At 65.8% G+C, this 56,725-nt stretch carries 49 protein-coding genes (1 of these 49 cut by a window edge); 31 read left to right on the forward strand and 18 right to left on the reverse strand.

Annotated elements, in window-relative coordinates; translation table 11 throughout:
* Positions 1-280 precede the first annotated feature (280 nt).
* The 3 genes from moaC to moaE are packed head-to-tail and all read left to right on the forward strand — an operon-like array spanning position 281 to position 1,459.
* Entirely contained in the window at positions 281-757 is a 477-nt protein-coding gene (moaC, locus tag JFY56_RS13565) for a cyclic pyranopterin monophosphate synthase MoaC (protein WP_208314290.1), read from the forward strand.
* Positions 754-1,002, forward strand: a complete 249-nt coding sequence (locus JFY56_RS13570) for a MoaD/ThiS family protein (RefSeq protein WP_208314291.1) — start codon at positions 754-756, stop codon at positions 1,000-1,002. The genes moaC and JFY56_RS13570 overlap by 4 nt, the downstream gene beginning before the upstream one ends.
* Positions 1,003-1,006: 4 nt before the next feature.
* Entirely contained in the window at positions 1,007-1,459 is a 453-nt protein-coding gene (gene moaE / locus JFY56_RS13575) for a molybdopterin synthase catalytic subunit MoaE (RefSeq protein ID WP_208314292.1), read from the forward strand.
* Positions 1,460-1,612: 153 nt separating this feature from the next.
* Here moaE and JFY56_RS13580 read toward each other — a convergent pair whose 3' ends face one another.
* Complete coding sequence (locus JFY56_RS13580) at positions 1,613-2,743, reverse strand: NAD(P)/FAD-dependent oxidoreductase (protein ID WP_208314293.1); 1,131 nt, start codon at positions 2,741-2,743, stop codon at positions 1,613-1,615.
* A gap of 159 nt (positions 2,744-2,902) precedes the next feature.
* Between JFY56_RS13580 and moaB the strand changes: the two genes are divergently transcribed.
* Genes moaB through ubiT form a run of 5 tightly spaced genes read left to right on the forward strand, consistent with a single transcriptional unit; the run spans position 2,903 to position 7,064 of the window.
* Complete coding sequence (gene moaB, locus JFY56_RS13585; protein WP_208314294.1) at positions 2,903-3,460, forward strand: molybdenum cofactor biosynthesis protein B; 558 nt, start codon at positions 2,903-2,905, stop codon at positions 3,458-3,460.
* Positions 3,457-4,677 carry a molybdopterin molybdotransferase MoeA gene (locus tag JFY56_RS13590; protein WP_208314295.1) on the forward strand — a complete coding sequence of 407 codons (1,221 nt, stop codon included), beginning with the start codon at positions 3,457-3,459 and terminating at the stop codon, positions 4,675-4,677. The genes moaB and JFY56_RS13590 overlap by 4 nt, the downstream gene beginning before the upstream one ends.
* A 19-nt stretch (positions 4,678-4,696) precedes the next feature.
* Positions 4,697-5,692 carry a ubiquinone anaerobic biosynthesis protein UbiU gene (gene ubiU / locus JFY56_RS13595; RefSeq protein WP_208314296.1) on the forward strand — a complete coding sequence of 332 codons (996 nt, stop codon included), beginning with the start codon at positions 4,697-4,699 and terminating at the stop codon, positions 5,690-5,692.
* A gap of 11 nt (positions 5,693-5,703) precedes the next feature.
* Entirely contained in the window at positions 5,704-6,594 is an 891-nt protein-coding gene (locus JFY56_RS13600) for a U32 family peptidase (protein ID WP_208314297.1), read from the forward strand.
* A complete protein-coding gene (gene ubiT, locus JFY56_RS13605; protein ID WP_208314298.1) occupies positions 6,588-7,064 on the forward strand; it encodes a ubiquinone anaerobic biosynthesis accessory factor UbiT in 477 nt (158 codons plus the stop codon). Before JFY56_RS13600 ends, ubiT begins: the two co-directional genes overlap by 7 nt.
* A gap of 260 nt (positions 7,065-7,324) precedes the next feature.
* Here the strand turns inward: ubiT and JFY56_RS13610 are convergent, their stop codons facing one another.
* The 3 genes from JFY56_RS13610 to JFY56_RS13620 form a co-directional block, all read right to left on the reverse strand.
* Positions 7,325-7,690, reverse strand: a complete 366-nt coding sequence (locus JFY56_RS13610; protein WP_208314299.1) for a putative zinc-binding protein — start codon at positions 7,688-7,690, stop codon at positions 7,325-7,327.
* Positions 7,691-7,936: 246 nt separating this feature from the next.
* Positions 7,937-8,590, reverse strand: a complete 654-nt coding sequence (gene narL, locus JFY56_RS13615) for a two-component system response regulator NarL (protein ID WP_208314300.1) — start codon at positions 8,588-8,590, stop codon at positions 7,937-7,939.
* Positions 8,587-10,455, reverse strand: a complete 1,869-nt coding sequence (locus JFY56_RS13620) for a histidine kinase (protein ID WP_208314301.1) — start codon at positions 10,453-10,455, stop codon at positions 8,587-8,589. Before JFY56_RS13620 ends, narL begins: the two co-directional genes overlap by 4 nt.
* A 173-nt stretch (positions 10,456-10,628) precedes the next feature.
* Here JFY56_RS13620 and JFY56_RS13625 point away from each other — a divergent pair, with 173 nt between their 5' ends.
* From JFY56_RS13625 to moaA, 8 genes are all read left to right on the forward strand, one after another.
* The gene (locus tag JFY56_RS13625; protein WP_208314302.1) at positions 10,629-11,924 is read left to right on the forward strand and encodes a nitrate/nitrite transporter; all 1,296 of its coding nucleotides are present in this window, start codon (positions 10,629-10,631) and stop codon (positions 11,922-11,924) included.
* Positions 11,925-11,936: 12 nt separating this feature from the next.
* Positions 11,937-13,343 carry a NarK family nitrate/nitrite MFS transporter gene (locus JFY56_RS13630; protein ID WP_208314303.1) on the forward strand — a complete coding sequence of 469 codons (1,407 nt, stop codon included), beginning with the start codon at positions 11,937-11,939 and terminating at the stop codon, positions 13,341-13,343.
* 62 nt (positions 13,344-13,405) lie between these two features.
* The gene (locus JFY56_RS13635; RefSeq protein ID WP_208314304.1) at positions 13,406-17,185 is read left to right on the forward strand and encodes a nitrate reductase subunit alpha; all 3,780 of its coding nucleotides are present in this window, start codon (positions 13,406-13,408) and stop codon (positions 17,183-17,185) included.
* An 11-nt stretch (positions 17,186-17,196) separates the two neighbouring features.
* On the forward strand, positions 17,197-18,732 hold the full coding sequence (gene narH / locus JFY56_RS13640; RefSeq protein ID WP_208314305.1) for a nitrate reductase subunit beta: 1,536 nt from the start codon (positions 17,197-17,199) through the stop codon (positions 18,730-18,732).
* Between the two features lie 5 nt (positions 18,733-18,737).
* Positions 18,738-19,478, forward strand: a complete 741-nt coding sequence (gene narJ, locus JFY56_RS13645; protein WP_208314306.1) for a nitrate reductase molybdenum cofactor assembly chaperone — start codon at positions 18,738-18,740, stop codon at positions 19,476-19,478.
* Between the two features lie 2 nt (positions 19,479-19,480).
* The gene (narI, locus tag JFY56_RS13650) at positions 19,481-20,167 is read left to right on the forward strand and encodes a respiratory nitrate reductase subunit gamma (protein WP_208314307.1); all 687 of its coding nucleotides are present in this window, start codon (positions 19,481-19,483) and stop codon (positions 20,165-20,167) included.
* Between the two features lie 65 nt (positions 20,168-20,232).
* Positions 20,233-21,051 (forward strand): peptidylprolyl isomerase, encoded by an 819-nt coding sequence (locus JFY56_RS13655; RefSeq protein WP_208314308.1) that lies wholly within the window; start codon positions 20,233-20,235, stop codon positions 21,049-21,051.
* Between the two features lie 171 nt (positions 21,052-21,222).
* Positions 21,223-22,212, forward strand: coding sequence for a GTP 3',8-cyclase MoaA (gene moaA, locus JFY56_RS13660; RefSeq protein ID WP_208314309.1), 990 nt, complete (start codon positions 21,223-21,225; stop codon positions 22,210-22,212).
* A 570-nt stretch (positions 22,213-22,782) separates the two neighbouring features.
* Here the strand turns inward: moaA and JFY56_RS13665 are convergent.
* From JFY56_RS13665 to JFY56_RS13680, 4 genes are all read right to left on the reverse strand, one after another.
* Positions 22,783-23,823 carry a DUF2157 domain-containing protein gene (locus JFY56_RS13665; protein WP_208314310.1) on the reverse strand — a complete coding sequence of 347 codons (1,041 nt, stop codon included), beginning with the start codon at positions 23,821-23,823 and terminating at the stop codon, positions 22,783-22,785.
* A gap of 247 nt (positions 23,824-24,070) precedes the next feature.
* The gene (rhlB, locus tag JFY56_RS13670) at positions 24,071-25,570 is read right to left on the reverse strand and encodes an ATP-dependent RNA helicase RhlB (RefSeq protein WP_208314311.1); all 1,500 of its coding nucleotides are present in this window, start codon (positions 25,568-25,570) and stop codon (positions 24,071-24,073) included.
* A 161-nt stretch (positions 25,571-25,731) separates the two neighbouring features.
* Positions 25,732-26,670 carry a GGDEF domain-containing protein gene (locus JFY56_RS13675; protein ID WP_208314312.1) on the reverse strand — a complete coding sequence of 313 codons (939 nt, stop codon included), beginning with the start codon at positions 26,668-26,670 and terminating at the stop codon, positions 25,732-25,734.
* Between the two features lie 345 nt (positions 26,671-27,015).
* A complete protein-coding gene (locus JFY56_RS13680; protein ID WP_208314313.1) occupies positions 27,016-27,669 on the reverse strand; it encodes an alpha/beta hydrolase in 654 nt (217 codons plus the stop codon).
* Positions 27,670-28,110: 441 nt separating this feature from the next.
* On the opposite strand from JFY56_RS13680, the gene JFY56_RS13685 reads away from it, so the two are divergent.
* The 5 genes from JFY56_RS13685 (at position 28,111) to pcsA (ending at position 33,340) form a co-directional block, all read left to right on the forward strand.
* Positions 28,111-29,139, forward strand: a complete 1,029-nt coding sequence (locus JFY56_RS13685; protein ID WP_208314314.1) for an amino acid ABC transporter substrate-binding protein — start codon at positions 28,111-28,113, stop codon at positions 29,137-29,139.
* A 118-nt stretch (positions 29,140-29,257) separates the two neighbouring features.
* Positions 29,258-30,445: an amino acid ABC transporter permease gene (locus JFY56_RS13690; protein WP_208314315.1), complete on the forward strand. Its 1,188-nt coding sequence runs from the start codon at positions 29,258-29,260 to the stop codon at positions 30,443-30,445.
* Between the two features lie 10 nt (positions 30,446-30,455).
* The gene (locus tag JFY56_RS13695; RefSeq protein ID WP_208314316.1) at positions 30,456-31,553 is read left to right on the forward strand and encodes an amino acid ABC transporter permease; all 1,098 of its coding nucleotides are present in this window, start codon (positions 30,456-30,458) and stop codon (positions 31,551-31,553) included.
* A 13-nt stretch (positions 31,554-31,566) separates the two neighbouring features.
* Positions 31,567-32,340, forward strand: a complete 774-nt coding sequence (locus JFY56_RS13700) for an amino acid ABC transporter ATP-binding protein (RefSeq protein ID WP_208314317.1) — start codon at positions 31,567-31,569, stop codon at positions 32,338-32,340.
* Between the two features lie 304 nt (positions 32,341-32,644).
* A complete protein-coding gene (gene pcsA / locus JFY56_RS13705) occupies positions 32,645-33,340 on the forward strand; it encodes a phosphatidylcholine synthase (RefSeq protein WP_208314746.1) in 696 nt (231 codons plus the stop codon).
* Positions 33,341-33,556: 216 nt separating this feature from the next.
* Here the strand turns inward: pcsA and JFY56_RS13710 are convergent, their stop codons facing one another.
* Positions 33,557-34,039 (reverse strand): asparaginase domain-containing protein, encoded by a 483-nt coding sequence (locus JFY56_RS13710; RefSeq protein ID WP_208314318.1) that lies wholly within the window; start codon positions 34,037-34,039, stop codon positions 33,557-33,559.
* A gap of 134 nt (positions 34,040-34,173) precedes the next feature.
* Here JFY56_RS13710 and JFY56_RS13715 point away from each other — a divergent pair, with 134 nt between their 5' ends.
* On the forward strand, positions 34,174-34,875 hold the full coding sequence (locus JFY56_RS13715) for a glutathione S-transferase family protein (RefSeq protein ID WP_208314319.1): 702 nt from the start codon (positions 34,174-34,176) through the stop codon (positions 34,873-34,875).
* A complete protein-coding gene (locus JFY56_RS13720; protein ID WP_208314320.1) occupies positions 34,872-35,177 on the forward strand; it encodes a GIY-YIG nuclease family protein in 306 nt (101 codons plus the stop codon). The genes JFY56_RS13715 and JFY56_RS13720 overlap by 4 nt, the downstream gene beginning before the upstream one ends.
* A gap of 14 nt (positions 35,178-35,191) precedes the next feature.
* Here the strand turns inward: JFY56_RS13720 and JFY56_RS13725 are convergent, their stop codons facing one another.
* The 3 genes from JFY56_RS13725 to JFY56_RS13735 all read right to left on the reverse strand — a co-directional run bounded on the left by JFY56_RS13725 (position 35,192) and on the right by JFY56_RS13735 (position 38,723).
* The gene (locus JFY56_RS13725) at positions 35,192-36,040 is read right to left on the reverse strand and encodes a DUF4344 domain-containing metallopeptidase (protein WP_236032691.1); all 849 of its coding nucleotides are present in this window, start codon (positions 36,038-36,040) and stop codon (positions 35,192-35,194) included.
* A gap of 261 nt (positions 36,041-36,301) precedes the next feature.
* Positions 36,302-37,309 (reverse strand): nucleoid-associated protein YejK, encoded by a 1,008-nt coding sequence (gene yejK / locus JFY56_RS13730; RefSeq protein ID WP_208314322.1) that lies wholly within the window; start codon positions 37,307-37,309, stop codon positions 36,302-36,304.
* A gap of 67 nt (positions 37,310-37,376) precedes the next feature.
* Positions 37,377-38,723, reverse strand: a complete 1,347-nt coding sequence (locus JFY56_RS13735) for a TAXI family TRAP transporter solute-binding subunit (RefSeq protein ID WP_208314323.1) — start codon at positions 38,721-38,723, stop codon at positions 37,377-37,379.
* A gap of 101 nt (positions 38,724-38,824) precedes the next feature.
* On the opposite strand from JFY56_RS13735, the gene sbcD reads away from it, so the two are divergent.
* From sbcD to JFY56_RS13755, 4 genes are all read left to right on the forward strand, one after another.
* Complete coding sequence (gene sbcD / locus JFY56_RS13740; protein WP_208314324.1) at positions 38,825-40,045, forward strand: exonuclease subunit SbcD; 1,221 nt, start codon at positions 38,825-38,827, stop codon at positions 40,043-40,045.
* On the forward strand, positions 40,042-43,482 hold the full coding sequence (locus JFY56_RS13745; RefSeq protein ID WP_208314325.1) for an AAA family ATPase: 3,441 nt from the start codon (positions 40,042-40,044) through the stop codon (positions 43,480-43,482). The genes sbcD and JFY56_RS13745 overlap by 4 nt, the downstream gene beginning before the upstream one ends.
* A gap of 94 nt (positions 43,483-43,576) precedes the next feature.
* Positions 43,577-45,328: a response regulator gene (locus JFY56_RS13750; protein ID WP_208314326.1), complete on the forward strand. Its 1,752-nt coding sequence runs from the start codon at positions 43,577-43,579 to the stop codon at positions 45,326-45,328.
* Between the two features lie 11 nt (positions 45,329-45,339).
* Positions 45,340-45,882, forward strand: a complete 543-nt coding sequence (locus JFY56_RS13755) for a hydrolase (protein WP_208314327.1) — start codon at positions 45,340-45,342, stop codon at positions 45,880-45,882.
* A gap of 90 nt (positions 45,883-45,972) precedes the next feature.
* On the opposite strand, the gene rlmF is transcribed toward JFY56_RS13755, so the two are convergent.
* The 3 genes from rlmF to JFY56_RS13770 all read right to left on the reverse strand — a co-directional run bounded on the left by rlmF (position 45,973) and on the right by JFY56_RS13770 (position 49,337).
* Positions 45,973-46,956 carry a 23S rRNA (adenine(1618)-N(6))-methyltransferase RlmF gene (rlmF, locus tag JFY56_RS13760; RefSeq protein WP_208314328.1) on the reverse strand — a complete coding sequence of 328 codons (984 nt, stop codon included), beginning with the start codon at positions 46,954-46,956 and terminating at the stop codon, positions 45,973-45,975.
* A gap of 236 nt (positions 46,957-47,192) precedes the next feature.
* Positions 47,193-47,489, reverse strand: a complete 297-nt coding sequence (locus JFY56_RS13765) for a winged helix-turn-helix domain-containing protein (RefSeq protein WP_208314329.1) — start codon at positions 47,487-47,489, stop codon at positions 47,193-47,195.
* An 18-nt stretch (positions 47,490-47,507) separates the two neighbouring features.
* Positions 47,508-49,337, reverse strand: a complete 1,830-nt coding sequence (locus JFY56_RS13770; RefSeq protein ID WP_208314330.1) for an SLC13 family permease — start codon at positions 49,335-49,337, stop codon at positions 47,508-47,510.
* A gap of 187 nt (positions 49,338-49,524) precedes the next feature.
* Between JFY56_RS13770 and JFY56_RS13775 the strand changes: the two genes are divergently transcribed.
* Positions 49,525-51,429, forward strand: coding sequence for a M14 family metallopeptidase (locus JFY56_RS13775; RefSeq protein WP_208314331.1), 1,905 nt, complete (start codon positions 49,525-49,527; stop codon positions 51,427-51,429).
* A 189-nt stretch (positions 51,430-51,618) separates the two neighbouring features.
* Here the strand turns inward: JFY56_RS13775 and JFY56_RS13780 are convergent, their stop codons facing one another.
* On the reverse strand, positions 51,619-52,788 hold the full coding sequence (locus JFY56_RS13780; protein WP_208314332.1) for a 1-acyl-sn-glycerol-3-phosphate acyltransferase: 1,170 nt from the start codon (positions 52,786-52,788) through the stop codon (positions 51,619-51,621).
* 116 nt (positions 52,789-52,904) lie between these two features.
* Here JFY56_RS13780 and JFY56_RS13785 point away from each other — a divergent pair, with 116 nt between their 5' ends.
* Genes JFY56_RS13785 through JFY56_RS13795 form a run of 3 tightly spaced genes read left to right on the forward strand, consistent with a single transcriptional unit; the run spans position 52,905 to position 53,992 of the window.
* Complete coding sequence (locus tag JFY56_RS13785) at positions 52,905-53,087, forward strand: CPXCG motif-containing cysteine-rich protein (RefSeq protein ID WP_208314333.1); 183 nt, start codon at positions 52,905-52,907, stop codon at positions 53,085-53,087.
* A complete protein-coding gene (locus JFY56_RS13790; protein WP_208314334.1) occupies positions 53,087-53,353 on the forward strand; it encodes a putative signal transducing protein in 267 nt (88 codons plus the stop codon). Before JFY56_RS13785 ends, JFY56_RS13790 begins: the two co-directional genes overlap by 1 nt.
* 24 nt (positions 53,354-53,377) lie before the next feature.
* Positions 53,378-53,992, forward strand: coding sequence for an SOS response-associated peptidase (locus JFY56_RS13795; protein WP_208314335.1), 615 nt, complete (start codon positions 53,378-53,380; stop codon positions 53,990-53,992).
* 149 nt (positions 53,993-54,141) lie between these two features.
* On the opposite strand, the gene aceK is transcribed toward JFY56_RS13795, so the two are convergent.
* Together aceK and cysK are read right to left on the reverse strand one after the other, a co-directional pair.
* On the reverse strand, positions 54,142-55,875 hold the full coding sequence (gene aceK, locus JFY56_RS13800) for a bifunctional isocitrate dehydrogenase kinase/phosphatase (RefSeq protein WP_208314336.1): 1,734 nt from the start codon (positions 55,873-55,875) through the stop codon (positions 54,142-54,144).
* 156 nt (positions 55,876-56,031) lie between these two features.
* Positions 56,032-56,725: the 3' portion of a cysteine synthase A gene (gene cysK / locus JFY56_RS13805; RefSeq protein WP_208314337.1), read on the reverse strand. 281 nt of this gene lie beyond the right edge of the window; 694 of the gene's 975 nt are visible here — the last part of the coding sequence; its start codon lies beyond the right edge, outside the window — the gene reads right to left on this strand; it ends in the stop codon at positions 56,032-56,034.

Here is a 56,725-nt window from a genome sequence, read left to right on the forward strand (position 1 = left end):
CGGCGCTTGTCGTGAGCGCGTGGGTGGGGGAAGTCTCCTACCGTCTGGCTTGCAGAAGCGGGTCTTGTCCCTCCACCCCCGACAGGTTCCTACCCTACCGCCATACAAGCGGGCCATGCCCGCGAAAAAACGCACATGGCGCGCCCTGCAAGGGCGATCCCGTTGTACCTCTTTCTGTATACAATCATCCCCCTTCCGCGCCGCCCGGCGGTCTGCTGCCGGCGGCGTCAGGGCTTACACTGTCTTCCGATATGTCCGCACCACCGGAGAACTCCCTTCCGTGCTCACCCATCTCGATTCCCAGGGCCGCGCCAACATGGTCGACGTCACCGAAAAAGCGGTGACTTCCCGTGAAGCGGCGGCCGAAGCACGGGTGCGCATGCGCCCGGAAACACTGCGCCTGATCCAGGACGGCGGCCACCCCAAGGGCGACGTGTTCGCCGTGGCGCGCATCGCCGGCATCCAGGCGGCCAAGCGCACCCATGAGCTGATCCCACTGTGCCATCCGCTGCTGCTCACCAGCGTCAAGGTCGAGCTGGAAGCCGAGGGCGACGACTGCGTGCACATCGTCGCGCGCTGCAAGCTGGCCGGGCAGACCGGCGTGGAGATGGAAGCGCTGACCGCCGCCAGCGTCGCCGCGCTGACCATCTACGACATGTGCAAGGCCGTGGACCGCGCCATGGTCATCGAGCAGGTGCGCCTGCTGGAGAAACTCGGCGGCAAGAGCGGCCACTATGTAGCAGAGGAAACCCGATGATTCGCGTGCAGTACTTCGCCCGTTACCGTGAAGCGCTCGGCCTCGACGGCGAGCAGCTCGCCTGGGACGGCCGCTTCAGCCAGCTCGACGACCTGCGCCGCTTCCTGCTCGAACGCGGCGGCGTGTGGAACGTGCTCGCCGAGCAGAACCTGATGTGCGCGCGCAACCAGGAGCTGTGCAGCCTCGACGAGGCGCTGCAGGACGGCGACGAGGTGGCGTTCTTCCCCACCGTGACCGGAGGCTGATGCCATGAGCGTGCGTGTGCAGACTGCGGCATTCGATCCCGGCGCCGAACTCAACGCCATGCATGCGGCCAACGTCGGCATCGGCGCGGTGGTCGGCTTCGTCGGCTACGTGCGTGATTTCAACGATGGCCGCGAGGTCGGCGGCATGCTGCTGGAACATTATCCGGGGATGACCGAGAAGTCCCTGGAGAAGATCGCCGCCGAGGCCGCCGAGCGCTGGCCGCTGCTGCGCCTGGAGATCCTCCACCGCATCGGCCGCCTGGAGCCGGGCGAGCCGATCGTCTTCGTCGCCGCCGCCAGCGCCCACCGGCAGGCAGCGTTCGACGCCTGCAACTTCGTCATGGACTACCTGAAGACCCGCGCGCCGTTCTGGAAGAAGGAAGACACCAGCGACGGCCCGCGCTGGGTGGAAGGCCGCTGCAGCGACCAGGCGGCGGCCGAGCGTTGGAAGGACTAGCCCCGTAGGGCGGGTGCAACCCGCCAATTCGGTTACGGGGTTGTGCGGATCGGGTAGGTTGGCGCTGAGCTTGCGAAGCCCAACGCCCTGAATGTTGGGCTTCACTGCGTTCAGCGCCAACCTGCGGGGATTTCACCCGCTCTACATACTGGCTCAGCCCCGATGCAGGCGGGCAGGGGAGAGCATCTCCGCATTCAATCCAAACCGCACCAGATGCTCCGGCAGCGGCTGGCGGCGGATCAGCGTCGCGCTGGCCTCGCCCATCGCCGGTGAAGTCTGCATCCCATAGCCGCCCTGGCCGGCGACCCAGTAGAAGCCCTCCGCCTGCGGGTCGTAGCCGGACACCAGCCCGCCATCGGCGACGAACGAGCGCAGGCCCGCCCAGGTGTGGCTGGGGCGGCGGATGCTCAGGGTGGTGTGTTCCTCGATCTGGTAGATGCCGGTGGCGATGTCCAACTCCTCCGGCTGCACGTCGTGCGGTTCCACCGGGTCGGCATTGGCTGGCGAGCCCAGCAGCATGCCGGCGTCCGGCTTGAGGTAGAAGCGTTCGTCGAGGCTGACCAGCATCGGCCAGCTTTGCACGTCCTGCCCTTCCGGCGGCGCGAAGAGGAAGGCGGCGCGGCGTTTCGGCTGCAGGCCCAGCGGGGCGACGCCGGCCAGCGTGGCGATCCGGTCGCACCAGGCGCCCGCCGCGTTGACCAGCACCGGCGCGCGGAAGCCCTGCCCGGCGCAGCGCACTTCCCAGCAGTCGCCCACACGCTCGATGGACAAGACCTCGCTGTCCACGTGGATGCTCCCGCCATTGTGGCGGATGCCGCGCAGGTAGCCCTGCAGCAGGGCGTCGGTGTCGATGTCGGCGGCGGTCGGGTCGTACATCGCGCCGTGGACCTTTTCCCTGCGCAGCGCCGGGAACATCGCGCAGGCCTCGTCGATATCCAGCAGGCGGGTTTCCGCGACGTTCGCCCGTGCGCTTTCGAACTGGCGCTGCAGCTCCTGCGGATTGCCCTCGAAGTCCACGATGACCTCCCCGCGCGGGCTGAGCAGCGGGTGCTCGGCGAAACCTTGCGGCGGCGCATCGAAGAAGGCGCGGCTGGCGCAGGTCAGCGCGCGCACCTGCGATGTGCCGTAGGCGGCGGTGTACAGCGCGGCGGAGCGGCCGCTGGAGTGGTAGCCGGCATGCGCCTCGCGTTCCAGCACCGCCACCCGGCCGTGTCGCGACAGCCAGAAGCCGGTGGAGGCGCCGGCGATTCCGGCGCCGATGATGAGGTAGTCCATTTCGATCATGCGGGGCATTCCGTTCGTTGGATGACCGGCAGATGGTAATGCGAATTTTCGCCGCGGTGTCCGCTACCTCTTTTCCTGCTTTCTACCCCTTCCGAGGAATGGCCGCTGGCGCGGCTTCGGCGCAGTCTGGCCGGCAGTCTGAATTTTCCGGAGATTGCCATGAGCCACCTGGCCACGCAGGAGTTCCAACCCCTGCAGATCGCGGTATTGACTGTCAGCGACACCCGCAACCTGCACAACGATACGTCCGGGCAAAGCCTGGTCAGCCTGCTGCAGCGCGCCGGCCACACCCTCGCCGAACGGCGCCTGGTGCCGGACGACATCTACCGCATCCGCGCGGTGGTTTCCGCGTGGATCGCCGATCCCAAGGTGCAGGTCGGCCTGATCACCGGCGGCACCGGTTTCACCCTTCGCGACAACACTCCGCAGGCGGTTGCGCCGCTGCTCGACCGCACGGTGGACGGCTTCGGCGAACTGTTCCGCCAGGTTTCCCAGGCGGAAATCGGCGCATCCACCATCCAGTCGCGCGCCCTGGCCGGAATCAGCAACGGTACGCTGATCTGCTGCCTGCCCGGTTCGCCGGGCGCCTGTCGTACCGCCTGGAACGAAATCCTCCTCGGCCAGTTGGATAGCCGCACGCGGCCATGCAACTTCGTGCCGCACCTGAAGGTCCTGCCAAGCCAGGTGGAAAGAATCTGCTGCGGTAGCCGGGCATGAGCGGCTGCGGATGTTCGGGGCATGACCTGCGCCCCGTCGATGAAGCGTTGACCGCCCTGCTGCAACGGGTGCCGGCGCCACCGCGGGTGGAACGAGTGCCGCTGGCTGCGGCGCTGAACCGGGTTCTGGCGGAGGACCTGCATGCGGCTCAGGACCAGCCCGCCTGGGACAACAGCGCGATGGACGGCTACGCCCTGCGCGCCGCCGATCTGCCTGCCGGTGGCGGCGCGCTGCCGCTGTCCGGCTGCATCGCTGCCGGCGATCCTGCGTCCGAGCCGCTGCCTGCCGGGCAGGCCGTGCGCATCTTCACCGGCGCGCCATTGCCGCCCGGCGCCGACAGCGTGGTCGCCCAGGAAGACTGCCGTGTCGAAGGCGAACGGGTGATCCTGCCGCCGGTACGTCCCGGCAGCCATGTACGCCTGCGTGGCGAGGAACTGCGCCGGGGCGATCCGCTGCTGCGCGCAGGCAGTCGTCTGCGTGCCCAGGAACTGGGCCTGCTGGCCAGCGTCGGGGTGGCGGAAGTACCGGTCCATCGGCGTCTGCGCGTCTGCCTGCTGAGCAGTGGCGACGAACTGCGCGAGCCCGGCGAGACGCTGGCGCCCGGTCAGATCTACAACGTCAACCGCTTCAGCATCGGCGCCCTGCTCGAAGGCTGGGGCATGGAGCTGCACGACTACGGCGTGCTCGTCGATACCCTGGCGGCCAGCCGCGACGCCCTGAGCCTGGCGGCTTCCGAATGGGATGTGCTGATCACTTCGGGCGGCGTCTCGGTGGGCGAGCGCGATCACCTCAAGCAGGCGATCCGCGAACTCGGCGAATTGCACCTGTGGCGCCTGGCGATGCAGCCGGGCAAGCCGCTGGCCTTCGGCTCGGTCGCCGGCAAGCCGTGGATCGGCCTGCCGGGCAATCCGGCGGCGGCGCTGGTCACCGCGCTGGTGGTGGGAAGACCGTTCCTGCTGCGCGCGCAGGGTCAGGTGGACGTCGATCCGCCGCTGCTGAAATTACCGGCCGCATTCGACTGGCCGAAACCCAACGCCCGCCGGCAATACCTGCGGGCGCGTCTGCAGGATGGCGAGGTGACGATTCACCCGCAGCAAGGCTCGGCAATGCTGCTGGCTGCCAGCTGGGCCGATGGCCTGGCGGTGGTCGAGGCGGGCGCAACCCTGCGCCAGGGCGAGCCGGTGGGCTATCTGCCGTTTTCTGCGCTCATGGCCTGATCCGGCCGCTGGGGGAAGCATGCAACTGGTATGTCCGGCGGGCAGTCTGCCCGCCCTCAAGTCCGCCCTGAGCGAAGGCGCGGACGCTGTCTACGTCGGTTTTCGCGACGACACCAACGCCCGCCATTTCGCCGGTCTCAACCTGGACGAGCGTCAATTGCAGGAAGGCCTGCAGCGCGTGCGCGACGCCGGCCGGCAGCTGTATATCGCGGTGAACACCTATCCCGGCGCCAAGGGGATAGGGCGCTGGCAACGCGCCGTGGACCACGCCGCCGACCTCGGCGTGGACGCCCTGATCGCCGCCGACTGCGCCGTGCTCGGCTATGCCGCGCGGCGTCATCCGGACCTGCCGCTGCACCTGTCGGTGCAGGGCTCGGCGACCAACGCGGCTGCGCTGGCCTTCTACCACGAGCACTACGGCATCCGTCGCGCCGTGCTGCCGCGCGTGCTGTCGCTGGCGCAGGTACGCCAGGTCGCCGCCGGCAGCCCGGTACCGCTGGAGGTATTCGCCTTCGGCAGCCTGTGCATCATGGCCGAGGGGCGCTGCCATCTGTCCTCCTACGTCACCGGCGAGTCGCCGAATCTCTGCGGTGTCTGCTCGCCGGCCAAGGCCGTACGCTGGAGCGAAGAACCGGAGGGCCTGACCTCGCGCCTCAACGAGGTGCTGATCGACCGCTACGGCAAGGATGAGCCGGCCGGCTATCCGACCCTGTGCAAGGGCCGCTTCCTGGTCAACGGCCAGCGCTTCCACGCCCTGGAGGAACCGACCAGCCTGAACACTCTCGACCTGCTGCCGCAACTGGCGGAAATCGGCATCGCCGCGGTGAAGATCGAGGGTCGCCAGCGCAGTCCGGCCTATGTGCAGCAGGTCACCCGCGTCTGGCGCCAGGCGCTGGATGCCGTGCAGCGCTCGCCGCAGAACTTCGTGGTTCAACCGGCCTGGCAGACCACCCTGGCCAATCTCTCCGAAGGGCACCAGACCACGCTGGGCGCCTACCACCGTTCATGGCAGTGAAGGAGTCGCCGATGAAACTGAGCCTCGGGCCGTTGCTGTTCTACTGGGAGCGCCGGCAGATACTCGACTTCTACGCGCAGATGGCGGAACAGCCGCTGGATGCGATCTATCTTGGCGAAACCGTCTGCTCCAAGCGCCGAGCCTTGTCGCTGGACGACTGGCTGGGCCTGGGCCGCGAACTGGCGCAGCAGGGCAGGGCGGAAATCCTCATCTCCGGGCTGGCGCTGCTGGAGGCCGCGTCCGAGCTGTCGACCCTGCGCCGCGTGTGCGACAACGGCGAGCTGCGCGTCGAGGCCAACGACATGGGCGCAGTGCATTACCTGCAGCGTCGCGGCGTGGAGTTCACCGGCGGGCCGTCGCTGAACATCTACAACGGCCATACCCTGGCGGAGTTGCACCGTTGCGGCATGCGCCGCTGGGTGCCGCCGGTGGAGTGCTCGGGCGAGCAGATTCTCGATGTGGTCGAGCAGCTGCAGGAACTGGGCGTGGCGGACATGGAGACCGAGGTGTTCGCCTACGGTCATCTGCCGCTGGCCTATTCCGCGCGCTGCTTCACCGCCCGCGCGGAGAACCGGCCGAAGGACGATTGCCGCTTCTGCTGCCAGCGCTATCCGGAAGGCATTCCATTGCAGAGCCAGGAGGGTGCGACGCTGTTCACCCTGAACGGCATCCAGACCCTTTCCGGCGAGCCGAGCAATCTGCTCGCCGACTACGTATCCCTGCAGCGCTGCGGCGCCGACCTGCTGCGCCTGAGCCCGCGTGCGCAAGGCATGGCCGAGGTGATCCAGGCCTTCGACAAGGTTCGCAATGGCGCCAGCCCGCCGCTGGCGGTGGATGGCTGCAATGGCTACTGGCATGGCCAGCCCGGCATGCTGCGCGCGGATGAGGTGGGACTATGCTGAACCTGAAAACTGGCGCGCTGCGCGCTGCCGACCGTCTGCTGCCGCTGGCGGCACGGGTACCGCGTCCGTTGCAGCGCGTTGTGCTGCAACGGGCTGTCAACCGGCTGTTCGCCCGGCAACTGGCCGACGGCGCCTTCGACATCCTGCGCGGCCACTGGCTGCGCCTGGAAATCGCCGACCTCGGCCTGGGCTGGACCCTGACCCGCGTGCCGGGTGGTTTGCGTATGGTGGAGCGTTGTACGCCCAGTGTGACCATTCGCGGCAACTGGCGGGATTTCCTGCTGCTGGCCAGCCGCCATGAGGACCCGGATACGCTGTTCTTCCGCCGCCGTCTGGTGATCGAGGGCGACACCGAGCTGGGTCTGGCGGTGAAGAACCTGATCGACAGCCTCGATCCGGATGAGCTGCCGAGGTGGTTGTGGAAGGGGATGCAGCGGGCGGGAGAAGCGGTACAGCAGGTGAGCCCGTAGGAGCGGGCCATGCCCGCGAAATTCCGGCAAATCGCGGGCATGGCCCGCTCCTACAAAAAAAAAGCACCCTCGCCGCAAGACAGTTGCTCCTACGGTTCACTCGTGCGTAGGGTGGAAAACGGCGAAGCCTTTTCCACCGTGACGACATGTCGAAGCAGATGGTGGAGGGTTGGTTTTGAGCGTAGGTTGGCGCTGAGCGCAGCGAAGCCCAACGGTGCCACGTCCAGCAGATGTTGGGCTTCACTTCGTTTAGCACCAACCTACGGTGACGGCAACTTTTCGATCAGGAAGGACAATTCCTCGAACAGCATGTCCGCGTCTTCCTGTGAGCAATCCTTCCCATAACGCTTCTTCAGGCCGTATTCGCTGAGGGTCAGGTGGCTATCCGCAGCCACGCCGCAGCGCGCCAGGCAGCCTTTCACGCAATGCAGCGGGCATCCATCGAGAGCGATGATGCGCCGGCCCGATTGCGCCTTCTTCACCAGCATCGGAACTCCGCCGCCAACCCCGGCGATGCAGGACATTTCCGCAAGGCCTTCGCGATCGAGGCGCAGGGCAAGGTCGTTGGCCAGTTGCGCGACGTTGGAGCAGCCGGAGCAGGAGTAGACGAGTGGGAGATCGCTCATTGGAGGGGCACCTTCAGGGCAGAGTTTGTCAGTTTCGTCCTGCCGTTGGGCTGCGACGTTTGACCCACATCAAGCGCTGAAGGTGGTTATCCCGAAGGGGGTATATGGCCCCGATGCAGGACCTGTAGGAGCCAGGGGGGACGCCCAGTTCTTGCTGGCGATCATCATGTTCACCGACGCCACCGGTGCCACTGGGAAACATGGATCGCCAGCAAGCTGGCTCCTACGAAAAGCAGTTCTTCCCGGCTATGCCAGATGATTCTCCACCGCCCACACCGCCGCTTCCACCCGCGATCTCATGCCGAGCTTGTGCAGCACGCGCTTCACATGGACCTTCACCGTGCCTTCGGTGATGTCCAGTTTGCGGGCGATCATCTTGTTGCTGTAGCCGTGGGCAAGCTGGCGGAGGATCTGCCGTTCGCGGTCGGTGAGTTCGTCGAGCCGCTTGGGATGCTCGTCGCCGCGCAGGGCCTGGGCGAGGACCTGGCTCAGTTGCGGGCTGAGGGTGAGCTGGCCGGTGGCGGCCTGGCGGATATGTTCGAGCAGGCGTTCCGGCTCCATGTCCTTGAGCAGGTAGCCGTCGGCGCCGGCGCGCAGCACGCTGATCACGTCGCTCTTGTCGTCGGAGACGGTGAATACCACGATGCGCGCGTCGACGCCGTTCTCGCGCAGGGCGCGCAGGGTGTCGAGGCCGTTCATGCCCTTCATGTTGAGGTCGAGCAGGATCATGTCCGGGTCGAGTTCGGCGCTCAGTTTCAGGGCTTCCTCGCCGCTGCCGGCTTCGCCGACGACGCTCAGGTCGTCTTCCAGTTCGAGCAGCTGGACCACGCCCTTGCGCATCATCGGGTGGTCGTCGACCAGCAGGATGCGGGCCGGTCCGTCGATCGATTGCGCGGTCATGGGGTGGTCTCCTTGCGAGTGGTATGGGATAGCGGTTGCGGCGTGAACAGCAGACGGACTCGTGTGCCGTGGGGCTCGCGTGGCGTGATGTCGAGGACTGCGCCGAGGGTCTGGCTGCGTTCACGCATGATGCTAAGGCCGTAGTGGCCGCTACGGCCGTGCGCTGGATCAAAGCCGAGTCCGTCGTCCTCCACGGTTATCGCCACCTGGCCGTTGGTCAGTGCCTCCAGGCTGATCCACGCCTGCTGCGCGCCGGCATGCCGGACCACGTTGGACAGCGCCTCGCGGACGATCTGCAGGATGTGGATTTCCTCGTTGGGGTTGAGCGGGATGTGGGCCAGCCGGTTGTCCAGCTGGATCGGCAGGCCGCCGCGCTCGGTGAACTCGTTGACGGTGTTCGCCAGCGCCGCTTCCAGGCTGGCCTGCTCCAGGCTCAGGCGGAAGGTGGTGAGCAGCTCGCGCAACTGGCGGTAGGCGCTGTTCAGGCCTTCACGCAGTTCGTCGAGGGTTTCCGTGAGTTTTTCTTCCGGCGCATCGCGCTTGAGCAGGGTGCCCAGGCGGCTGACCTGGATCTTCAGGTAGGACAGCGACTGCGCCAGCGAATCGTGCAGCTCGCGGGCGATGGTCCCGCGCTCGGCGAGCAGGGCCAGGCGGCTTTCCTGTTCCTGCTGCAGGGACAGGGCGAAGGTACGGGCGATGTTGTCGCAGAAGGTCTCGATGAACTGTTGCTGCCATTCCTCCAGGCGAGGGCCGGTGGCTTCGATGAACAGTTCGCCGAAGCGGTGTTCGCCGATTGCCAGCGGCTGCATGAATAACGGCCGCAGCTCGGTCGTCGTTTGATTGCAAGGCGTGGCCTGGCCGCGGCAGGCGTTGCAGTCGCCCTGCAGGCAGAATGCGGCGCGACTGCCGGTGTTGGTCAGCGAGCTGTACGCGCGTTCGACGCCATCCTTGTTCAGGCAGAGGGTCACCTTGCCGGCCTGCAGTACGCTTTCCAGGCGGTTCAGCAGCGGCTGCAGGCTGCGCTGGTCGTAGGGGTTCTCGCCGAGGCGGCGGGCACTGGCGTAGAGCAGTTCGAGGCGCTGGTGGCTGTGGGAGAGGGCGCGGGTCTTTTCTTCCACCCGGGCTTCCAGGTCGCCGTAGATGCCCTGCAGCTCCTCGGCCATCTGGTTGAAGCGCTCGCCGAGCTGGCTCAACTCGTCCTCGCCGCTGCTGATCACCCGCGTATCCAGCTCGCCCCGGCCGAGGCGACGGGCGGTGCGGGTCAGCTCGCGCAGCGGGCCGACCACGTGGATGCTGAGGTCGTAGAGGGTGATGAACACCATCAGCAGGCTGAGGAACAGACACAGCCCCTGCACCGTGCCGAGCAACTGCGAGCGGTACTCCGCGTTGTGCTGCAGGGTGCTGACGAAGCGGTCGATGTGGCCGACGAACACGTCCAGCCGATCGAGGCGGGGCGGCGTGCGGATGTCCATCAGGCTGAGTTCGTGGCGCAGTTGCCGGTGTTGCTGAAGCAGCGGTGCGTCGTGATCGGCGCGCTGCAGCAGGCGGTCGATCTCCGGGCCGTTGAGGCGTTCTTCGAGGGTGGTGAGCAGTGTCTCGCGCTTCTCCAGCGAGGGTTCCAGGGCCAGCCGGTAGGTGAGCATGCGCAGCGAGCCGGCCTGATTGATGACGGCGGCGTCCTGGTGCGAATAGTCGGCGAACAGCAGGGCGCTGAACATGCCGATCAGGGCCAGCGACACCAGCAGGGTGAGGTAGCAGCCGAAGCGCAGTACCAGTGAGCGGCGCAGCACATGGCGTCCGGAGGGGGAACTACCTCCAAAGAATTGATCGTTGCCGGCGGCGCCTGAAGCTGTCCGCTCATTCATGAATTTTTCCTTTTAAATCAATAACTTAAAATCTAATTCCAGATATACCTCGTTGGAGGTAGTGGCGCGTATGGGCGCACGGGGCGGATTTCTCTTCATTGATGCCTATCAACGGAGTTGTAGGCGCGCTTCCTCAGGATGCCGGAAAAGGCTGTCAGGAAGAGAGATTAGCCATGTTGTCCCATCGTCAGAAACAGTACTCCGTGCTCGGCATGAGCACACTCTCCTTCGCGGTGAACTTCGCCGTGTGGACCATGTTTTCGATCATCGGCATCCGCATCAAGGAGGAACTCGGGCTGAGCGAAGCGCAGTTCGGCCTGCTGGTCGCGCTGCCGATCCTCACCGGTTCGCTGATCCGCCTGCCACTCGGTCTGCTCACCGACCGCTTCGGTGGGCGCATCGTGTTCTTCGTGCACATGCTGCTGGTGGCGATCCCGATCTACGGCCTGGCCTTCGCCAGCCTGTACTGGCACTACCTGGTGCTCGGCCTGTTCGTCGGCCTGGCCGGCGGCTCCTTCGCAGTGGGCATCGCCTACACCTCGGCATGGTTCGAGAAGGAGCGCCAGGGCACCGCGATGGGCATCTTCGGCGCGGGTAACGCCGGGGCGGCGATCACCAACCTGGTGGCGCCGATGATCGTGGTCGCCTTCGGCTGGCGCATGGTGCCGCAGATCTACTCGGTGGCGATGCTGGTCACCGCGCTGCTGTTCTGGTTCTTCACCTACACCGATCCGGCCCACGTCAAGGGCGCACAGCAAGCCTCCGAGCGGCCGACCCTGGCCATACAGCTGGCGCCGCTGGCCGAGCTGCGGGTGTGGCGTTTCGGCCTGTACTACTTCTTCGTCTTCGGCGGCTTCGTCGCCCTGGCCCTGTGGCTGCCGAAGTACTACATCGCCGAATACGGCCTGGACCTGAAAACCGCGTCCTTCATCACCATGCTCTTCACCCTGCCATCGGGGCTGATCCGCGCCCTCGGCGGCTGGTTCAGCGACCGCTACGGCGCTCGTTCGGTGAACTGGGGCGTGTTCTGGATCTGCCTGGTCTGCCTGTTCTTCCTCTCCTATCCGCAGACCACCATGACCATTCACGGCATCAAGGGCGATGTCAGCCTGGGCATCGGCCTGAACGTCTGGCTGTTCACCTTCCTCGTCTTCGTCGTCGGCATCGCCCAGGGCTTCGGCAAGGCCAGCGTGTACCGGATCATCCACGACTACTACCCGCAGAACATGGGTACCGTCGGCGGGATGGTCGGGGTCATCGGCGGCCTCGGCGGCTTCTGCCTGCCCATCCTGTTCGGCTACGCCGCCGACCACATCGGCGTGCGCTCCTCCTGCTTCATGTTGCTGTTCGGCCTGACTGCGGTCTGCATGGTCTGGATGCACTACGCGATCAAGCAACAGCGGCGCATCGACGGCCTGGCCACGGTCGACGACGTCGATTTCCCCAAATCCCTTACCACGCATAATTGAGGAAGTGCCGTCATGGGCATGATCGCCAATAACCAACTGAAAGCCGCGCGGGGACCGTTGCTGGTCGACTGGCGCCCGGAGGAGGCCGAGTTCTGGGCGACCTCCGGCAAGAAAATCGCCACCCGCAACCTGTGGATATCCATTCCCGCGCTGCTCCTCGCCTTCTCCGTCTGGATGGTGTGGAGCACGGTGACCGTGCGCCTGAACAGCGTCGGCTTCGCTTTCAGCAACGACCAGCTGTTCATGCTCGCCGCGCTGCCGTCGATCTCCGGCGCGACGCTGCGGATCTTCTACTCCTTCATGGTGCCGGTGTTCGGCGGTCGTCGCTGGACCGCGCTGAGTACCGCCTCGCTGCTGATTCCCTGCCTGTGGCTGGGCTTCGCGGTGCAGGACCCGACCACGCCGTACTGGGTGTTCGCCACCATCGCACTGCTCTGCGGTTTCGGCGGCGGCAACTTCGCTTCGAGCATGTCCAACATCAGCTTCTTCTATCCGAAGAGCCAGCAGGGCACCGCGCTCGGCCTGAACGCCGGGCTGGGCAACCTGGGCGTATCGGTGATGCAGTTCGCCGTGCCGCTGGCAGTGGCTGGCGGCCTGTTCGGCAGCTTCGGCGGCGAGCCGCAGCAGCTTTCCGACGGCACCCAGCTGTGGCTGCAGAACGCTGGCCTGATCTGGGTTCCGTTCATTGCCGTGGTGGCCATCGCAGCCTGGTTCGGCATGCATGACATCGCCGATGCCAAGGCCTCGTTCAGCGAACAGGCGGTGATTTTCAAGCGCAAGCACAACTGGCTGATGTGCTGGCTGTACGTGGCCACCTTTGGCTCGTTCATCGGCTTCTCCGCCGGCTTCGCCATGCTCAGCAAGACCCAGTTCCCGGACATCAACCCGCTGCAGTACGCCTTCCTCGGCCCGCTGGTGGGTGCCCTGAGCCGTCCGCTCGGCGGCTGGCTGGCGGACAAGTTCGGCGGTGCACGCATCACCCTGTGGAACTACGCAGCGATGATCGGCGGCGTGCTGGCGGTGATCTCCTTCCTGCCGGGCGCGGGCGGCCAGGGCAACTTCTTCGGCTTCCTCGGCTCCTTCATCCTGCTGTTCTTCTTCGCCGGCATCGGCAACGGCTCCACCTTCCGCATGATCCCAGTGATCTTCCGCGGCGAATGGGCCAAGCGCGTGCAGCACGGCGGTGCCACCGCGACCCAGGCCCAGCGCGAGGCGGGCAAGGAATCGGCGGCGGTGATCGGCTTCAGCTCGGCCATCGGCGCATTCGGCGGCTTCTTCATTCCCAAGGCATTCGGTACCTCGCTGGCCATGACCGGCAGTGCCGAAGGCGCTCTCTACTTGTTCATCGCCTACTACCTGACCTGCATCGTCGCCACGTGGTGGTGGTATGCGCGCAAGGGTGCCGAGAGCCCGTGCTGACCGATTCCGTTTGAGCCTGATTCGTTTTGAACGCCCGGCACAGACTGGGTGAGGAGATACAGATGAGTTACCTGCTCGACCGCCTGCAGTTCTTCAAGAAGAAGCAAGGCGAATTCGCCGACGGCCATGGTGAGGTCTCCAACGAGAGCCGCGCCTGGGAAGGCGCCTATCGTCAGCGCTGGCAGCACGACAAGATCGTGCGCTCCACTCACGGGGTGAACTGCACGGGCTCGTGCTCGTGGAAGATCTACGTGAAGAACGGCCTGATCACCTGGGAGACCCAGCAGACCGACTACCCGCGTACCCGCGCCGACCTGCCGAACCATGAGCCGCGCGGCTGCCCGCGTGGCGCCAGCTACTCCTGGTACATCTACAGCGCCAACCGCCTGAAGTATCCGAAGGTGCGCAAGCCGCTGCTCAAGCTGTGGCGCGAAGCCCGTGCGGTGCACAAGGACCCGGTCAATGCCTGGGCCAGCATCGTCGAGGACAAGGCCAAGGCGCACAGCTACAAGAGCGAGCGCGGCCTGGGCGGCTTCATTCGCTCCAGCTGGGACGAAGTGACCGACATCATCGCCGCCGCCAACGTCTACACCGCCAAGACCTACGGCCCCGACCGGGTGATCGGCTTCTCGCCGATCCCGGCCATGTCCATGGTCAGCTACGCGGCCGGCGCCCGTTACCTGTCGCTGATCGGCGGCGTGTGCCTGTCGTTCTACGACTGGTACTGCGACCTGCCGCCCGCCAGCCCGCAGATCTGGGGCGAGCAGACCGACGTGCCGGAATCGGCCGACTGGTACAACTCCAGCTACATCATCGCCTGGGGCTCCAACGTCCCGCAGACCCGTACCCCGGACGCGCACTTCTTCACCGAAGTCCGCTACAAGGGCACCAAGACCGTCTCCATCACCCCGGACTACTCCGAGGTGGCCAAGCTCACCGACCTCTGGCTGAACCCCAAGCAGGGCACCGACGCCGCGCTGGGCATGGCCTTCGGTCACGTGATCCTCAAGGAATTCCACCTCGACAAGCCGAGCGCCTACTTCGTCGACTACTGCCGCCAGTACACCGACATGCCGATGCTGGTGCTGCTCGAACCGCACGCCGGCGGCGTCTACAAGCCGACCCGCTACCTGCGCGCCGCCGACCTCGCCGACAACCTCGGCCAGGACAACAACCCCGAGTGGAAGACCATCGGCCTGGACGAAACCAGTGGCCAACTGGTCTCGCCGACCGGCGCCATCGGCTATCGCTGGGGCGAGTCGGGCAAGTGGAACATCGCCGAACTGGAAGGCGGCGAGGGCCGCGAGACCCGTCTCAAGCTGTCGCTGATCGACGGCCCGGCGAACGCCTGCGACGTCGGCTTCCCGTACTTCGCCGGCCAGGAACACCCGCACTTCAAGGGTGTGGCCAACGACGAGATCCTCGTCCGCCGCGTACCGTTCCGCGAGATCATCGGCGCCGACGGCAAGCAGCTGCGCGTAGCCACCGTCTACGACCTGCAGATGGCCAACTACAGCGTCGACCGCGGTCTTGGTGGCGCCAACGTGGCGACTTCCTTCAACGATCCGGATACCCCCTACACCCCGGCCTGGCAGGAGCGCATCACCGGCGTACCGGCGGCCCGCGCGATCCAGGTCGCCCGTGAGTTCGCCGACAGCGCGCACAAGACCCAGGGCAAGGCCATGGTGATCATCGGCGCGGCGATGAACCACTGGTACCACATGGACATGAACTACCGCGCCGTCATCAACATGCTGATGATGTGCGGCTGCATCGGCCAGAGCGGTGGTGGCTGGGCGCACTACGTCGGCCAGGAAAAACTCCGTCCGCAGACCGGCTGGGCTCCGCTGGCCTTCGGCCTGGACTGGAGCCGTCCGCCACGGCAGATGAACGGCACCAGCTTCTTCTACCTGCACAGCTCGCAGTGGCGGCATGAAAAGCTGTCGATGCACGAAGTGCTGTCGCCGCTGGCCGACGCCAGCAAGTTCCCCGAACACTCACTGGACTACAACATCCGCGCCGAACGCATGGGCTGGCTGCCGTCCGCGCCGCAACTTGACCGCAACCCGCTGCGCATCGCCGCCGATGCCGAGAAGGCCGGCTTGCCGGTGCAGGACTACGTGGTGCGCGAACTCAAGGCCGGCAACCTGCGCTTCGCCAGCGAAGCGCCGGACGATCCGAAGAACTTCCCGCGCAACATGTTCATCTGGCGTTCCAACCTGCTCGGTTCCTCGGGCAAGGGCCACGAGTACATGCTCAAGTACCTGCTCGGGGCGAAGAACGGCGTGATGAACGAGGACCTCGGCAAGGTCGGCGGACCCTGCCCGGGCGAAGTGGACTGGGTCGACCAGGGCGCCGAAGGCAAGCTCGATCTGGTCACTACCCTGGACTTCCGCATGTCCTCCACCTGCATGTATTCGGACATCGTCCTGCCGACCGCGACCTGGTACGAGAAGGACGACCTCAACACCTCCGACATGCACCCGTTCATCCACCCGCTGTCGGCGGCCACCGACCCGGCCTGGGAAGCCAAGAGCGACTGGGAAATCTACAAGGCCATCGCCAAGAAATTCTCCCAGGTTTCCGTCGGCCACCTCGGCGTGGAGAAGGACCTGGTCACCGTGCCGCTGCTGCACGACACCCCCACCGAACTGGCCCAGCCATTCGGCGGCAGCGACTGGAAGAAAGGCGAGTGCGAGGCGGTTCCGGGCAAGACGATGCCGACCCTGCACGTGGTCGAGCGCGACTACCCGAACACCTTCAAGAAGTTCACCTCCCTCGGCCCGCTGCTGGAGAAAGTCGGCAACGGCGGCAAGGGCATCGGCTGGAACACCGAGAAGGAAGTGAAACTGGTCGGCGATCTCAACCATCGCGTCACCGAGCCGGGCGTCAGCCAGGGCCAGCCGCGCATCGAGAGCGCCATCGACGCCGCCGAGGTGATCCTCGCCCTGGCGCCGGAAACCAACGGCCAGGTAGCGGTGAAGGCGTGGAACGCGCTGGCGAAGATCACCGGCCGCGAGCACGAGCACCTGGCGCTGCCGAAGGAAGAGGAGAAGATCCGCTTCCGCGACGTACAGGCGCAGCCGCGCAAGATCATCTCCAGCCCGACCTGGTCCGGCCTGGAAGACGAGCACGTCAGCTACAACGCCGGCTACACCAACGTTCACGAAATGATCCCGTGGCGCACCATCACCGGTCGCCAGCAGTTCTACCAGGATCACCCGTGGATGCAGGCCTTCGGCGAAGGCTTCGTCAGCTACCGTCCGCCGGTCAACACCCGCACCACCGACAAGCTGCTGAACCACAAGCCGAACGGCAACAAGGAGATCGTCCTCAACTGGATCACCCCGCACCAGAAGTGGGGCATCCACTCCACCTACAGCGACAACCTGATCATGCTCACCCTGTCGCGCGGCGGGCCGATCATCTGGATCAGCGAGAACGACGCCGCGAAGGTTGGAATCGTCGATAACGACTGGGTCGAAGTGTTCAACGCCAACGGTGCCGCCACCTGCCGTGCAGTGGTCAGCCAGCGCGTGAAGGATGGGATGGTGCTGATGTACCACGCCCAGGAACGCATCGTGAACGTGCCCGGCAGCGAGACCACCAAGACTCGCGGCGGCCACCACAACTCGGTCACCCGCGTGGTGCTCAAGCCGACCCACATGATCGGCGGCTACGCCCAGCAGGCCTGGGGCTTCAACTACTACGGCACCGTGGGTTGCAACCGCGACGAGTTCGTCGTGGTGCGCAAGATGGCCAAGGTCGACTGGCTCGACGAGCCGGAACACGGCGGCCTTGGTGGCGACGCCCTGCCGCAACCGCTGCCCCAGGATATTTGAGGAGATACGCCATGAAAATTCGTTCGCAAGTCGGCATGGTGCTGAACCTCGACAAATGCATCGGCTGCCATACCTGCTCGATCACCTGCAAGAACGTCTGGACCAGCCGCGAAGGCATGGAATACGCCTGGTTCAACAACGTCGAAACCAAGCCCGGCATCGGTTATCCGAAGGAGTGGGAGAACCAGGAGAAGTGGAAGGGCGGCTGGAAGCGCAATAGCGACGGCTCCATCACCCCGCGCATCGGCGGCAAGTTCCGCGTGCTGGCGAACATCTTCGCCAACCCGGACCTGCCGGAGATCGACGATTACTACGAACCGTTCGACTTCGACTACCAGCATCTGCACACCGCGCCGAAATCCGCGCACCAGCCCACCGCGCGGCCGCGCTCGCTGGTTTCCGGCAAGCGCATGCAGAAAATCGAATGGGGTCCGAACTGGGAGGAAATCCTCGGCACCGAGTTCGCCAAGCGGCGCAAGGACAAGAACTTCGACAAGGTCCAGGCGGACATCTACGGTGAGTACGAAAACACCTTCATGATGTACCTGCCGCGCCTCTGCGAGCACTGCCTGAACCCGGCGTGCGTGGCGTCCTGCCCGAGCGGCGCGATCTACAAGCGCGAAGAGGATGGCATCGTCCTGATCGACCAGGACAAGTGCCGCGGCTGGCGGATGTGCATCTCCGGCTGCCCGTACAAGAAGATCTACTTCAACTGGAAGAGCGGCAAATCCGAGAAGTGCATCTTCTGCTACCCGCGCATCGAGGCCGGCCAGCCGACCGTCTGCTCGGAAACCTGCGTGGGCCGCATCCGCTACCTCGGCGTGCTGCTGTACGACGCCGACCGCATCCATGAAGTGGCGAGCTGTGAGAACGAGCGCGACCTGTACAAGAAACAGCTGGAAATCTTCCTCGACCCGTTCGACCCGAAAGTCATCGCCCAGGCGCGCAAGGACGGCGTACCGGACAGCGTGATCGACGCGGCGCAGAAGTCGCCGGTGTACAAGCTGGCGATGGACTGGCAACTGGCCCTGCCGCTGCACCCGGAATACCGCACGCTGCCGATGGTGTGGTACGTGCCGCCGCTGTCGCCGATCCAGAACGCCGCCGCCGAAGGCCATATCGGCAGCGACGGGGTGATCCCGGACGTCGAATCGCTGCGCATCCCTGTGCAGTACCTGGCCAACCTGCTCACCGCCGGCGATACCAAGCCGGTGCTGCTGGCGCTCAAGCGCCTGCTGGCGATGCGCGCCTACAAGCGCGCCGAGCATGTGGAAGGCAAGCAGGACCTGGAGGTGCTGGCGAAGGTCGGCCTCAGCGTGAACCAGGTGGAAGAGATGTATCGCTACCTGGCCATCGCCAACTACGAGGACCGTTTCGTCATCCCCACCGCGCACCGCGAAGAGGCGCTGTCGGATGCCTTCGCCGAGCGTTCCGGCTGCGGCTTCAGCTTCGGCAACGGCTGCTCCAGCAACTCGGGGGTCAACCTGTTCGGCGGCAAGGCGGTGGACAAGCGCAACGTCATCCAGACCGTGCAGATCCAGGAGTGAAGGCCATGACCGATCACAGCCAACTGCTGAAACTCGCGGCCCTGCTGCTCGACTATCCGCGCGCCGAAGTGCGCGAGGAAAGCCTGGCGCTGCACGGCCTGATCCGCATGGCCACCTTGCCGGAAGCCCTGCGCGATGGCCTGGCGGAGCTGCTCAACGAGCTCTGCCAGGGCGACCTGATGGATGTCGAGGCGCGCTACGACGGTCTGTTCGAACGCGGCCGGGCCGTTTCGCTGCTGCTGTTCGAGCACGTTCACGGCGAAAGCCGTGACCGTGGCCAGGCGATGGTCGACCTGCTCGACCGCTACAACCAGATCGGCCTGGAAATCGACGTGGCGGAGCTGCCGGACTACCTGCCGCTGTACCTCGAATACCTCTCGCTGCTGGCGCCCGAGGATGCCCGCAGCGGGCTGGCCGAGGTGGCGCACATCCTCGCCCTGCTGGCCGTGCGCCTGGAGGAGCGTGGCAGCGCCTATGCGGCGGTATTCCAGACCCTGATCGAACTGTCCGGCGAGCGTCCGGACCTCTCGGCCCTGCGCCGCGACCGACAGCAGGAACAGCGCGACGACAGCCTGGAAGCCATCGACAAGGCCTGGGAGGAAACCCCGGTGAGCTTCACCGATCCGGCTGGAGGCTGCCCCTCGGCGAGCGGTCGCCGCCCCTCGCAGTCCGCCGAACAACCCTTGCAGTGGGTCGCCCAACCGGTGCCTCAAGTGCAGTACCGCAACGCGACCCAAGGAGCCTGATCATGTCGTTCAATACACTGATGTTCGGGGTTTACCCCTATGTCGCGCTGCTGATCTGCCTGGTCGGCAGCTGGGCGCGCTTCGACCTGGCGCAATACACCTGGAAGGCCGGCTCCAGCCAGATGCTGAGCAAGAAGGGCATGCGGGTCTACAGCAACCTGTTCCACATCGGCGTGCTGTTCATCCTCGCCGGCCACTTCGTCGGCCTGCTGACCCCGCATTCGGTCTACGAGCACTTCATCAGCACCGAGCAGAAGCAACTGCTGGCGATGGTCTCCGGCGGCTTCTTCGGCGTGCTCTGCTTCATCGGCATGACTGGGCTGATCCTGCGCCGTCTCACCGACGCACGGGTACGCGCCACCGGCAATGCCTCTGACCTGATGATCCTGCTGGTGCTCTATGTCCAGCTGATCCTCGGCCTGTCGACCATCGTCGCTTCCACCCATCACATGGAGGGTTCGGTGATGGTGATGCTGGCCAACTGGGCGCAATCCATCGTCACCCTGCAGCCTTTGGCCGCCGCCGAGGCCATCGCCCCGGTCGGGCTGGTCTACAAGCTGCACGTTGCGCTGGGCCTGACCCTGTTCGTGCTGTTCCCCTTCACCCGCCTGGTGCACATCGTCAGCGCCCCGGTGTGGTACCTGGGCCGCAGCTACCAGATCGTCCGGCAGAAACGCCGCGCGGTGTGATCGCTCTTTCCCCCCCTCTCCCCTTGGGAGAGGGCAGGGGTGAGGGGAAAAATTGAGGTGAAATCATGGGCTGCTCCCACTACAGCGAACGCGTGGAAAAGGTCGAACTGCCGCACCTGAAGGTGAATGGCGTGGAGATCGCCGAAGACGCGCTCGCCCGCGAACTGCAATACCACCCGGCCGCCAGCCACGGCGAAGCCTTGGCCGCCGCTTGCCGCGCGCTGATCGTACGGCAACTGCTGCTGCAACGCGCCGAGGCGCTGGGCCTGGTCGCTCTCTGCGAGGAAGGCGAGGCTGAGGAAGAGGCGCTGATCCGCCAACTGCTGGAGCGCGAAGTCGTCGTTCCGCAGGCCGACGAAGCAAGCTGCCGGACCTGGTTCGAGGCCAATCCCGGGCGCCTGATCGGCCCCTGGCGGATGAGCCTGCGCCATGTGCTGCTGGCCTGCGCGCCGGACGATCTGGATAGCCGCGCGCAACTGCGGGAAACCGCCGAGGCGCTGATCGTCGAGCTGCGCGAACATCCGCAGCGTTTCGCCGAGAAAGCCATGCGCTTCTCCGACTGCCCGTCCCGCGACGACGGTGGCGAGCTGGGCTGGATCGAGCCGGGACAGACCGTCGCGGAATTCGAGAAACGCCTGCTGCGGCGTGAGCCGGGTCTGCTGGAAATGCCACTGGAGAGCCGTTACGGCCTGCATGTGGTGGAGCTGCTGGAGCGCGAAGGCGGCGAGCCGCTGAGCTACGAAGAAGCTCGCCCACAGATTGCCATGCATTTGCAGACGCAGGTTCTGCAGCGGGCGATCGGCCAGTACATCGGCGTGCTGGCGGGGGAGGCGGAGATCGAGGGGTTCGAGTTTGCCGGGGCGGATAGCCCGCTGGTGCAGTGACCTCTTGCCCTCACCCCAGCCCTCTCCCGTAGGGATAAGGGGCACCTCGGAGTGAGGGATAAACACTGTAGTCTCCTTCCTCTCCACACAGTCCCCTCTCCCTCTGGGAGAGGGCTAGGGTGAGGGGGCTCTATGCATCCAGGCAGCACCAACAAACCGGAGCAATCCAGCATGTCCGAATGGATCGACGGCTGCGGCCGCCAAGTCGACTATCTGCGCCTGTCAGTGACCGACCGCTGCGATTTCCGCTGCGTCTACTGCATGGCGGAGGACATGCGCTTCCTGCCGCGCCAGCAGGTTCTGACCCTGGAAGAAATCGAACGGGTGGCGCGCATCTTCGTCGCCCGCGGCGTGCGCAAGCTGCGCCTGACCGGCGGCGAGCCGCTGGTGCGTCCCGGTATCGTCGGTCTCTGCGAACGCCTGGCAGCGCTGCCCGGGCTGCGCGAGCTGTGCATGACCAGCAACGGCTCGCAACTGGTACGCCATGCCCGCGCCTTGCACGATGCCGGGCTGAAGCGGCTGAACATCAGCCTGGACACCCTCGATCCGGAACGCTTTCGCGCGATCACCCGCACTGGCGAGCTGCGCCAGGTGCTGGCCGGCATCGACGCCGCCCAGGCTGCCGGTTTCAGCGGGATCAAGCTGAATGCCGTGGTGATGAAGGGACGCAATGCCGATGAAGTTCCGGCGCTGGTGGATTTCGCCATCCAGCGTGGCCTGGACATCAGCTTCATCGAGGAAATGCCGCTGGGACAGGTGGGGCGCGAGCGTGAGGAGAGTTTCTGCTCCAGCGACGAAGTCCGCGCACTGATCGCCGAGCGGCATGCGCTGATCGACAGCGCCGAGCACAGCGGCGGCCCGGCGCGTTATGTGCGCCTGGCGGAACATCCGAACACCCGCATCGGCTTCATCTCGCCGCATTCGCACAACTTCTGCTCGACCTGCAACCGCCTGCGGCTGACCGCCGAAGGCCGTCTGCTGCTTTGCCTCGGTCACGAGAACTCGCTGGACATGCGCGGCCTGCTGCGCCGCCATCCGACCAGCGACGAGCCGGTGATCGAAGCGATTCGCGCCGCCCTGCAACGCAAACCCGCACGTCACGAATTCGCCGCTGGCGGCGAGGTGCAGGTGCTGCGCTTCATGAACATGAGCGGCGGCTGAGCGCATTCTCCCCGTAGGCGCAACTGTCTTGCACGGCCGCGAGGCTACCCCCTCACCCTAACCCTCTCCCTCGAGGGAGAGGGGACTGTTGCCGGTTGGCACGGCATTCATCCCGACGCCAATCTGCCCCCTCTCCCTCTGGGAGAGGGTTGGGGTGAGGGAGCCGGCAACGCAACAGCATCGTCGTAGGGCCATGCCCGCGAAACAATGGTGTCGCTGGATTTCGCGGGCATGGCCCGCTCCTACGGGTATCTGGTAATCGCCGTGATTTCTGGTGGGGCTCACCCGCCTTTCCACTACCCCAGAAAAGAGAAAGCCCCCGCGGCATGAGCATTTCGCGGGGGCTTTAGGCGAAATCTTTGCCCTAGCCGTGGTTGGTTGCCAATGGAAATCACAAATCATGGGTTGAGACTACCGATATCGCTTCCTCCGTTTCGTCAGGTGTTGGACAGCAGCATACGGAGTGGCGGCGGGGCGGGGCATTCCCCGGAAGGGGTAGAGGCACAGCGCGAATGGGACGGGACCGCAATACCGCTCCTGCCAAGCCGGCCAGGAGCGGTGGGGCGAGCGTCAGCGGCGCAGGGCCGGCAGGTATTCCAGCAGGCTTTCCGGCAGCCGTGAGCGCAGGGAGCCGGTCAACTGGTCGCGGCGTTTCTGGTAGGCGATGCCGAGGGCGATCACGCCCAGGCCGATCAGGGTCAGGACTATCGGGAACAGCAGCGAATCCTCGAACACCTCGGAAGCCAGATAGCCCAGGTACCCGGCCACCCCGAGCGCACCGAAGACCATGAACAGCGGCCGGCGCAGCAGCACGGCGATGCCCATCAGGCCGAGGTTGATCAGGCAGTAGATTGCCTTGCCCCACTCGCTGCCGCTGTCCATCAGGCTCAGCCCACCCCAGAACGCCAGCAGCCCGGCGAAGTAGCCCCAGAAGGCGAAATCCCGGCGGCTGCGGCCGTCCACCAGCAGGCTTGCCAGTAGCAGCACCAGGCCGAACCACAGCGACACCCAGCGCCGCTGTTCCCAGCTGAACGGGCTGCCGTAGGCCAGCTCGGTGAGGTCCATGGACATGAACCACAGCGCCACCGCCATCGGCATGACGATGAACGGGAAGGGCAGCAGGCGCAGCATCAGCAGGCCGGCAATCACCGTGGCGATCTCCATCGCCAGCCAGCCGCCCTGCACATAGCGGTAGTAGTCGTTGTAGTCGCCCTGGCTGTCGCCCAGCAGCCACAGTCCGGTCAGTCGCTGGATGGCGAACACCGCCAGCGGCGTCAGGCTCACCGCCACGGCGCCGAGCAGACCGCCGGGAATCTGCAGGTCGCGCTTCCACAGGCTGATGCCGGTGAGGGTGAACAGGCCCATGTAGAGCAGCGCAATCGCCAGCAGGGCGACGTCGCCGATCTTCATCCAGGCTTCAGTGAGCAGCCAGCCCATCGCGCCCATGATCAGCAGGGCGCCGAAGTAGTAGGCGATGTGCGCGAGCTGGAAGCTGGCACGGGTTTCCGGCTGCTGGCAGAGGAATTCCAGCAGGCGCTGGTCCTGGCCGGGTTGCAGGATGCCGGCGCTGACGGCGCGGGCGAGGTCCTGGGCGTCGAACTTGAGTGACATGGCGGGGCTCCTTTCCCGATGGTGTTCGGTGGGGAGTGTACGCCTGAGATCAATGCTGGGTTGCTTTTCGTAGGAGCCAGCTTGCTGGCGATCCCGGAGTCACCGACAAGCACAGAGCGGCCTATTGGCTCGAATGATCGCCAGCAAGCTGGCTCCTACAAGGGGGCGGAGGCAGGTGGCGGAGGGGGAGGTGGGCAACAAAAAAGGCGAAGCCACCGGGCTTCGCCTTTCTTCATTACCGATCAGCTCAGTGCTGCTTGCGCGGCACCGGCTTGAGCAGTTCGGTCGGCGGCGTTTCGCAATTGATCTTGCGGCCGAGCAGCTCTTCGATCGGCGGCAGGGCGAAGGCGTCGTCCTCGCCGGCGAAGCTGATCGAGGTGCCGGTGGTGCCGGCGCGGCCGGTACGGCCGATGCGGTGCACGTAGTCGTCCGGATCTTCCGGCAGGGTGAAGTTGATCACGTGGCTGATGGCTTCGACGTGGATGCCGCGACCGGCGACGTCGGTGGCGACCAGCACGCGGATCTTGCCTTCGCGGAAGCCTTCCAGGACCTTGATGCGCTTGTGCTGCGGCACGTCGCCGGACATCTGCGCGGCGCTGATGCCGTCCTTGGTCAGGCGTTCCTCGATGCGGCGGACTTCGTCCTTGCGGTTGGCGAAGACCATCACGCGGGTCCAGTCGTTCTGCGCGATCAGGTTGTACAGCAGCTTGTACTTGTCGCTGCCGGCCACGGCGTAGACGTGCTGCTCGACGGTATCGCTGGCGACGTTCTCCGGTTCGATCTCGACGATGGCCGGTTCGACGGTCCACTGCTGGGCGAGGTTCATCACGTCGCTGGTGAAGGTCGCGGAGAACAGCAGGGTCTGGCGCTCGCCCTTGTACGGGGTCTGGCGGATGATCTGGCGGACCTGCGGGATGAAGCCCATGTCGAGCATGCGGTCGGCTTCGTCGAGGACCATCACCTCGACCATGTCCAGGTGCACCTCGCCGCGCTGGTTGAAGTCCAGCAGACGGCCGGGGGTGGCGACCAGGATGTCGCAGAAGCGCGATTCGAGGGTGCGCAGCTGCTTGTCGAAGTCCATGCCGCCGACGAAGCTCATCACGTTCAGCCCGGTGTACTTGGCCAGGCCAACGGCGTCCTTGGCGATCTGTACCACCAGCTCGCGGGTCGGCGCGATGATCAGCGCGCGGGGCTCGCCCATGTAGCGCTCTTTCGGCGGCGGGGTCTGCAGCAGCTGGGTGATGATCGAGATGAGGAACGCGGCGGTCTTGCCGGTGCCGGTCTGGGCACGGCCGATGGCGTCCTGGCCCTTGAGGGTATAGCCGAGCACCTGCGCCTGGATCGGCGTGCAGTAGGGGAAGCCGAGGTCGTGGATGGCGTGCATCAGCCGCGGGTCGAGCTTGAAGTCGTGGAAGCGGGTCTTGCCTTCCTGCGGTTCGACGACGAAGTCTTCCAGCTTCCAGTTATCCACAACCGGGGCCTTCGGCGTACGTTCGCGGCGCGGCTTGTCGCTGCGCGGTTTGTCGCCGGTCTTGTCGGCGGATTTCTCGGCGCGGGGCTTGGCGGCCTTGGGCGGGCGCGGAGCCTTTTCGGCGGTTTCGCCTTCCGGGCGGGGGTTGCGCGGCTTGCGCTGGCGTTTCTCGCCGCTGTCGGCGGCAGGTTCGGTGGCGGGGGCGGAGGCTGCGGGAGTGGCAGCAGGCTGCTCGCCTTCGCCCTTGCGGAAGATTTTCTTGAGTGCTTTGAGCACGGTGATCTCGTGTTGGTCAAGGAATGAACGGCCGCCAGTGTAAAGCATGTTGCCAGCGGGGAGAAATCCGTGGTTGGCAACCAGGGACAATAAATGATGGAAAAGTCAACGCCGGATGAGGACTTTTCCTTATCCAGACGCTATCCAGGCGCTGGGCGCACTCAGCCGCAGAGGCAGTTGCGGCCTTTCTGCTTGGCCTGGTACAGCGCGCAGTCGGCCCGCAGGATCAGGCTGGACAGGCTTTCGCTTTCGCACATCTGCGCGACGCCCAGGGATACCGTGACTCCGGGCAGCACGCCCACCGGCGAATAGAAGGAACGCACCTGTTCGAGGCTCAGGCGCAGCCGGTCGCCGATGCTGCGCGCTTCGTCGATGGCGATTTCTGGCAGGAGGATGACGAACTCCTCGCCGCCGAAGCGCGCCATGCTGTCCTTGGGCCGCAACTGGTTGCGCAGGGTGTGGGCGACCAGGCACAGGGCGTAGTCGCCGGCCAGGTGACCGTGGCGGTCGTTGTAGTCCTTGAAATGGTCGACATCCAGCATGAGCATGCTCATCGGCTGCTTGTTGAACAGGCAGCGGGACTTCTCCCGGTCGTAGATGTGCTCCAGCCAGCGGCGGTTGAACAGCCCGGTAAGGGTGTCGATGTTGGCGTTCTGCTCGGTATCGAGAATGATCCGGTTGCCCTGGCGGACCCGCTGGCAGAGCAGCTCCAGCAGGTTCTGCATGAATTCCGGGGATTTCTGCACCAGCCCCATCAGCGAGTCGCGGTGCAGACGCAGCACCAGGCTGGGCTCGCTCGCCACCACGTAGGCGGAGGGGAAATTGCTGTCGACGAAACTGATTTCCCCGGCGCATTCGCCCGGTTCGATGACGCTGACCGGATGGTTGTCCAGCGAGCCGAGGAACACTTCGAGCCGGCCCTGCAGCACCATATAGAGGAAATGATTGCGGCTAAACGGCGAGAGCACGACCTCGCCGCTATCCAGTTCGCAGGCGCAAAAATCCTTCAGAAGCTGTTCCAGGCTGGCCGAGGCCACGTTCTTGAACAGTCCGAGATGATGGAGCTGCTGGATGCCCTCGAGCCACTGAGCCGTTTTCATGACGCAGAGACGAGGAACAGTCTGTCGTATCCGTGCATGTGCACGACTGACTCTCCCTGTAGTCCGATTTGCACACTGAAACCTGAGTATTAACCACTTTTGAATGCTGGCAATTCGCAGGCACAACCGCCCGACCGGCGGTCGGAAGGGCGGTATTACGGGGCTTTCAGGACCCGGGAAGGGTAGCTAAACGTCGGGACTATCGCAGGCATGACCCGCCTGCGGGCTGCAATACCCACCGTAGGTTGGCGCTGAGCAACGCGAAGCCCAACATCGCCATCGTTGGGCTTCACTGCGTTCAGCACCAACCTACGCACTTGGGCCCGTCCCCGGCAAAAGCCAGGATCACAGCCGCTCCTGCAGCCAGAAACCGATGTCCTCGATTTCCTCGATGACCACCTCGTGGCTCATCGTGTATTCGCGCCATTGCACCGGCACGCCCTGGGCGGCGAGGAAGTCGTGGGCGGTGCGGCCAAGGGTGGGGGCGACCACGTCGTCGTTGCGGCCGTGCAGGCAGAGCACCGGCAGCTTCCGGCGTTCCTCGGACAGTTGCAGCCCGGCGTCGAAGGTCGGGGCGTAGGTGGAGAGCGCCAGCACGCCGCCCAGTTCGCCTTCCCAGCGGCGGAAGGCGGTATGCAGGACCACCGCGCCACCCTGGGAGAAGCCGGCGAGGATGATCCGTCGGGCCGCGATGCCGTGGGCGATCTGGCTTTCCATCAGGGCGATGACGGTGTCCGCCGATTCCTCCAGCTGGGCGCTGTCGATGGCGCGCGCCGGCTGCATGGCGAGGATGTCGTACCAGCTTGGCGCCGGCATGCCGTTGAAGACTGTTACCGGGCGTGTCGGCGCCTGCGGCAGGATGAAGCGCGTGCGGGTGAGGGTGCGCTGCAGCATCTGTGCTACCGGCTGGAAGTCGTAACGGTCGGCACCCAGGCCGTGCAACCAGATGACGCACGCGTCGGCAGGTTGGCTAGGCTCAAGGATCAGGGGTTGGCTCATGGCGGCTCCAGAAATGGGCATGCGCTCCGTGTGGGGGCACAGGCAATGGGTAGGGAAGGGCGCTGTTCGCAAGCGGATGTCGCATCGTCGAAAGTCCCGGGCTTGACACGCCCGTGTTGCGCTTCGATTCGCCGGTCTGGTACGGCCCTTGCTATCACAGGCTCCAGGCTGAGGCGCCCCGCTTCCGGGTAACACTTTATCCGACCCCATCCGGAATCCGTACCGGAAGCGGGGCGCTGCAGCTCACTGAGCGTCCGCCACGTTCGACAGTGCGTGCGGACGAAGCTGGTTGCGCCGACCGGAACAATTCCGAGAGCCGACTAGACTCAGCCAGAGGTTCTCTGCTTCGTACGCGGCAAGACCTTGCCCGGACGCGCCTCACGAGGGTACGGCGGTGGAACCGGGACTCCAAACACTAAAAAGAGCAACTGGAGAAAGTCGATGAAGATGGTGAAATCCACCCTGGCAGTGCTGACCGCCGCAACCGTTCTCGGCGTCAGCGGCCTCGCTCACGCAGGCGCGACGCTGGATGCAGTGAAGAAGAAAGGCTACGTGCAGTGCGGCATCAGTGATGGCCTTCCGGGCTTCTCCTATGCCGATGCGAAGGGGCAATACAAGGGCATCGACGTGGATGTTTGCCGTGGCATCGCCGCCGCCGTGTTCGGCGACGCGAGCAAGGTCAAGTACAGCCCGCTGACCGCCAAGGAGCGCTTCACCGCGCTGCAGTCCGGCGAGATCGACGTGCTGTCGCGCAACACCACCTGGACCAGCTCGCGCGACAGTGCGATGGGGCTGAACTTCGTCGGTGTGACCTATTACGACGGCCAGGGCTTCCTGGTGAACAAGAAGCTGGGCGTCTCCAGCGCCAAGGAGCTCGACGGCGCCACCGTGTGCATCCAGGCCGGCACCACCACCGAGCTGAACCTGTCCGACTATTTCCGCGCCAACAACCTCAAGTACACCCCGATCACCTACGACACCTCCGACGAGAGCGCCAAGTCGCTGGAGTCCGGCCGTTGCGACGTGCTGACCTCCGACCAGTCGCAGCTGTATGCGCAGCGCATCAAGCTGGCCAAGCCGGATGAGTACGTGGTGCTGCCGGAAGTGATCTCCAAGGAACCGCTCGGCCCGGCCGTGCGCCAGGGTGACGAGGAGTGGTTCGATGTCGCCCGCTGGACGCTGTTCGCCATGCTCAATGCCGAGGAGATGGGCATCACCTCGAAGAACGTCGAGGAAATCGCCAAGACCACCAAGAACCCCGACATCGCCCGCCTGCTGGGCAGCGAAGGGGATTACGGCAAGGATCTGAAACTACCGAAGGACTGGGCAGTGAAGGTGATCAAGCAGGTGGGCAACTACGGTGAAATCTTCGACCGCAACGTCGGCGCCGGCAGCGATCTGAAGATCGAACGCGGCCTGAACGCCCTGTGGAACAAGGGTGGCGTGCAATACGCACCGCCGGTGCGCTGACCATCCGCGCCGGCGCCCGTGAAAGGAGCGCCGGCTACTGTTTCAGGCAAGGGACACCTTGCGCCGTCTGCGCGGCGACGCCAGTGCCGGCGGTGCAGGGCCACCGAGAGGGCTATTGATGCAAAACTCCGCCAAAGCCCAGCGCCCGTCGCGCGGATTCTCCTTCAACGATCCGCAGGTGCGCGCCTGGGCCTTCCAGGTCATCGCCGTGATCTTCGTCGTCGGCTGCGGCTGGTTCCTCTTCGATAACACCCAGACCAACCTCGCCCATCGCGGCATCCAGTCCGGCTTCGGCTTCCTCGACCACAGCGCCGGCTTCGGCATCTCCCAGCACCTGATCGACTACACCGAGGCCGATACCTACGGCCGGGTGTTCTTCGTCGGCCTGCTCAACACCCTGCTGGTGACCGTGATCGGCATCGTCTTCGCCACCGTCGTCGGTTTCATCCTCGGCGTGGCGCGCCTGTCGAAGAACTGGCTGATCCGCCTGCTGGCGACCATCTACATCGAAGTGTTCCGCAACATTCCGCCGCTGCTGCAGATCTTCTTCTGGTACTTCGCCGTGCTCGGGCCGCTGCCGGGGCCGCGGCAGAGCATCAGCTTCGGCGGGCTGTTCTTCGTCAACAACCGTGGCCTGCAGATGCCGGCGCCGGTCGCCGCCGAGGGACTCGGGCCGTTCATCGTCGCGGTGATCCTGGCCATCGCCGGCTGGGCGGTGATCTGGCGCTGGGCCAAGGCGCGGCGGCATGCCACCGGAAAGGCCTTCCCGGTGTTCCTCAGCGGCCTGGCGCTGCTGGTCCTGCTGCCGGCGCTGACCTCGACGGTCGCCGGCGCGCCGTTCCACTGGGATGTGCCGGTGCTGCAGGGCTTCAACTTCCGTGGCGGCTGGGTGGTGATTCCGGAGCTGGTGTCGCTGGTGCTGGCGCTGTCGATCTACACCGCCGCGTTCATCGGCGAAACCGTGCGCGCCGGCATCCAGGCGGTCAGCCATGGCCAGACCGAGGCGGCCAGTTCGCTCGGCCTGCATCCCGGCAAGATCCTGCGCCTGGTGATCATCCCGCAGGCGCTGCGAGTGATCATTCCGCCGCTGACCAGCCAGTACCTGAACCTGGCGAAGAACTCCTCGCTGGCCGCCGGTATCGGCTACCCGGACATGGTCTCGCTGTTCGCCGGCACGGTGCTCAACCAGACCGGCCAGGCGATCGAGACGATGGCCATCACCATGAGCGTGTACCTGGCCATCAGCATCAGCATTTCCATGTTGATGAACTGGTACAACAAGCGCATCGCGCTGACCGAGCGATAGGAGACCGAGGATGGCTACGCATACTTTCCGTCCCGACCTGCCGCCGCCGCCGATGAGCGTGGGCGTGCTCGGCTGGCTGCGCAAGAACCTGTTCTCCGGCTGGTTCAACACGCTGCTGACGCTGGTCGGCCTGTACCTGATCTGGCTGATCGTGCCGCCGATCCTGGAGTGGGCGTTCATCAAGGCCGACTGGGTCGGCACCAGCCGCGCCGACTGCTCGCGGGAGGGCGCCTGCTGGGTATTCATCGGCACGCGCTTCGGCCAGTTCATGTACGGCTTCTATCCCGAGGAGCTGCGCTGGCGCGTCGACCTCACCGTGCTGCTGGTGATCTTCGGCGCCGCGCCGCTGTTCATGAAGAGCTTCCAGTACAAGCTGAAGTACGGCATCGCCTACCTGGTGGCCCTGCCGATCGTTGCGTACTGGCTGCTGCATGGCGGCTTCCTGGGCATGGAGACCGTATCGACCAGCCAGTGGGGCGGGTTGATGCTGACCATCGTGATCGCCGCAGTGGGCATCTGCGGCGCCCTGCCGCTGGGCATCCTGCTGGCCCTCGGGCGGCGCTCGAAGATGCCGGCGATCAAGGTCATCAGCGTCACCACCATCGAGTTCTGGCGCGGCGTGCCGCTGATTACCGTGCTGTTCATGTCCTCGGTGATGCTGCCGCTGTTCCTCCCCGAGGGGATGAACCTCGACAAGCTGCTGCGGGCCATGGTGATGGTGGTGCTGTTCGAGGCCGCCTATATCGCCGAGGTGGTGCGCGGCGGCATGCAGGCGATTCCCAAGGGCCAGTACGAAGCGGCCGCCGCCATGGGCCTCGGCTACTGGCGGATGATGGGCCTGGTGATCCTGCCGCAGGCGCTGAAGCTGGTGATCCCCGGCATCGTCAACACCTTCATCGCGCTGTTCAAGGACACCAGCCTGGTGATCATCATCGGCCTGTTCGACTTCCTCAACAGCATCAAGCGCGCCACCGCGGACCCGGCCTGGCTGGGCATGTCCACCGAAGGCTACGTGTTCGCCGCGGCGGTCTACTGGATCTTCTGTTTCGGCATGTCCCGCTATTCCATGCGCATCGAGCGCAGGCTGGACACCGGTCACAAGCGTTAGGAGCATTTACGGCATGTCTGAAGCGACCAGCAAACCCGCACCCGCCATCGGCGATCACGTGATGATCGAGATGAAGGGTGTGAACAAGTGGTACGGCCAGTTCCATGTGCTCAAGGACATCAACCTGACGGTGCAGCAGGGCGAGCGCATCGTCCTCTGCGGGCCGTCGGGCTCGGGCAAGTCCACCACCATCCGCTGCATCAACCGCCTGGAGGAACACCAGCAGGGCACCATCATCGTCGACGGTACCGAGCTGACCAACGACCTCAAGCAGATCGAGGCGATCCGCAGCGAGGTCGGCATGGTGTTCCAGCACTTCAACCTGTTCCCGCACCTGACCGTGCTGCAGAACTGCATCCTCGCACCCATGTGGGTGCGCAAGATGCCCAAGCGCCAGGCCGAGGAAGTCGCCATGCATTACCTGGAGCGCGTGCGCATTCCGGAACAGGCCGGCAAGTATCCCGGACAGCTCTCCGGCGGCCAGCAGCAGCGCGTGGCGATCGCCCGCGCGCTGTGCATGAAGCCGAAGATCATGCTGTTCGACGAACCGACCTCGGCGCTCGACCCGGAAATGGTCAAGGAAGTGCTGGATACCATGATCGGCCTGGCGCAGAGCGGCATGACCATGCTCTGCGTGACCCACGAGATGGGCTTCGCCCGCACCGTGGCGAACCGGGTGATCTTCATGGACAAGGGCGAGATCGTCGAGCAGGCGCCGCCGGACCAGTTCTTCGACAACCCGCAGTCGGACCGGACCAAGCTGTTCCTCAGCCAGATTCTGCATTGAGGCGAGGCGCTGCCATGGAATATCCGACGTTGAGACTCCCTCACCCCAGCCCTCTCCCGGAGGGAGAGGGGGCAGATTGGCGTCGGGATGAATACTGTACCAACCGGCAACCACGGACAGTTCCCTCTCCCTTTGGGAGAGGGTTAGGGTGAGGGGACGTGCCACGCCAAATAGAGCGAAGTTGCACGGAACTCATCGCGGGCTTGCGGCTCCGATGTCCGGAACTGCCCCGGGATGGGCTATACGTTGATGTAGCCTGCCGTCTGACCGAAGAGAACCTGCCGTGAACCTGACCATCACCCCCATGCACATCAGCAAAGCCAAGGCCTGGAGCGCCCATGCGGTAACCGCCAGCGGCGTGATCCTGGCGCTGATGGCGCTGCTCGCTCTGGTCGACAACCGTCCCAAGGCCTGCCTGTTGTGGCTCGGCGTGGCGCTGCTGGTGGACGGCCTGGACGGCACCCTGGCGCGCCGGTTCCACGTCAAGTCGGTGCTGCCGCACTTCGACGGCTCGACCCTCGACCTGGTGATCGACTACCTCACCTACGTATTCATCCCGGCGATCTTCATCTACCGCTACATTCCCCTGCCGGTGTACAGCGAGCTGCCGGTGGTCGGGGTGATCCTGGTGTCGTCGCTGTTCTGCTTCTGCAACGTCAACATGAAGAGCCAGGACAACTACTTCGTCGGCTTCCCGGCGGCGTGGAACGTGGTGGCGATGTTCTTCTTCGTCTTCGACCTGCACCCGTGGGTCAGCCTGGTCACCGTGCTGGTGCTGGCGGGGCTGACGCTGACCAAGGTGAAGTTCCTGCATCCGTTCCGCGTGCGCGAATTCATGCCGCTGAACATCGCCGTCACCTTCGTCTGGATGCTCAGCAGCGCGCTGCTGATCGTCCAGCAACCGGACGACCGCCCCTGGCTGCTGGGCATCTGGTTCGTCGCCTCGGCCTACTTCGTCGGCGTCTGCCTGTGGCGCACGGCGCGGGAGTGGTTCCCGTAGGAGCAACTGTCTTCGTATCGTCGCGAGGCGCCCTTAGGCGTAGGGTGGACAACGCTCCGCTTGTCCACCGCCCCGGCCCCACGACAAGGTGGAAATGCTTCGCGATTTCCACCCTACGCTCTTGCCATACCTGTAGGAGCGGGCCATGCCCGCGAAATGACGCGGCACGGATTTTCGCGGGCATGGCCCGCTCCTACGGGAGACCCCGGGACTGCCTCAACTATCCTCGAACCGCCCCTCGGCGCGGTTCTTCTTCACCTTGCCGGCCTCGAAGATGCGTCCGTTCATGGCGATATAGATGCCATCCTGCAGCACCTGCAGCGCGCCGATGGCGAAGCCGAGGTTGAACGGTGCGTCGGTGGTGCGCATGCGCGCCGGCTGCATGGCGCCGACGAAGACGATCACCTTGCCGGGAATGTCGTGCAGCACGTCGGCGGTTTTGGTCATGGTGTCGGTGCCGTGGGTGATCAGGATGTGCCGGGCCGGGCAGGCGGCGACGCGGGAGCGGATCAGCTCGCGGTCCTCGTCGGTCAGTTCGAGGCTGTCCTTGCGGGTCAGGCCCTCCACCTCCCAGTCGAAGGTCACGCCGGCCTCGCGGAGGATTTCCGGCGCCATCGGATCGCCGATCTGGAAGTCGGAGAGGGCGTCGTAGTAGACCTTGTCGAAGGTTCCGCCGGTGGTGAATATCTGCAGCTTCATTGGGTTCTCCGGTGAATGCGGCAATGCGTCGCTTGCCGGATTATGGCCGGGCAGCGGCCGGCCGGCCATTGCCCGACTCGCCGTGGCCTTCGCGATAGGCTTAAATGACAACGTTTCCGAGCCGGATGCCCGCCATGATCACGCTCTTCCAGTTTCCGCCCGCCTTCAACGTGCCGAACATCAGCCCCTTTTGCCTGAAGCTGGAAACCTTCCTGCGCCTGGCCGGGTTGGAGTACCAGGTCAAGCACCTGAGCGACCCGAGCAAGGGGCCGAAGGGCAAGTTGCCGTTCATCAAGGTGGATGGCGAAACCATCGCCGATACCGAAATCATCATCCGCGACCTGCAGCAGCGCTATGCGTTCGACCTCGATGCCGGCCTGGATGCGCGCGGGCGCGGCTGGGCGGTGGCGATCACCCGCCTGTGCGACGAGCATCTGGTACGGCTGCTGGTGCATTTCCGCTGGCTGGAAGACGAAGGCTGGAACCAGGTGTCGCCGGTGCTTTTCAGCGCGCTGCCGGCGCCGGCACGGCCGCTGGTTGGCGGTCTGGTGCGGCGGAAGGTTCGCAAGCAACTGAACGCCAGCGGACTGGGCGCACACAGCCGCGACGAACTGCTGGCCTTCGCCCGCGCCGATCTCGATGCCCTCGACGGGCTGCTTGGCGACGTGCCGTACTTCGGCGGCGCCCAGCCGTGCAGCGCCGACGCGGCGGCCTATGGCGTGCTGGCCAACCTGATCCTCTGCACCCTGGAAACCCCGCTGTCGCGCATGGCGCGGGAATACGGCCGTCTGGTGGACTACTGCGACCGCATGTACCAGCGGGTCTGGGCGGAATGACCTCGGCACCACCCAAACCCTGGTTCGTCTACCTGGTACGCACCGCCAACGGAGCCCTCTACTGCGGCATCAGCGACGATCCGCAACGGCGTTTCGAAGCCCATTGCGCCGGCCGTGGCGCGCGCTTCTTCCATACCAGCCCGGCGCAGGCGCTGGTGTATGTCGAGGCTTGTGCCGGCAAGGGCGATGCCCTGCGCAGGGAGCGGGCGATCAAGAGGCTGGGCAAGCCGGCCAAGGAACGCCTGATCCTGGCTGGGCCGGTGCCGGTGAGCCCACTGGCGGACTCCACTCCGGCCGGCTGATCCTGCCGGCCATATCAACACGCGCTCAGCGTGTTCGCATTCGCGTTCGGGCAACGCCAGGCATAGGGCGGCTGCAGGCGCGGCAGGGTTTCGGCCAGATCGCGGAAATGCGCCAGGCGCTCGTAGCACAGCGTCAGCTCGCCGATGTTGCTGTTGTACCAGGCATCCGGCGCGCCGCAGGCCATCACCCGCACGGTGAGCGGGCGCGGTGGGTGGAACAGCTTGACCATGTCCTCGGCCAGCCGTTGCAGGTTGCTGTTTTCGAGCAGCGGGGCGAGTAGCTGGTCGAAGTCGGGAATGGCGCCGGAAGACTGCCCGTAGGTCACCTGGATCGCTGCCCGGCGCTGGATAGCCTTGTGCTGGTAGGCGCTGCTCGCCCAGTCCAGCGCCTTGCGCGCCTGGCGGAATTCCCGGTCGCAGTACAGCGCCCGCTCATAGGGAAGCTCGGTGAGTTCCGGCACCCAGTCGAGGCGGCGCATGTCGCTGCCGTAGAGCAGGCAGGCGATGTTGTAGTAGCGCTGCTCGTCCAGCGGGTGGCTGTCCCAGGCCAGGACCCGCTCGCGCACCGGCTTCGGACGCTGCCATTCGAGTCGCCAGTAGTCGGCGATGTCGAGCAGGCGGGCGTCCACTTCGGCGGTGGGAAGCGTGGAATAGAGTTCGAACAGGGCGAGGAAACCGAGCTGGTCGGCGGCGTCTTCCTCACGGCCGAGCACCGGCAGGTCGTACTCGATGATCAGCATGTGCCCCATCTCGTGCATCAGGCTGAACTCGGTGTTGGCCAGGATGAAGCGCGCCACGTCGGGAGGAAGGCTGTCTGATGGCGGCTCGGCGGCCAGCGGCGTGGCGCATGGCAGGGCCAGCAACGCCAGGTACGCGCAGGCCTTCCGGATACTCCCGGCAGCGGAGAGAAGAGCTGACGACAAATCGGCCGGTCGGGGCATAGGGGCCACCGCAGGTGTCCGAGCAGACGTGCATCTTTGACTCTAGCAGCCAGTCAGGGCTGGCGTGGTCCGGTAGGTTGGCGCTGAGCGCAGCGAAGCCCAACATCTGTCGGGCGTGGCACCGTTGGGCTTCGCGAGCTCAGCCCAACCTACGGCGAGCAGCCCGGTGGATTGGCGTGGCCGTCACTTCTGCCGGCGCTTGAGCTGGTCCTGCAGTTGGGTCGGCAGGCCGCGGATGATCAGCATGTCGCGCTCCTCGTCGTATTCCACCTTGCTGCCCAGCAGGTGCGCCTCGAAGCTGATCGACAGGCCTTCGGCACGTCCGGTGAAGCGGCGGAACTGGTTGAGGGTGCGCTTGTCCGCCGGGATTTCCGGCGAGAGGCCGTAGTCCTTGTTGCGGATGTAGTCGTAGAAGGCGCGCGGCGCCTCTTCATCCATCAGCTCGGAAAGCGCGTCGAGGGTGATCGGCTCGCCGATGCGCGCCTGGCTGGTGGCGTAGTCCACCAGCACCTCGGTCTTCTCGCGGGCCTTTTCTTCGGCCAGGTCCTCGCTTTCCACATAGTCGCTGAAGGCTTTCAGCAGGGTGCGGGTTTCGCTCGGCGAGTCGACGCCCTCGTGGCAGCCGATGAAGTCGCGGAAATAGTCCGAGACCTTCTTGCCGCCCTTGCCCTTGATGAACGAGATGTACTGCTTCGACGCCTTGTTGTTGCGCCATTCGGAGATGTTGATCCGCGCCGCCATGTGCAGCTGGCCGAGATCCAGGTGGCGCGACGGGGTGACTTCCAGCGCGTCGGTCACCGCCACGCCTTCGCTGTGGTGCAGCAGGGCGATGCTCAGGTAGTCGGTCATGCCCTGCTGGTAGTGGGCGAACAGCACGTGGCCGCCGGTGGAGAGGTTGGACTCTTCCATCAGATTCTTCAGGTGCTCGACGGCCTGGCGGGAGAAGGCGACGAAGTCCTTGCCGCCATCCAGGTACTCGCCCAGCCAGCCACTGAACGGATAGGCGCCGGACTCCTCCTGGAACAGCCCCCAGGCCTTGTTCGGCTTGGCGTTGTAGCTGTCGTTGAGGTCGGCCATGAGGTTCTCGATGGCCTGGGAGTCGCCCAGTTCGGCGTCGCGCGCGTAGAGCGTGGCGGGGTTGCCGTCGGGTTTCTTGTCGATCAGGTGGACGATGGCGTGACGAATCGGCATGGCGGACCTGGTTGTCGAAGGTAAAGGCGGAAGTTTACCCGACCCCGGTCATGCCTGCCGATCTCCACTAGCCTGCCGCCGCCTCCGTTTTCCTGTCGCGCAGGGTGCGCAGGCGCTGGATCACGTAGTTCAGGTGGATGTGCAGCTCGTACAGCTCGTTGTAGTACGACAGCGGCACCTCGACCCGCGACAGCTCGTTCTCCAGCGTTTCCAGGCGGGCGATCTCGCTGTCCAGTTCGATGCCGCCGCTGCTGCTGTCCAGGCGCCGGTCGATCTCCCGCAGGTAGCGGTACCAGCGATAAATGCGCGCGCGGATGCGCCAGCGGTAGAGCGGGCCGATGGACTTGAACAGCGGAATGAGGATGGCGATGAAGGGAATCAGCAGGATGATGTAGCGATCCGCCAGCGAAGCGATGCGAAATGGCAGGAAACGCTGCAACAGCGGCGGGCCGCTCTCGTAGAAGCGCCTGGCGTCCTTGTGCAGTTCCAGGGTGGGCGGCTCGGCGCTGGGGAAGGCGCCCGGCGCGTCGAGCAGGCTGCCGCTCTTCATCACTTCCTGCGCGGCCTGCAGGATCAGCGGCGTCAGGGCCGGGTGGAAGCGTTCGTTGATCACCAGCGTGGCGACCGGGGAGAGGGTGACGAGATCGCGATCCGGCATGTTCTGCGCCAGGTTCAGCAGGCCTTCGCCCACTTCCACGCGCTTGAGGAAGGTCAGCCGTGCCTCGTAGGCCCGCGAGCGGCGGAAGCCGGCCAGGCTCAGCTCGGGACTGGCGGCCAGGCGCTGGATCAGCGGGTTCTCCGCCGGGCCGACGAAGAACGCGGCGTCCAGTTCGCCGGCGATCAGCGCATTGGCCACCGCGTTGCCGCCGCTGGCCTGCCAGTTCGGCGGATACTGCTGCGGCGTGATGCCGTTGGCTTCGAGCACCGCCGTGGTCACCGCCGCCGTGCCGCTGCCGGGGCTGCCGAGGGCGAGGCGCAGGGGCAGCAGATCGGCGACGCGGTCGATGCTCACTTCCTTGCGCTGGAACAGCCACAACGGCTCCTGGAACATCGCGCCGAGGCTATCCAGGCGGGCGCGCTGTCGGGCATCGAGCTGGCGTTCCTGGCCGCTCTGCACCAGGCCGATGTTCACCTCGCCGTCTTTTTCCAGCAGCAGGTCGAGGTTCTGCCCCGAGCCCGAGGTGCGCACCAGGCGGAGTTCAAAGCCCTGCTTGGCCAGCTCGTCGCGCAGGCGTTCGGCAAAGACCGTGTAACCGCCGCCGGGCGAGCCGGTTGCCATGCTCGCGCTCATCGGCGGCGGCGGGGCGACGAAATAGAACACCGCCGCAACCAGCGCGCCCAGCACCGGCACAATCCAGAGATTGGCGCGGATCAGGATGGCGAGGTCGCGGAGCATGTTGACGAGACGTTGCATGGGCACTCCCTTGGTCCTTGGTTCCCTAAAGATAGACAGGCTACCGCATGCGAAGCGGTTATCATCGGCTGCTTTCGAATCGGGCTTCGGACAGACAGCGCATGCGCATTCTCCACACCTCGGACTGGCATCTGGGCCAGCATTTCATGGGCAAGAGCCGAGAGGCGGAGCACCGGGCGTTCTGCGCGTGGCTGATCGGGCAGGTACGTGAGCATGCGGTGGACGCCGTGATCATCGCCGGCGACGTGTTCGACAGCGGCGCCCCGCCGAGCTACGCCCGCGAGCAGTACAACCGCTTCATCGTCGAGCTGCGCGAAAGCGGCGCGGCGCTGGTGGTGCTCGGCGGCAACCATGATTCGGTGGCGATGCTGGAAGAGTCGCGGGCGCTGCTGGAATACCTGGATACCCGGGTGATAGCCGCCGTCGCCGAGGACCCGGCGCAGCAACTGCTGGTCCTGCCCCGACGCGATGGCCACCCCGGCGCGCTGCTCTGCGCGATTCCCTTCATCCGCCCGCGCGACGTGCTCGGCAGCCAGGCCGGCCAGAGCGCGCAGGACAAGCAGCAGGCGCTGCAACTGGCGATCCAGGCGCACTACCGCACGCTGTACACGCTGGCCGAGGAGAAACGCACTGAGCTGGACGTGCGCCTGCCCATCGTCGCCACCGGCCACCTGACCACCGTCGGCGCCAGCGCCAGCGAGTCGGTGCGGGAAATCTACGTCGGCACCCTGGAAGCCTTCCCCACCAGCGCCTTCCCGGCGGCGGACTACATCGCCCTCGGACATATCCACAGGCCGCAGAATGTCGGCGGCCTGGAGCACATCCGCTACTGCGGCTCGCCGATCCCGCTGAGCTTCGACGAGGCGCGGCAGACCAAGGAAGTGCTGCTGGTCGATCTCGACGAGAGCGGCCTGCGCGCCGTGACTCCGCTGCCGGTGCCGCGTTTCCAGCCGCTGCAATCCGTGGCCGGCTCGCTCGCCGAATTGTCCGAGACGCTGGCCGAAGCGGCGCGGGAGGGTAGCGACGAGCGCCCGGTATGGCTGGAGGTGCTGGTGCGAACCGACGACTACCTGAGCGATATCCAGCTCCGTGTCGAAAAGCTCTGCGAGGGACTGCCGGTGGAGGTGCTGCGCACCCGTCGCGAGCGCGGCAACGCACAGGCGGGACTGTCCAGCGAGGCGCGGGAAACCCTCGACGAGCTGAGCGCGGAGGAAGTCTTCGAACAGCGCCTGGCCGGCGAAACTCTCGACGATCCGTTGCGCGAGCGCCTGACCGGCCTGTACCGCCAGGTCGTCGCCGAGCTGCAGGAGGAGCGTCCGTGAGAATCCTCAGCCTGCGCCTGAAGAACCTCAACTCGCTGAAGGGTGAGTGGAAGATCGATTTCGACGCCGAGCCGTTCAAGGACAACGGCCTGTTCGCCATCACCGGCCCCACCGGCGCCGGCAAGACCACCCTGCTGGATGCCATCTGCCTCGCCCTGTATCACCGCACGCCGCGCATGAGCAGCCTGTCGCAGAGCAGCAACGAGCTGATGACCCGGCACACTGCCGACTGCCTCGCCGAGGTCGAGTTCGAGGTCAAGGGCAGCTTCTACCGCGCCTTCTGGAGCCAGCGCCGTGCCCGCGACAAGGCGGATGGCGCGCTGCAGGCACCGAAGGTGGAACTGGCCAGCATCGAACACGCGGGCGGCGAGGGGCGGATTCTCACCGACAAGATCAACGACAAGCTGCGCCAGACCGAAAGCCTCACCGGCCTTGATTTCGAGCGTTTCACCAAGTCCATGCTGCTGGCCCAGGGAGGCTTCGCCGCGTTCCTCGAAGCCAGCGCCAACCAGCGCGCGGAGTTGCTGGAAGAGCTGACCGGCACGGAAATCTACGGCCTGATCTCCCAGCGCGTGTTCGAACGCACCCGCGACGCCCGGACCGCGCTCGACCAGTTGCGCGCCCGCGCCGAGGGCGTCGAACTGCTCGGAGCGGAACAGCGTGCCGCGCTGGAAGGCGAAGCGGCGCAACTGGCCGAGCGGGAAGCCGCAGCCGGCAAGCGGCAGACCGAGTTGCAAACCCAGCGTCGCTGGCGCGAGGACCTGCTGAAAGCAGAGCGGCAGCTACAGCAGGCGGAACTGCAGGAGCAGCAGGCGCGCCAGGCTCTGGACGCCGCCGCGCCGGAACTGCGCCGGCTGGCCGACAGCGAACCGGCAACCCGCCTGCAGCCGTTGCACGATGCCTTGCAGACGGCCCGCCATGGCGTCGGGCAGGACGAAGCCGCACTGCGGGAAAACCACGAGCAGCAGCGCGACGCCGGCGAACGGATCACTCGCAACCTGTGGCGTGCCAGTCAGTTCAGTGCGCAACTGGCGACGGCCCGGCAGGCCGAGCATGAGCGACTGCAGGAGCAGCGTCGGCAACTGGCCGCCCAATTGGCCGAGCAGCCGCAGCGGGCGCGTCTGGGCGAGCGCATCGGCGTCTGGGAGCAGCACTTCGAGCATCTGCGCAAATCGGATGCCGACCTTGTCGACTTGCAGAAACGGCTTCGGCAGGCGGCTGCGACTATCGATGGACTGACCAGCCAGCGAACCACGCAGGAACAGGCCGTCCACACTGCGCAGCAGCAACTGGCCGCCGCCCGCGAGGCCGAAGGCGTACGGCAGCGCGATCTCGACCAACTGCTGGCCGGCGCTTCGGAAGCGGCCGTGCGCGAAGACTGGCAGCGCCGGCAGCAGCAACTGCGCGCCCTCGACCAGTTGGAGCGGATCGCCCAGACCCGCGCGCAGGCGGACGCGCAACTGACTCGCCTGCAACCGGAACTGGACGAGCAGCGCCGCCAGCATGCGCAGAAGGAACAGGATGTCGCGGCGCTGCGTGGGCAGTACAAGGATCTGCAACAGCAGGTGCGCGACAAGGAAAAGCTGCTCGAACAGGAGCAGCGTATCCAGGCCCTGGAAAGCTATCGCGCGCAGCTCCAGCCGGACGAGGCCTGCCCGCTGTGCGGCTCCCGCGAGCATCCGGCGATCAGTGCCTACCAGGCGCTGGATGTGTCGGAAACCCGCCAGTCGCTGCAGGAAAAGCGCCACGAGCTGGAGGCGCTGGGCGATACCGGGCAGGCGCTGGCGAAGGAGCTGTCCGCGCTGGCCGAGCGCATCGCGCAGAACCAGCGGCAGGTGGAAGCGGCGCAGGCTTCCCGCCAGGAACAGGACGCCCTGTGGCAGCAGGAGTGCCGCCGGCAGGGGCTGGCGCTGGCGGATCACGCGGCATTGCTCGCCGCTCGCCAGGATCGGGAGCAGGTGCTGGCGAAGTTGCAGGAAACCCTGGCCGAGCTGGATCGCCGCAAGGATCAACTGAAGCAGGCCGCCACGCTTCGGCAGGAGTGGGAGAACTCCGCCAGCCAGGCTGTCCGGCAACTGGAACTGCTGCAAGCCGACCTGCGCAATGCCGAAAGCGCTCGCGCCGACCTGCTGCAGCGTATCGACGCCCTGCAGGTTCGGCACGACCAGCAGCGTGCCGAATTGCAGACCGATCTGGCCGGGTTCGGCTACTCGTTGCCCGAGGATGGCGCGCTCTGGCTGGATGAACGCAAGCGCGAGCGGGACGACTGGCAACGGTCGAATGCGCTTCTGCAACAACTGACGGAAAGCGAGCGCGAAGCCGAAACCACCCTGCAGGCCGCGCGCAGCCTTGCCGGCGAGTGGCTGGAGCGCTGGCAGGCCCTGGGGCAGGAGGCGCTTCCCGTCGAACCGGGTCATACCCAGCCGCAGCAGGCGCTGGCGGAAAGCCAGGCGCAACTGAGCGCCGCCCAGCGCCAGGCGGATACCCTGGCCGGCGCCGAACGCGCACTGGTCGAACGCCTGGAGCAGGGCCGCGCACGCCTTGCCGAGCTGGAATCAGGCTGGGAGCATGCCCTGCAGCAAAGCCCGTTCGCCGATCTGGACGCCTTCCGCGCCGCGCTGCTGGATGAGCCGGAGCGCCAGCGCCTGGCTGAGCTGGATCGCCGTCTGCACACCGCCTTGACCGAAGCCGCCACCTTGCGCGGTTCCGCCAGCCAGACCCTGCAACAGTTGCAGGCGGAGCCGAAGGGCACAGCGAGCCTGGAAGAACTGGATGCGCAGCTTGCGGCGCTGGGCGCCGAGCTGCGCGAACTGGGCCAGCGCCAGGGCGAGATCCGCGCGCAGCTGCAGGGCGACGACGCCCGTCGCGCCAGCCAGCAGAGCCTGTTCGCGCAGATCGAGGCGCAGGAGCAGGAGCACGATCTCTGGCAGCGCCTCAACAGCCTGATCGGCTCGGCCGACGGCGCGCGCTACCGGCGTTTCGCCCAGGGCCTCACCCTCGACCATCTGGTGCACCTGGCCAACCGCCAGTTGCAGCGCCTGCACGGCCGCTACCAGTTGGCGCGGCGCAGCGAGGGCGAGCTGGAGCTGGAAGTGGTCGACACCTGGCAGGGCGACAGCGCCCGCGACTGCAAGACCCTCTCCGGCGGCGAAAGCTTCCTGGTCAGCCTGGCGCTGGCCCTGGCGCTGTCCGATCTGGTCAGCCACAAGACCAGCATCGACTCGCTGTTCCTCGACGAGGGCTTCGGCACCCTCGACGGCGAGACGCTGGAAGTGGCGCTGGACGCCCTCGACAGCCTGAATGCCAGCGGCAAGACCATCGGCGTGATCAGCCATGTCGAGGCGATGAAGGAGCGCATCCCGGTGCAGCTCAAGGTGCACAAGGGCGTGGGCATGGGCTACAGCCGGCTGGATGCGTGCTTCGCCGTGAAGTCCTGAGCGGCATCGACGGCACGTGCATGCCGGGTGTTTCCGGCCGGTGGTCTAGGCTTTCCCCATCGACATAGCTGGGGACACGCCATTGAGCCGGATCATGATCGTGGACAGCCTGCCAATCATGCGGCAGGCGCTGCGGGTGTTCCTGGAGAATCGCGAGCATGAAGTGGTCGCCGAGACCGACAACGGCATGGATGCGCTGCAGCTGGACCGCGAGCGAGAGCCGGAGCTGGTGATTCTCGAACTGGCCATTCCCAGGCTCGGTGGGCTCGACCTGATCCGCCGCCTGAAGGCCAACCATCCGGCTATCAAAGTTCTCGTCTACAGCGTGCAGGACAGCGACCTGTATGCCAGCCGCAGCCTGCAGGCCGGGGCGGATGGTTTCGTCAGCAAGCTGGACGAGCTGGGACAACTGGCCGAGGGCCTTTCGGCGCTGCTCCACGGGCGCAGTTATTTCCCCCGGGAAGCCATGCATCACGGGACGGAGGCCGAAGTCGCCGTTGGCGATGAATCCTATGAAGTCGCCCAGCTTTCGGCGCGCGAACTGACGGTGCTGCAACTGCTGGCCAAGGGCATGTCGAACCTGCAGATCGCCGAGCAGCTGGCCATCAGCCACAAGACCGTCAGCACCTACAAGATGCGCCTGCTGCAGAAGCTGCATGTCGATTCCACCGTCAAGCTGGTGGATATCGCCCGGCGTAACAGCGTGCTCGCCTGGGAGAGCGAAGAGCCCGCCACCAGCCATTCCACCCTGTCGGTGAAGGAGCAGCACGAATTCGGGATGCTCAAGGGGTTGGTGGAGGGTTCGCCCGAGCCGATGTTTGTCCGCGATCTGGAAGGACGCCTGCTGATGTGCAACCGGCATTTCCTCGAATACCACCAGGTGAGCTTCGAGGATATCCGTGAGCGACGCCTGGACGAATTGCCATGGTTCGCCCCCGACCAGCGTGCCGGAATGCAGCAACGCTACGAGGCGGCGATCGCGCGGGGCGAATCGATCTCCACCGAAGTGGCGGTGGATGTGCACGGGCAGCCACGGGTTTTCCATGCCTGGTTCATGCCCTATCGCGATGAAGAGGGGAAAGTCCTCGGCATGCTCGGTGGGATGCGCGATCTGACCGCCCGCGACATCCTGCTGGCCGAATTGCGCAACGCCAGGGCCGAGGCGGAGGCCGACAGCCGGCTGAAGAGCCAGGTGCTGGCCGGTATCAGCCGGGAATTCCAGCCCCTGCTGAATCTGCTCTCTTCGCTGCTGAGCCAGGCGCTCGGGCACCTGGCGCCCGGCTCGCCGGAAGCGTCTTCGATCCTTTCCGCAGGGCAGTTGCTGGGGGAAATGGATGGAACCCTGCGGCAGATCGGCAAGCTTGTCCGACTGGACGTCGGGTCTTCGCAGGTCAGTGCGGAGGCGTATCACCTCAGCGAATTGACCGGGCGGATCGTCGAGCCATTGCGCGAGCAACTGCGGGACGGAGGCGGCGATCTGACGGCGCTTCTGTCCGGTATCACGCTGGACGATGTGTGGCTGGACGCTTCGCACTATCGCCAGTTGCTGGAGAGCCTGGTCGGCAGCGTTTCCTCCCGCTCCCCGGAGGCGAGGGTGGAGCTGGAGTTGCGCACGGCCCTGCAGCCGGGCGGCTTCATCTGCCTGAACGTGCTGCTGCGCAATCTCCAGGAGGACGGCGCTTCGCCGTTGCTCTCGGGTGTCTCCACTGACGGCCTGGATGCGGTGTACTTCCAGAGCCTGCTACGGTTGCTCGGGGCGAAACTGGTGCCGGTGGCGCGACCGGGACCGCACGATGCGCCGCTGTGCGTGGAAATGCTGCTTCTGCCGGCGCGGCTTCAGGATTGAGAGGAGATGACATGCTGATTCGGGCACGGGATTCCGTATTGCTGGTGGTGGATATCCAGGAAAAGTTGCTGCCGGCGATAGATGGCGGCGGCGCGCTGGTGGAAAACAGCGGCTGGCTGGTGGGCGTGGCGCAGCGTCTCGGCGTGCCGGTGATTGCCAGCGAGCAGTACACCAAGGGGTTGGGGTTCACCGTGGCGGCCTTGCGCGACCGGCTGGATGCGTCGGCGATCCTGGAGAAGATCGCGTTCTCCGCCTGCGCCGACGATGCCCTGTTCGCGCTTCCCGGCGGCGAGCGCGAACAGTTCGTGGTGTGCGGCGCCGAGACCCATGTGTGTGTGCTGCAGACGGTGCTCGGCCTGCTTCAGCGCGGCCGGCAGGTGTTCGTGGTGGCCGAGGCGGTCGGCTCGCGACGGCCGGAGGACAAGGCCCTGGCGCTGGAGCGCATGCGCCAGGCCGGGGCGCAGATCGTCTCGCGGGAGATGGTCGCCTTCGAATGGATGGAGCGGGCGGGAACCGACCTGTTCCGCGAGATCAGCCGGGAGTTCATTCGTTGAGAAGCGTTTCCGGCGAACACCTGTAGGAGCGCCCCATGGGCGCGAATCGCGGGCATGGCCCGCTCCTACGGGGGAAAGCGCGGCAATCGGTTATCCCCGCCAACGCTGGCGCCATTCCCGGTGGGCGCTGCGGTCGAGGAAGGTCCAGGCGACGAAGCGGCTCTGTTTCTGCCCCTGGGCCATGTCCACGCAGCGCACTTCGCGGGCGCCGGCCTTCTTCAGGGCGGCCTGGAACGCCGGCAGGTTGCCGGCCTTGGAAACCAGCGAACTGAACCACAGCACCCGCTCCGGCACCTGTGCGCTCTGCGCCGCCATGCGCTTGAGGAACGTCGCTTCGCCGCCTTCGCACCAGAGCTCGTTGTTCTGTCCACCGAAGTTCAGCACGGGCAGCTTGCGTGACGGGTCCTGCTTGCCGAGGTTCTTCCATTTGCGCCGGCTGCCGCTATGGGCTTCCTCGGCGGAGGAGTGGAAGGGCGGGTTGCACATGCTCAGTTCGAAGCATTCGCCGTCTTCCAGCAGGCCGAGGAAGATCTGCTGCGGATCGGGCTGGCGGCGCAGTTCGATGCCGCCGGCAAGCAGCGGATTGGACTGCACGATGGTGCGCGCCGAGGCCAGGGCGGTGGCGTCGATATCCGCGCCGAGGAAGCGCCAGCCGTAGTCGCGGTGGCCGATCAGCGGATAGATGCAGTTGGCGCCGACGCCGATATCCAGCACGCGCACCGCACCGCCGCGCGGCACTTCGCCGTCATTGTCCTCGGCCAGCAGGTCGGCGAGGTAGTGTACGTAGTCCGCGCGCCCAGGAATCGGCGGACACAGGTAGCCGGCCGGGATGTCCCAGTGGGCGATGCCGTAGAAGTCCTTGAGCAGCGCCCGGTTGAACACCTTCACCGCCTCGGGGTTGGCGAAGTCGATGCTTTCCTTGCCGTAGGGATTGAGGATGACGAAACGCGCCAGCTCCGGACTGCCCTTGATCAGCTTCGGGAAGTCGTAGCGGCCCTGGTGGCGATTGCGCGGGTGCAGCAGGTCGGGTTTCTTTTCCGCGCGAGGGGCGGGGCGTTTCGGTGGTTGGGGCATGGCAGTGGGGAGGCAGGAGTCGGAAACCGGATTTTCCCACAGGTAGGGTGAGTGTAGGAGCCAGCTTGCTGGCGATCCGGAGTTTCGCTTGAGGCTAATGTGGCCGGCTTGAACCATGGATCGCCAGCAAGCTGGCTCCTACAGGGGATGGTGTTTTGCCCGACTCCGCGCTCCGGGATACTCCAGCCGGTAGGGCGGGTGAAACCCGCCAGCGATTGTGGCGGGCTTCGCCCGCCCTACGGGTATTCAAGTACCGCCTTGATCTTCCCCAGATTGGCCTCGATCCAGTGCGGATCGATGGCGCCCCAGTCGCGAATGATGTAATGCCCGGCATTGTTGCGCTCGCCGGCCTGCTGTTCGAACACACAATCGATGTCCAGGTCGGCCAGCGCGGCGAGGGTGTCCTGCGCGGTGCGGCGGGGCATGCCGGTGGCTTCCATCAGCGCCGGCACGCTGGCGGCCTGGCCGCTGTCGACCAGCCAGGCGACGTACAGGCGGCGGTAGAAACTGCTCTTGGTCTTGCTCACTTCCATCGATGGCGATCCTTGTAGTCAAAGCGGCAACAGCAAGGGTACCAGCAGCACGCTGACGATCATCACCAGAATCGTGAAGGGCACGCCGATCTTCACGAAGTCGCCGAAGCGGTAGCGGCCGGGGCCGAGCACCAGGGTGTTCACCGGCGAGGAAATCGGCGTCATGAAGGCCGCCGAGGCGGCGAGGGCGACGATCATGGCGAAGGGCTCCGGCGCCGCGTCCATGGCCCGCGCGGTGGCGATGGCGACCGGCGCGATGAGCACCGCGGTGGCGGTGTTGGAGATGAACAGGCCGGTCACGGCGGTGAGCAGGAATAGGCTGGCCAGCACCGCGTACGGGCCGGCGCCGCCAAGCGCGGCGACCAGCGCGTCGACGGCCAGGGCGATGCCGCCGGTCTTCTGCAGGGCGAGGGCGAAGGGCAGCATGCCGACGATCAGCAGCAGGCTCTGCCAGTGGATGGCGCGGTAGGCGCTGTCCATGTCGATGCAGCGGAACAGGCCCATCAGCAGGCAGCCGATCAGCGCGGCGAGCACGTTGGGCACCAGCCCGCTGACCATCAGCGCCACCATCACGCAGAGGGCGAGCAGCGCATGGGGTGCCTGGCTGGCGGCGGGTGCGGCCTCGTCCACCTCGGCCGGCAGGCTGAGCACGATGAAATCGCGGCCGCGCGCCTGCAACTGGCGGATCGCCTTCCAGGTGCCGATCACCAGCAGGGTGTCGCCCAGCTTCAGCTTCTCTTCCAGCAGCCCGCAATCCAGCGCCTCGCGGTTGCGCCGCAGGCCGACCACGTTCAACCCGTAGCGGCTGCGGAATTCCAGGTCGAGAACGCTCTTGCCGAGCAGCGCGGATTCCGGCGGCAGGATCACTTCGGCCATGCCCACGTCATGGGCCTGGTCGGTGAAGTATTCGCCTTCCAGGTGCAGCGGCTCCAGCCCCCGCTCGCGGTAGAACTGCGGATGGTCGACCTCCGGATCGACGAGATCGACCAGCAGCACGTCGCCGGCCTGCAACTGCACGTCCGAGGACGGGCTGAGGATCTTGCGCCGCAGTTTGGCGATGCGCTCCACGGCGATCACATTGGCGCCGTGCTGGGTGCGCAACTGCACTTCCGGCAGGGTGAAGCCGATCAGCAGCGAATCGGGGCGGATGCGCAGGCGCCGCTCGCGTCCGGCGAGACGGTAGTCGCGGATCAGGTCGCGGAAGGTGCGGCGCGGCAGCCGGAAATCGGCGTCGTCCGCGCCGGGCGCCAGCCAGCGGCGGGCCAGCAGCATATAGCCGATACCGAGGAGGAGGATGACCAGGCCGAACGGGGTGAAGCTGAAGAAGCCGAACCCCCTGGCGCCCTCGCGCACCAGTTCGCTGTGCACCACCACGTTCGGCGCGGTGGCGACCAGGGTGAGCATGCCGCTGATCAGCCCGGCGAACGCCAGCGGCATCATCAGGCGGCGGGGCGAGATGTGCATGCGCGCCGCGACGCTGAGCAATACCGGGATGAAGATCGCCACCACGCCGGTGGAACTCATCACCGAACCGAGCCCGGCCACCGACAGCATCAGCAGCACCAGCAGGCGCGTCTCGCTGCTGGCGGCCTGGCGCGCCAGCCACTCACCGATGCGGTAGGCGACGCCGGTGCGCACCAGGCCTTCGCCGATGACGAACAGCGCGGCGATGAGGATCACGTTGGGATCGGCGAAGCCGGCCAGCGCTTCCTGCACGCTGAGCACGCCGCTCAGCGGCAGGATCAGCATCACCAGCAGGGCGACCACGTCCATCCGTGGCCGGCCGGTGACGAACAGGCCGACCGCCGTGGCCAGCAGGAACAGGACCCAGGCAAGTTCGATAGTCAAAATCGCTCCCTGATCGACGGACTTCGTTAGCTGGAGACGGGCCGGGCGGCGCCGCCGGCAGACTGATTCAGAGTAGCCCGAACCGTCGCGGACGTGCGTGGCAGAGCTTCTCGTCTATGGTGTCTGGGGCGTGTGTTTAGCGCAGTACGCATTCCATGCCAAGGATCACCCAGAAAGGAGGCGAACCATGCGCCATTCCATTCCGCGCCCGCTGATCGGCGCCGTGTTGCTCGGCAGCTGCCTGCCGGCCCTCGCCGCGCTGCCCCGGGCGCCGGCCTACATCGACGACAGCGGATACCCGGCCGCGGCCAAACAGCGCATCCTGCCGGCGATGTTCGAGCAGAAGCTGACCAGCACGCAGTTCATCGCCAAGCCCGGCAACCCGCTGATCACCCTCGCAGAGTCCAGCGGCTTCCGCCAGACCACCAACTACGAGCAGACCCGCGCCTGGATGGAGAAGCTGGCGGCCGCCTCCGGCGGTACCATCACGCTCAGCGACCTGCCGGAGACAAGCGCGGAAGGCCACCCGATGATGCTTGCGGTGGCTTCCACCGAGGCCGACAAGTCGCCGGAGGCGCTGAAGAAATCGGGCAAGCCGACGATCTTCGTCGAGGCGGAAATCCACCCCGGCGAGGCCAACGGCAAGGACGCGATGTTCATGCTGCTGCGTGACATGACCACCGGCGACAAGCCGCTCGCCGGGCTGCTGGAGAAGGTCAACATCCTGTTCATCCCCACCGTCAACATCGACGGCGACCTGCGCAAGAGTCCCTACGGGCGGATCAACCAGAACGGCCCGGACGAGACCGGCTGGCGGGTCAACGGCCTGAACTACAACCTCAATCGCGACTTCACCAAGCTGGACAGCGCGGAAATCCGCAACGTCGCCTGGGTGTTCAGCCACTACGACCTGAGCTTCTTCGCCGACGTCCACTCCACCGACGGCGCCATGTATCCCTACGACAGCTCCTACTGCCACAACGGCAACGGCTGGTCGCCGGCCAGCAGCGAGTGGATGGACAAGGTCATGCGCCCGCCGGTGTACAAGGAGCTGGAAGGCCACGGGCATGTGGTGCACGAATGCATCAGCATGAACGACGGCCAGGACCCGACCAAGGGTTACTACCCGTACCGCAGCGACTACGCGCGCTTCTCCAACCAGTACGGCGATATTCGCAACGTGCCGTCGATCCTCATCGAGCAGCACGCCCTGCACCCGTACGAGACGCAGGTGCTGGGCAACTACGTGATGCTCAAGGCGATGTTCCAGGTGATCGGCGAACAGTCCGCCTCGCTGAAGGAGGCCATCGACAAGGACCGCAAGCGCCTGCTCGCGCAGCAGGAGGTGATCCTCAGCTGGAAGCCGGGCAAGGAGGAGACCATCCCGTTCATCGTGGGCGACTACACCTTCGAGGAGTCGCCGATCACCGGCGCCAAGACCATCGTCTGGAGCAACAAGCCGAAGCAGCTGACGGTGCCGGTTACCGGCAACACCGAGCCGGACCTGGTGACCAAGCGGCCCAGGCAGTACGTCGTGCCGGTGCAGTGGAAGGAGGTGATCGCCCGCCTGAAGGCCCACGGCATCCAGATGAAGACCCTGGACAAGCCGACGCCGATCGCCGTGACCCTCTATCGCATGGACGAGGTCAAGGTCTCCGGCGGCTTCGAGCCGGACCGCGCCCAGCCCAACGAGATTCCCGGCTACGAAGGGCACCTGCTGGTCAGCGGCAAGGCCCGGCCGTTCCAGCGCCTGCAGACCTTCCCGGCCGGCTCGGTGGTGATCGATACGGCCCAGCCTCTGGGCGTGCTGGCGGTCAACCTGCTCTATCCGGAAAGCCCGGATTCGTTCTGGTCCTGGGGCTTCTTCAATTCGACCCTGGTATCGGCCGAGGAACCGGAGGAGTACGTGATGGAGCCGATGGCGCGGAAGATGCTCGCCGACGATCCGAAGCTGAAGGCGGAATTCGAGAAGAAGCTGAAGGACGACAAGGACTTCGCCGCCAGCCCGGGCGCGCGCCTGCAGTGGTTCTACCAGCGCACGCCGTTCTATGACGTGAATGCGTTCGTCTATCCGGTGGGGGCGGTGTTCTGACGTTGGGCACTGCTTCTGCGGGCTGCAATGCCCACCGTAGGTTGGCGCTGAGCAACGCGAAGCCCAACATCGCCATCGTTGGGCTTCACTGCGTTCAGCACCAACCTACGCGGGTTATGGCCCAGCCACGCAGTTACGTAGGATGCAAGACGGTTGCTCCTGCAACATCTGCCGAGCCCTGGAGCACTGTCAGGCAGCCGCTTCCGCCTGCTTCAACCGATACTGGTTCAGAACCGGATTGGCGTACTGCATGATCAGGAACGGCCGCTGCTCCTCGGGGCAGGCGGCGAGGCGGCGGTTCCATTCGGCCTGGGCGCGCAGCAGTTCCTCGCCCTTGAACAGGCTGGCCGCGCTCGGCACCGCCAGCGCCGGGTCGCGCTGCGTGGACATCTCGTAGGCCAGGTAGTGCACCGGGAACAGCCGGTAGTTGCCGAGGATCTGCCGGTCGAGTTCGGCGGCCAGTTGCTTGGCATCGCTGAATTCGCCGGTCAGCTCCCGACCGAAGTGGATCTGCACGCGGCCCTTGTAGCCGGTGATGCCGAGGGCGATGCTGGCGTCGTCCTCGCCCGGCGCCTTGGTGTATTCGCCGGTCGCCTCGCGGATCTGCAGTTCGCGGGCCTTGGCCTGGTCGCAGGGGTCGTATTCGTAGCTGATCGACACCGGGATCAGGTGCAGTTCGCGGACCATCTCGGCGAACGGCTCGCCCTTGCGGCTCATGTGGAACATCTTGAGGATCGCCGAGTCGGTACGGTCGTCACCGTCCTTGGCGCGGCCTTCGGCCTGGGCGATCCAGATCGACTGGCCGTCGTTGCGGATCGAGTGGTTGATGTAGGCCGAAAGCGTCTGGTAGGCCGCCAGTTTTTCCCGACGAGCGGTGATCGAGCGGTGCACGATGAAGCTCTTGTTCAGGCGCATCAGGTCGCTGACGAAGGGCTTCTGCAGCAGGTTGTCGCCGATGGCGATGCGCGGCGTCGGGTGCCTGGCGTGGTACAGCGAGTAGTTGACGAACGCCGGGTCCATCACGATGTCGCGGTGGTTGGCGATGAACAGGTACGGGCGGCCCGGCTGCAGGTTCTCGACGCCGGAATAGCTGACGCCGTCGGTGGCGTGCTCGATGGTGCGGTCGACGTAGGGCTCGATCCGGTCCTGCAGCTCGTTGACGCTGCGGATGCCCTTGGCCTCGCGGGCCAGCAGATGGGCCACCAGCGGCCTGAGCAGCCAGCCGAACGGGCCGGCCAGACGGGGGAAACGGAAGCGCACCAGCGTGCCGAGGAAGGCATCGTCGCTCAGCAGGCGTTGCAGGACGGCCGGTACTTCGGCGTCGTTATAGGGTCGGATGGCTTCGAACTCGCCCATCATGGTCTCTTGTTCTGGGTGTGATTGGCTGGAATGCCGGGGCTCTGCTGCAATGGCGGCCAGTGCCGGGCAGCAATAAAGACCGGCGATTATAACGGGAAGTCACAGGGGGAACAGCGATGCTGGAAAGCCAACCCTATACCTGCCCCTACTGCGGCGAGCCGGCGGAGGCCGTGCTTGACCTCTCCGGCGGCGACCAGAGCTACTATGAAGATTGTCCGGTATGTTGCCGGCCGATCCTGTTCCAGTTGCGCACCGATGGCGTCGAATGGCAGCTCGAGGTGCAGCGGGAGGACGATTGATGCAGCGTGTCTACGAACCTGCCGATCTGATCGAAGCCGAACTGCTCACCGGCATGCTGGCCAGCGAGGGTATCCAGGCGCACCTCGGCGGCGGGCACCTGCTCGGCGCGGTCGGCGAGCTGCCGATGCATGGCCTGCTGCACCTGTGGGTGGACGACGAGGCAGCGGAGCGGGCGCGCCATCTCATCGATGCGTACAATGCCGCGCAACCCCTGCCCGGGCCCGGCGACGATCCGGAGGCTGTCCCGGGCGTCCTGCTGTGCTGATCCCCCAATGCCGAGTTGTCGCCCATGAGCGGTCGTTACGCGCTGTTCCGCTGGACCCGTGAATTCGCCGAATTGCCCGGCTTCCCCGATGGACTGCAACCTCACTGGAACCTCGCTCCCGGCGCGCAACTGCCGATGCTGCGCGAACTGGACGGCCAGCGCCGCCTGGACATGGCGCGCTGGGGCCTGACGCCGGCCTGGCTGAAGGACCTGTCGCGCACCCCGGCCCACGCGCGGGTGGAGACGGTCGCCGAGCAGCCGATGTTCCGCGACGCCTTCGTCCAGCGCCGCTGCCTGCTGCCGGCCAACGGCTTCTACGAGTGGCGCGGCGTGCGCAAGCGCCCGTACTGGCTGGCCACCGGCAAGGGGCTGCTGTACTTCGCCGCGGTCTGGGAGGCCTATCCGGTGGACGGGCACATCTGGTACAGCGTCGCCATGCTCACCCGCCCGGCCGCCAACATGCGCCGGCCGGTGATCCTCGACGAGGAGGGACAGGCCCTCTGGCTGGCGACGGACACCCCGCAACCGAAACTCCTCAGCCTGCTCGCCCGCCCGGCGGTGCAACTGCGCGAAGCGGCGCTGGCCAACTTCGTCAACGACCCCGCCTGCGACGGGCCGGAGTGCCTGACTCCAGCGTGACGCAGTTCCGTAGGTTGGGCTGAGCCCGCGAAGCCCAACGGTGCCAGGCTCAGCAGATGTTGGGCTTCGCTGCGCTCAGCGCCAACCTACGGAACTACCCGTAGGATGGGTTGAGCGAAGCGATACCCATCGACCATGCCCGCGAATCGTCAATGCAGCGCATCCGTCCGATCCGGGCGGCGGTAGGGGAATACGTCGATCACCTTGCCGGCGCGGATCTGTTCCTGCAGCCCCTTCCAGTAATCCGCGTCGTACAGCTCGCCGTGCAGCCTGGCGAACAGCCGGCGCTGGGCCAGGTCGACGAACAGGAAGCGCGGGAACTCCTCGGGAAACACATCGTTCGGCCCCACCGAGTACCAGGGCTCGGAGGCCATCTCGTCCTCCGGGTAGCGCGGCGGCGGGATGTGGCGGAAGTTCACCTCGGTCAGGTAGCTGATCTCGTCGTAGTCGTAGAACACCACGCGGCCGTGGCGGGTGACGCCGAAGTTCTTCAGCAGCATGTCGCCGGGGAAGATGTTCGCCGCCGCCAGTTGCTTGATCGCCAGCCCGTACTCGTTCAGCGCCTCGTGCACCTGGCTTTCGCTGGCGTGCTCCAGATAGAGGTTCAGCGGGGTCATGCGCCGTTCCGTCCAGCAGTGGCGGATCAGCACCACGTCATCGCCCTCCAGCTCGACGGTGGACGGCGCCACCTCCAGCAGTTCCTTCAGGCAATCGGGGTGGAACTTGTCCACCGGGAAGCGGAAATCGGCGAACTGCTGGGTATCGGCCAGGCGGCCGACGCGGTCGTGGTATTTCACCAACTGGTACTTCTGGATCACCGTGGCGTGGTCGACGGTCTTCGATGGGTTGAAGCGGTCCTTGATGATCTTGAACACGATGTTGAAGCCCGGCAGGGTGAACACGCTCATCACCATGCCGCGCACGCCGGGCGCCATGACGAAGAGGTCGTCGGTGGTCGCCAGGTGGTTGATCAGCGCGCGGTAGAACTCGCTCTTGCCCTGCTTGTAGAAGCCGATCGAGGTGTACAGCTCGGCGATGTGCTTGCCCGGCAGCAAACGCTTGAGGAACGCCACCATCTCCGCCGGCACCGGCGAATCGACCATGAAGTAGGAGCGGGTGAAGGAGAAGATGATCGAGACTTCCGCTTCGTCGCTGATCACCGTGTCGAACTGGATGCCCTTGCCCTCCTGGTGCAGCAGCGGGAACACCAGCGGCCATTGCTCGTCCGGGGTGAACAGGCGGCCGACCAGGTAGGCGCCCTTGTTGCGGTAGAACACCGAGCCGATCAGCTCGACGCTCAGTTCCGGGTCCTTGCAGACCCAGTCCGGCAGGTTCTCGTGCAGCAGGCGGTCGATCTGCTCGACGTCGCGCTCGCGGTTCTCGTAGGGGACGCTGAAGGCATAGTCGTCGAAGATCTGCTCCAGCACGCCGCGCAGGTGGCCTCCCGGGCGGTACAGGCGGGTGTGCGGGTCGCGTGCGCGGGCGCGCAGCGAGGGCCGGGTGGTGTGCACGAACATGGTGCCGTCGCTGATGTTGTCGTGGCTGAACAGCCCGCAGAAGATCGAGTTGAACCAGGTTTCCGCCAGTTCGTCGTCGGGTCGCGGGTCGATCAGGGCGATGTAGGCGCTCTTCGCCATCGGCCAGCGCTCCACGTCGACCAGATTGACCCCCGGCAGCAATTCGGGAAGCTGGCTGACCGTCGCCGCGACCCGCTCCTCGTACAGGTTGATGCGTTCGGCGGAGGCGCGCTGGGCCTCCTGCCATTGCGCCTGCTCGAAGCGCTGGCGGGCACCCTCGGTGATTTGCTGGAAGCGCTCGCGATAGTCGTCGAAGCCTTGCAGGATGAGCTCGGCGATCTTGGCAGCCGGCCAGTGCGGGGCCATGGGGAGTCTCCCGATGTTGTTTGCAGCGAGATTAGCCAGCGGCGGGGGAGAGGGAAAGCGCGTGGGCGTCAGCTGAGGGAGATGGGCGGCTGCCGGGAGGCGGGAAAACCACAGCGGCTCCGCGCTCATCGATGGAGCGGGAGCCGCCGGGCGGCGTTACTGGGCGAGTTCCTGCTCGGTGAACAGGCCGTCGAACAGCATGCTCGACAGGTAGCGCTCGCCGGAGTCGGGGAGCACCACGACGATGGTCTTGCCATGCATCGACGGCTCTTCGGCCAGGCGCACCGCCACCGCCATAGCCGCGCCGCAGGAGATGCCGGAGAGGATGCCTTCCTCCTGCATCAGGCGCAGGGCCATGGCCTTGGCTTCCTCGTCGGTGACGGTCTCCACGCGGTCGACGACCGACAGGTCGAGGTTCTTCGGCACGAAGCCGGCGCCGATGCCCTGGATCTTGTGCGGGCTGGGCTTCACTTCCTCGCCGGCGATGGTCTGGCTGATCACCGGCGAGCTGACCGGTTCCACCGCCACCGAGAGGATCGGCTTGCCCTTGGTGTGCTTGATGTAGCGGGAAACCCCGGTGATGGTGCCGCCGGTACCGACCCCCGCGACCAGCACGTCCACCGCGCCATCGGTGTCGTTCCAGATTTCCGGACCGGTGGTCTTCTCGTGGATGGCCGGGTTGGCCGGGTTGTCGAACTGCTGCGGCATGAAGTATTTCGCCGGGTCGCTGGCGACGATTTCCTCTGCCTTGGCGATCGCGCCCTTCATGCCCTTGGGCGGCTCGGTGAGCACCAGTTCCGCGCCGAGGGCCTTGAGCACCTTGCGTCGCTCCAGACTCATCGAGGAGGGC

This window comes from Pseudomonas schmalbachii (assembly GCF_017589465.1).
GTDB lineage: Bacteria > Pseudomonadota > Gammaproteobacteria > Pseudomonadales > Pseudomonadaceae > Pseudomonas > Pseudomonas schmalbachii.

Coding starts and splice junctions, on each gene's coding strand:
- JFY56_RS13570 (WP_208314291.1), top strand. CDS start 754: ATGATTCGCGTGCAGTACTTCGCCCGTTACCGTGAAGCGCTCGGCCTC.
- moaE (WP_208314292.1), top strand. CDS start 1,007: ATGAGCGTGCGTGTGCAGACTGCGGCATTCGATCCCGGCGCCGAACTC.
- JFY56_RS13580 (WP_208314293.1), bottom strand. CDS start 2,743: ATGATCGAAATGGACTACCTCATCATCGGCGCCGGAATCGCCGGCGCC.
- moaB (WP_208314294.1), top strand. CDS start 2,903: ATGAGCCACCTGGCCACGCAGGAGTTCCAACCCCTGCAGATCGCGGTA.
- JFY56_RS13590 (WP_208314295.1), top strand. CDS start 3,457: ATGAGCGGCTGCGGATGTTCGGGGCATGACCTGCGCCCCGTCGATGAA.
- ubiU (WP_208314296.1), top strand. CDS start 4,697: ATGCAACTGGTATGTCCGGCGGGCAGTCTGCCCGCCCTCAAGTCCGCC.
- JFY56_RS13600 (WP_208314297.1), top strand. CDS start 5,704: ATGAAACTGAGCCTCGGGCCGTTGCTGTTCTACTGGGAGCGCCGGCAG.
- ubiT (WP_208314298.1), top strand. CDS start 6,588: ATGCTGAACCTGAAAACTGGCGCGCTGCGCGCTGCCGACCGTCTGCTG.
- JFY56_RS13610 (WP_208314299.1), bottom strand. CDS start 7,690: ATGAGCGATCTCCCACTCGTCTACTCCTGCTCCGGCTGCTCCAACGTC.
- narL (WP_208314300.1), bottom strand. CDS start 8,590: ATGACCGCGCAATCGATCGACGGACCGGCCCGCATCCTGCTGGTCGAC.
- JFY56_RS13620 (WP_208314301.1), bottom strand. CDS start 10,455: ATGAATGAGCGGACAGCTTCAGGCGCCGCCGGCAACGATCAATTCTTT.
- JFY56_RS13625 (WP_208314302.1), top strand. CDS start 10,629: ATGTTGTCCCATCGTCAGAAACAGTACTCCGTGCTCGGCATGAGCACA.
- JFY56_RS13630 (WP_208314303.1), top strand. CDS start 11,937: ATGGGCATGATCGCCAATAACCAACTGAAAGCCGCGCGGGGACCGTTG.
- JFY56_RS13635 (WP_208314304.1), top strand. CDS start 13,406: ATGAGTTACCTGCTCGACCGCCTGCAGTTCTTCAAGAAGAAGCAAGGC.
- narH (WP_208314305.1), top strand. CDS start 17,197: ATGAAAATTCGTTCGCAAGTCGGCATGGTGCTGAACCTCGACAAATGC.
- narJ (WP_208314306.1), top strand. CDS start 18,738: ATGACCGATCACAGCCAACTGCTGAAACTCGCGGCCCTGCTGCTCGAC.
- narI (WP_208314307.1), top strand. CDS start 19,481: ATGTCGTTCAATACACTGATGTTCGGGGTTTACCCCTATGTCGCGCTG.
- JFY56_RS13655 (WP_208314308.1), top strand. CDS start 20,233: ATGGGCTGCTCCCACTACAGCGAACGCGTGGAAAAGGTCGAACTGCCG.
- moaA (WP_208314309.1), top strand. CDS start 21,223: ATGTCCGAATGGATCGACGGCTGCGGCCGCCAAGTCGACTATCTGCGC.
- JFY56_RS13665 (WP_208314310.1), bottom strand. CDS start 23,823: ATGTCACTCAAGTTCGACGCCCAGGACCTCGCCCGCGCCGTCAGCGCC.
- JFY56_RS13675 (WP_208314312.1), bottom strand. CDS start 26,670: ATGAAAACGGCTCAGTGGCTCGAGGGCATCCAGCAGCTCCATCATCTC.
- JFY56_RS13680 (WP_208314313.1), bottom strand. CDS start 27,669: ATGAGCCAACCCCTGATCCTTGAGCCTAGCCAACCTGCCGACGCGTGC.
- JFY56_RS13685 (WP_208314314.1), top strand. CDS start 28,111: ATGAAGATGGTGAAATCCACCCTGGCAGTGCTGACCGCCGCAACCGTT.
- JFY56_RS13690 (WP_208314315.1), top strand. CDS start 29,258: ATGCAAAACTCCGCCAAAGCCCAGCGCCCGTCGCGCGGATTCTCCTTC.
- JFY56_RS13695 (WP_208314316.1), top strand. CDS start 30,456: ATGGCTACGCATACTTTCCGTCCCGACCTGCCGCCGCCGCCGATGAGC.
- JFY56_RS13700 (WP_208314317.1), top strand. CDS start 31,567: ATGTCTGAAGCGACCAGCAAACCCGCACCCGCCATCGGCGATCACGTG.
- pcsA (WP_208314746.1), top strand. CDS start 32,645: ATGCACATCAGCAAAGCCAAGGCCTGGAGCGCCCATGCGGTAACCGCC.
- JFY56_RS13710 (WP_208314318.1), bottom strand. CDS start 34,039: ATGAAGCTGCAGATATTCACCACCGGCGGAACCTTCGACAAGGTCTAC.
- JFY56_RS13715 (WP_208314319.1), top strand. CDS start 34,174: ATGATCACGCTCTTCCAGTTTCCGCCCGCCTTCAACGTGCCGAACATC.
- JFY56_RS13720 (WP_208314320.1), top strand. CDS start 34,872: ATGACCTCGGCACCACCCAAACCCTGGTTCGTCTACCTGGTACGCACC.
- yejK (WP_208314322.1), bottom strand. CDS start 37,309: ATGCCGATTCGTCACGCCATCGTCCACCTGATCGACAAGAAACCCGAC.
- JFY56_RS13735 (WP_208314323.1), bottom strand. CDS start 38,723: ATGCAACGTCTCGTCAACATGCTCCGCGACCTCGCCATCCTGATCCGC.
- sbcD (WP_208314324.1), top strand. CDS start 38,825: ATGCGCATTCTCCACACCTCGGACTGGCATCTGGGCCAGCATTTCATG.
- JFY56_RS13750 (WP_208314326.1), top strand. CDS start 43,577: ATGATCGTGGACAGCCTGCCAATCATGCGGCAGGCGCTGCGGGTGTTC.
- JFY56_RS13755 (WP_208314327.1), top strand. CDS start 45,340: ATGCTGATTCGGGCACGGGATTCCGTATTGCTGGTGGTGGATATCCAG.
- rlmF (WP_208314328.1), bottom strand. CDS start 46,956: ATGCCCCAACCACCGAAACGCCCCGCCCCTCGCGCGGAAAAGAAACCC.
- JFY56_RS13765 (WP_208314329.1), bottom strand. CDS start 47,489: ATGGAAGTGAGCAAGACCAAGAGCAGTTTCTACCGCCGCCTGTACGTC.
- JFY56_RS13775 (WP_208314331.1), top strand. CDS start 49,525: ATGCGCCATTCCATTCCGCGCCCGCTGATCGGCGCCGTGTTGCTCGGC.
- JFY56_RS13780 (WP_208314332.1), bottom strand. CDS start 52,788: ATGATGGGCGAGTTCGAAGCCATCCGACCCTATAACGACGCCGAAGTA.
- JFY56_RS13785 (WP_208314333.1), top strand. CDS start 52,905: ATGCTGGAAAGCCAACCCTATACCTGCCCCTACTGCGGCGAGCCGGCG.
- JFY56_RS13790 (WP_208314334.1), top strand. CDS start 53,087: ATGCAGCGTGTCTACGAACCTGCCGATCTGATCGAAGCCGAACTGCTC.
- JFY56_RS13795 (WP_208314335.1), top strand. CDS start 53,378: ATGAGCGGTCGTTACGCGCTGTTCCGCTGGACCCGTGAATTCGCCGAA.
- aceK (WP_208314336.1), bottom strand. CDS start 55,875: ATGGCCCCGCACTGGCCGGCTGCCAAGATCGCCGAGCTCATCCTGCAA.